The sequence below is a fragment of the Streptomyces sp. NPDC001153 genome (assembly GCF_053598315.1).
Genome location: NZ_JBSFJZ010000025.1, coordinates 99,362 through 153,096 on the forward strand (window position 1 = coordinate 99,362; position 53,735 = coordinate 153,096).

Annotated in this window: 52 protein-coding genes and 2 pseudogenes; 27 read left to right on the forward strand and 27 right to left on the reverse strand. The window is 73.1% G+C overall.

What is annotated here, in order from left to right; genetic code table 11:
* The 4 genes and pseudogenes from ACWDEN_RS27145 to ACWDEN_RS27160 all read left to right on the forward strand — a co-directional run.
* Window positions 1-636 (forward strand): annotated as a pseudogene (locus ACWDEN_RS27145) (hypothetical protein); the annotation flags it as partial.
* 205 nt (window positions 637-841) lie between these two features.
* The gene (locus ACWDEN_RS27150) at window positions 842-1,504 is read left to right on the forward strand and encodes a maltokinase N-terminal cap-like domain-containing protein (RefSeq protein WP_351616799.1); all 663 of its coding nucleotides are present in this window, start codon (window positions 842-844) and stop codon (window positions 1,502-1,504) included.
* A gap of 231 nt (window positions 1,505-1,735) precedes the next feature.
* The gene (locus ACWDEN_RS27155) at window positions 1,736-3,592 is read left to right on the forward strand and encodes a M1 family aminopeptidase (RefSeq protein ID WP_351616796.1); all 1,857 of its coding nucleotides are present in this window, start codon (window positions 1,736-1,738) and stop codon (window positions 3,590-3,592) included.
* Window positions 3,593-3,679: 87 nt separating this feature from the next.
* A complete protein-coding gene (locus ACWDEN_RS27160; protein WP_351616793.1) occupies window positions 3,680-4,519 on the forward strand; it encodes a lysozyme in 840 nt (279 codons plus the stop codon).
* Between the two features lie 171 nt (window positions 4,520-4,690).
* Here ACWDEN_RS27160 and ACWDEN_RS27165 read toward each other — a convergent pair whose 3' ends face one another.
* From ACWDEN_RS27165 to ACWDEN_RS27175, 3 genes are all read right to left on the reverse strand, one after another.
* Window positions 4,691-5,326: a LysE family transporter gene (locus ACWDEN_RS27165; protein WP_351616790.1), complete on the reverse strand. Its 636-nt coding sequence runs from the start codon at window positions 5,324-5,326 to the stop codon at window positions 4,691-4,693.
* A 372-nt stretch (window positions 5,327-5,698) separates the two neighbouring features.
* Window positions 5,699-6,139 (reverse strand): 5'/3'-nucleotidase SurE, encoded by a 441-nt coding sequence (locus ACWDEN_RS27170; RefSeq protein ID WP_450860325.1) that lies wholly within the window; start codon window positions 6,137-6,139, stop codon window positions 5,699-5,701.
* A gap of 180 nt (window positions 6,140-6,319) precedes the next feature.
* The gene (locus tag ACWDEN_RS27175) at window positions 6,320-7,576 is read right to left on the reverse strand and encodes an MFS transporter (RefSeq protein WP_450860326.1); all 1,257 of its coding nucleotides are present in this window, start codon (window positions 7,574-7,576) and stop codon (window positions 6,320-6,322) included.
* Between the two features lie 201 nt (window positions 7,577-7,777).
* Between ACWDEN_RS27175 and ACWDEN_RS27180 the strand changes: the two genes are divergently transcribed.
* On the forward strand, window positions 7,778-8,779 hold the full coding sequence (locus ACWDEN_RS27180) for a LacI family DNA-binding transcriptional regulator (protein ID WP_450860327.1): 1,002 nt from the start codon (window positions 7,778-7,780) through the stop codon (window positions 8,777-8,779).
* Between the two features lie 41 nt (window positions 8,780-8,820).
* Here ACWDEN_RS27180 and ACWDEN_RS27185 read toward each other — a convergent pair whose 3' ends face one another.
* Window positions 8,821-9,756, reverse strand: coding sequence for an alpha/beta hydrolase fold domain-containing protein (locus ACWDEN_RS27185; protein WP_450860328.1), 936 nt, complete (start codon window positions 9,754-9,756; stop codon window positions 8,821-8,823).
* 412 nt (window positions 9,757-10,168) lie between these two features.
* On the reverse strand, window positions 10,169-11,326 hold the full coding sequence (locus tag ACWDEN_RS27190) for an FAD-dependent monooxygenase (RefSeq protein WP_450860329.1): 1,158 nt from the start codon (window positions 11,324-11,326) through the stop codon (window positions 10,169-10,171).
* 114 nt (window positions 11,327-11,440) lie between these two features.
* Between ACWDEN_RS27190 and ACWDEN_RS27195 the strand changes: the two genes are divergently transcribed.
* On the forward strand, window positions 11,441-11,998 hold the full coding sequence (locus tag ACWDEN_RS27195) for a TetR/AcrR family transcriptional regulator (RefSeq protein WP_351616772.1): 558 nt from the start codon (window positions 11,441-11,443) through the stop codon (window positions 11,996-11,998).
* A gap of 117 nt (window positions 11,999-12,115) precedes the next feature.
* On the opposite strand, the gene ACWDEN_RS27200 is transcribed toward ACWDEN_RS27195, so the two are convergent.
* The 3 genes from ACWDEN_RS27200 to ACWDEN_RS27210 all read right to left on the reverse strand — a co-directional run bounded on the left by ACWDEN_RS27200 (window position 12,116) and on the right by ACWDEN_RS27210 (window position 14,885).
* A complete protein-coding gene (locus tag ACWDEN_RS27200; protein ID WP_450860330.1) occupies window positions 12,116-13,282 on the reverse strand; it encodes an AI-2E family transporter in 1,167 nt (388 codons plus the stop codon).
* 600 nt (window positions 13,283-13,882) lie between these two features.
* A complete protein-coding gene (locus tag ACWDEN_RS27205; protein ID WP_450860331.1) occupies window positions 13,883-14,248 on the reverse strand; it encodes an ANTAR domain-containing protein in 366 nt (121 codons plus the stop codon).
* Window positions 14,249-14,441: 193 nt separating this feature from the next.
* Window positions 14,442-14,885, reverse strand: a complete 444-nt coding sequence (locus tag ACWDEN_RS27210; RefSeq protein ID WP_450860332.1) for a DUF2267 domain-containing protein — start codon at window positions 14,883-14,885, stop codon at window positions 14,442-14,444.
* 244 nt (window positions 14,886-15,129) lie between these two features.
* On the opposite strand from ACWDEN_RS27210, the gene ACWDEN_RS27215 reads away from it, so the two are divergent.
* The 11 genes from ACWDEN_RS27215 (at window position 15,130) to hypE (ending at window position 25,728) form a co-directional block, all read left to right on the forward strand.
* A complete protein-coding gene (locus ACWDEN_RS27215; RefSeq protein WP_351622515.1) occupies window positions 15,130-15,867 on the forward strand; it encodes an MgtC/SapB family protein in 738 nt (245 codons plus the stop codon).
* Window positions 15,868-16,153: 286 nt separating this feature from the next.
* Complete coding sequence (locus ACWDEN_RS27220) at window positions 16,154-16,684, forward strand: hypothetical protein (protein WP_351622517.1); 531 nt, start codon at window positions 16,154-16,156, stop codon at window positions 16,682-16,684.
* A 345-nt stretch (window positions 16,685-17,029) separates the two neighbouring features.
* Complete coding sequence (locus tag ACWDEN_RS27225; RefSeq protein WP_351622520.1) at window positions 17,030-17,245, forward strand: hypothetical protein; 216 nt, start codon at window positions 17,030-17,032, stop codon at window positions 17,243-17,245.
* Between the two features lie 55 nt (window positions 17,246-17,300).
* Complete coding sequence (locus ACWDEN_RS27230) at window positions 17,301-17,669, forward strand: low affinity iron permease family protein (protein WP_450860333.1); 369 nt, start codon at window positions 17,301-17,303, stop codon at window positions 17,667-17,669.
* Window positions 17,670-17,735: 66 nt separating this feature from the next.
* Complete coding sequence (locus ACWDEN_RS27235; RefSeq protein ID WP_351622525.1) at window positions 17,736-19,442, forward strand: hydrogenase maturation protein; 1,707 nt, start codon at window positions 17,736-17,738, stop codon at window positions 19,440-19,442.
* Window positions 19,439-20,005 (forward strand): hydrogenase maturation protease, encoded by a 567-nt coding sequence (locus ACWDEN_RS27240; RefSeq protein ID WP_450860334.1) that lies wholly within the window; start codon window positions 19,439-19,441, stop codon window positions 20,003-20,005. The genes ACWDEN_RS27235 and ACWDEN_RS27240 overlap by 4 nt, the downstream gene beginning before the upstream one ends.
* 72 nt (window positions 20,006-20,077) lie before the next feature.
* Window positions 20,078-20,800 (forward strand): hydrogenase nickel incorporation protein HypB, encoded by a 723-nt coding sequence (hypB, locus tag ACWDEN_RS27245; protein WP_351622530.1) that lies wholly within the window; start codon window positions 20,078-20,080, stop codon window positions 20,798-20,800.
* Window positions 20,797-23,133 (forward strand): carbamoyltransferase HypF, encoded by a 2,337-nt coding sequence (hypF, locus tag ACWDEN_RS27250; RefSeq protein WP_450860335.1) that lies wholly within the window; start codon window positions 20,797-20,799, stop codon window positions 23,131-23,133. Before hypB ends, hypF begins: the two co-directional genes overlap by 4 nt.
* 3 nt (window positions 23,134-23,136) lie before the next feature.
* Window positions 23,137-23,427, forward strand: a complete 291-nt coding sequence (locus ACWDEN_RS27255) for a HypC/HybG/HupF family hydrogenase formation chaperone (RefSeq protein WP_351622536.1) — start codon at window positions 23,137-23,139, stop codon at window positions 23,425-23,427.
* Window positions 23,424-24,656 (forward strand): hydrogenase formation protein HypD, encoded by a 1,233-nt coding sequence (gene hypD, locus ACWDEN_RS27260; protein WP_450860336.1) that lies wholly within the window; start codon window positions 23,424-23,426, stop codon window positions 24,654-24,656. Before ACWDEN_RS27255 ends, hypD begins: the two co-directional genes overlap by 4 nt.
* Window positions 24,649-25,728: a hydrogenase expression/formation protein HypE gene (hypE, locus tag ACWDEN_RS27265; RefSeq protein ID WP_351622542.1), complete on the forward strand. Its 1,080-nt coding sequence runs from the start codon at window positions 24,649-24,651 to the stop codon at window positions 25,726-25,728. Before hypD ends, hypE begins: the two co-directional genes overlap by 8 nt.
* 39 nt (window positions 25,729-25,767) lie before the next feature.
* Here the strand turns inward: hypE and hypA are convergent, their stop codons facing one another.
* The 10 genes from hypA to ACWDEN_RS27315 form a co-directional block, all read right to left on the reverse strand.
* Window positions 25,768-26,127, reverse strand: coding sequence for a hydrogenase maturation nickel metallochaperone HypA (gene hypA / locus ACWDEN_RS27270; protein WP_450860337.1), 360 nt, complete (start codon window positions 26,125-26,127; stop codon window positions 25,768-25,770).
* An 8-nt stretch (window positions 26,128-26,135) separates the two neighbouring features.
* A complete protein-coding gene (locus ACWDEN_RS27275; protein WP_351619382.1) occupies window positions 26,136-26,312 on the reverse strand; it encodes a hypothetical protein in 177 nt (58 codons plus the stop codon).
* 32 nt (window positions 26,313-26,344) lie between these two features.
* On the reverse strand, window positions 26,345-26,551 hold the full coding sequence (locus ACWDEN_RS27280) for a hypothetical protein (protein ID WP_351619379.1): 207 nt from the start codon (window positions 26,549-26,551) through the stop codon (window positions 26,345-26,347).
* 21 nt (window positions 26,552-26,572) lie between these two features.
* Window positions 26,573-27,169 (reverse strand): DUF5947 family protein, encoded by a 597-nt coding sequence (locus tag ACWDEN_RS27285; RefSeq protein ID WP_450860338.1) that lies wholly within the window; start codon window positions 27,167-27,169, stop codon window positions 26,573-26,575.
* Window positions 27,166-27,726: a NifU family protein gene (locus ACWDEN_RS27290; protein WP_351619372.1), complete on the reverse strand. Its 561-nt coding sequence runs from the start codon at window positions 27,724-27,726 to the stop codon at window positions 27,166-27,168. The genes ACWDEN_RS27285 and ACWDEN_RS27290 overlap by 4 nt, the downstream gene beginning before the upstream one ends.
* Window positions 27,719-29,512 (reverse strand): nickel-dependent hydrogenase large subunit, encoded by a 1,794-nt coding sequence (locus ACWDEN_RS27295; protein WP_351619369.1) that lies wholly within the window; start codon window positions 29,510-29,512, stop codon window positions 27,719-27,721. The genes ACWDEN_RS27290 and ACWDEN_RS27295 overlap by 8 nt, the downstream gene beginning before the upstream one ends.
* A 63-nt stretch (window positions 29,513-29,575) precedes the next feature.
* Window positions 29,576-30,664, reverse strand: coding sequence for an NADH-quinone oxidoreductase subunit B family protein (locus ACWDEN_RS27300; protein WP_351619366.1), 1,089 nt, complete (start codon window positions 30,662-30,664; stop codon window positions 29,576-29,578).
* A 141-nt stretch (window positions 30,665-30,805) separates the two neighbouring features.
* Window positions 30,806-32,368, reverse strand: a complete 1,563-nt coding sequence (locus tag ACWDEN_RS27305; protein WP_450860339.1) for a hypothetical protein — start codon at window positions 32,366-32,368, stop codon at window positions 30,806-30,808.
* A 331-nt stretch (window positions 32,369-32,699) separates the two neighbouring features.
* Entirely contained in the window at window positions 32,700-33,905 is a 1,206-nt protein-coding gene (locus tag ACWDEN_RS27310; RefSeq protein ID WP_351619361.1) for a PP2C family protein-serine/threonine phosphatase, read from the reverse strand.
* Window positions 33,902-35,002 carry an FUSC family protein gene (locus ACWDEN_RS27315; RefSeq protein WP_450860340.1) on the reverse strand — a complete coding sequence of 367 codons (1,101 nt, stop codon included), beginning with the start codon at window positions 35,000-35,002 and terminating at the stop codon, window positions 33,902-33,904. Before ACWDEN_RS27315 ends, ACWDEN_RS27310 begins: the two co-directional genes overlap by 4 nt.
* A gap of 150 nt (window positions 35,003-35,152) precedes the next feature.
* Here ACWDEN_RS27315 and ACWDEN_RS27320 point away from each other — a divergent pair, with 150 nt between their 5' ends.
* Entirely contained in the window at window positions 35,153-36,832 is a 1,680-nt protein-coding gene (locus tag ACWDEN_RS27320; RefSeq protein ID WP_450860341.1) for a hypothetical protein, read from the forward strand.
* Here ACWDEN_RS27320 and ACWDEN_RS27325 read toward each other — a convergent pair.
* Window positions 36,733-37,146 (reverse strand): SRPBCC family protein, encoded by a 414-nt coding sequence (locus tag ACWDEN_RS27325; RefSeq protein WP_351619353.1) that lies wholly within the window; start codon window positions 37,144-37,146, stop codon window positions 36,733-36,735. The genes ACWDEN_RS27320 and ACWDEN_RS27325 overlap by 100 nt on opposite strands.
* Window positions 37,147-37,390: 244 nt before the next feature.
* On the opposite strand from ACWDEN_RS27325, the gene ACWDEN_RS27330 reads away from it, so the two are divergent.
* The gene (locus ACWDEN_RS27330; RefSeq protein ID WP_450860342.1) at window positions 37,391-39,196 is read left to right on the forward strand and encodes an alkaline phosphatase family protein; all 1,806 of its coding nucleotides are present in this window, start codon (window positions 37,391-37,393) and stop codon (window positions 39,194-39,196) included.
* A 137-nt stretch (window positions 39,197-39,333) separates the two neighbouring features.
* Here ACWDEN_RS27330 and ACWDEN_RS27335 read toward each other — a convergent pair whose 3' ends face one another.
* From ACWDEN_RS27335 to ACWDEN_RS27345, 3 genes are all read right to left on the reverse strand, one after another.
* Window positions 39,334-39,564, reverse strand: coding sequence for a response regulator transcription factor (locus tag ACWDEN_RS27335; RefSeq protein ID WP_351619349.1), 231 nt, complete (start codon window positions 39,562-39,564; stop codon window positions 39,334-39,336).
* A gap of 142 nt (window positions 39,565-39,706) precedes the next feature.
* Window positions 39,707-40,378 carry a response regulator gene (locus ACWDEN_RS27340; protein WP_450860343.1) on the reverse strand — a complete coding sequence of 224 codons (672 nt, stop codon included), beginning with the start codon at window positions 40,376-40,378 and terminating at the stop codon, window positions 39,707-39,709.
* Window positions 40,375-41,616, reverse strand: coding sequence for a sensor histidine kinase (locus tag ACWDEN_RS27345; protein ID WP_450860344.1), 1,242 nt, complete (start codon window positions 41,614-41,616; stop codon window positions 40,375-40,377). Before ACWDEN_RS27345 ends, ACWDEN_RS27340 begins: the two co-directional genes overlap by 4 nt.
* 137 nt (window positions 41,617-41,753) lie before the next feature.
* Between ACWDEN_RS27345 and ACWDEN_RS27350 the strand changes: the two genes are divergently transcribed.
* Window positions 41,754-43,292, forward strand: coding sequence for a nitrilase-related carbon-nitrogen hydrolase (locus tag ACWDEN_RS27350; protein WP_450860345.1), 1,539 nt, complete (start codon window positions 41,754-41,756; stop codon window positions 43,290-43,292).
* A 4-nt stretch (window positions 43,293-43,296) separates the two neighbouring features.
* Here the strand turns inward: ACWDEN_RS27350 and ACWDEN_RS27355 are convergent, their stop codons facing one another.
* Window positions 43,297-44,124 (reverse strand): serine hydrolase, encoded by an 828-nt coding sequence (locus tag ACWDEN_RS27355; RefSeq protein WP_450860346.1) that lies wholly within the window; start codon window positions 44,122-44,124, stop codon window positions 43,297-43,299.
* A gap of 203 nt (window positions 44,125-44,327) precedes the next feature.
* Here ACWDEN_RS27355 and ACWDEN_RS27360 point away from each other — a divergent pair, with 203 nt between their 5' ends.
* Together ACWDEN_RS27360 and ACWDEN_RS27365 are read left to right on the forward strand one after the other, a co-directional pair.
* Window positions 44,328-45,368, forward strand: coding sequence for a permease (locus ACWDEN_RS27360; protein ID WP_351619334.1), 1,041 nt, complete (start codon window positions 44,328-44,330; stop codon window positions 45,366-45,368).
* Window positions 45,365-46,111 (forward strand): TIGR03943 family putative permease subunit, encoded by a 747-nt coding sequence (locus ACWDEN_RS27365; RefSeq protein ID WP_351619331.1) that lies wholly within the window; start codon window positions 45,365-45,367, stop codon window positions 46,109-46,111. Before ACWDEN_RS27360 ends, ACWDEN_RS27365 begins: the two co-directional genes overlap by 4 nt.
* A gap of 59 nt (window positions 46,112-46,170) precedes the next feature.
* Here ACWDEN_RS27365 and ACWDEN_RS27370 read toward each other — a convergent pair whose 3' ends face one another.
* Window positions 46,171-46,674 (reverse strand): pyridoxamine 5'-phosphate oxidase family protein, encoded by a 504-nt coding sequence (locus ACWDEN_RS27370; protein ID WP_351619328.1) that lies wholly within the window; start codon window positions 46,672-46,674, stop codon window positions 46,171-46,173.
* Between the two features lie 393 nt (window positions 46,675-47,067).
* Here ACWDEN_RS27370 and ACWDEN_RS27375 point away from each other — a divergent pair, with 393 nt between their 5' ends.
* Window positions 47,068-47,670, forward strand: coding sequence for an Rv1733c family protein (locus tag ACWDEN_RS27375; RefSeq protein WP_450860347.1), 603 nt, complete (start codon window positions 47,068-47,070; stop codon window positions 47,668-47,670).
* 309 nt (window positions 47,671-47,979) lie between these two features.
* Here the strand turns inward: ACWDEN_RS27375 and ACWDEN_RS27380 are convergent, their stop codons facing one another.
* Window positions 47,980-48,390 (reverse strand): hypothetical protein, encoded by a 411-nt coding sequence (locus ACWDEN_RS27380; RefSeq protein WP_450860348.1) that lies wholly within the window; start codon window positions 48,388-48,390, stop codon window positions 47,980-47,982.
* A 200-nt stretch (window positions 48,391-48,590) separates the two neighbouring features.
* Window positions 48,591-49,589 carry an LLM class flavin-dependent oxidoreductase gene (locus ACWDEN_RS27385; RefSeq protein WP_450860349.1) on the reverse strand — a complete coding sequence of 333 codons (999 nt, stop codon included), beginning with the start codon at window positions 49,587-49,589 and terminating at the stop codon, window positions 48,591-48,593.
* Between the two features lie 86 nt (window positions 49,590-49,675).
* On the opposite strand from ACWDEN_RS27385, the gene ACWDEN_RS27390 reads away from it, so the two are divergent.
* Window positions 49,676-50,437: a helix-turn-helix domain-containing protein gene (locus ACWDEN_RS27390; protein WP_450860350.1), complete on the forward strand. Its 762-nt coding sequence runs from the start codon at window positions 49,676-49,678 to the stop codon at window positions 50,435-50,437.
* A gap of 385 nt (window positions 50,438-50,822) precedes the next feature.
* Here ACWDEN_RS27390 and ACWDEN_RS27395 read toward each other — a convergent pair whose 3' ends face one another.
* Window positions 50,823-51,089, reverse strand: a complete 267-nt coding sequence (locus ACWDEN_RS27395; protein WP_351619314.1) for a GlsB/YeaQ/YmgE family stress response membrane protein — start codon at window positions 51,087-51,089, stop codon at window positions 50,823-50,825.
* A 257-nt stretch (window positions 51,090-51,346) separates the two neighbouring features.
* Here ACWDEN_RS27395 and ACWDEN_RS27400 point away from each other — a divergent pair, with 257 nt between their 5' ends.
* The 3 genes and pseudogenes from ACWDEN_RS27400 to ACWDEN_RS27410 form a co-directional block, all read left to right on the forward strand.
* On the forward strand, window positions 51,347-52,462 hold the full coding sequence (locus tag ACWDEN_RS27400) for a TerD family protein (protein ID WP_450860351.1): 1,116 nt from the start codon (window positions 51,347-51,349) through the stop codon (window positions 52,460-52,462).
* 172 nt (window positions 52,463-52,634) lie between these two features.
* A complete protein-coding gene (locus ACWDEN_RS27405; RefSeq protein ID WP_450860352.1) occupies window positions 52,635-53,000 on the forward strand; it encodes an ArsR/SmtB family transcription factor in 366 nt (121 codons plus the stop codon).
* Between the two features lie 331 nt (window positions 53,001-53,331).
* Window positions 53,332-53,735: pseudogene (locus ACWDEN_RS27410) on the forward strand (LCP family protein); the annotation flags it as partial.

A 53,735-nucleotide genomic window follows, 5' to 3' on the forward strand; every position in this document is an offset into this window, starting at 1 on the left:
CGGCCGGTGAAGCCTGAGTTGCCGGTGAAGCCTGAGTTGCCGGTGAAGCCGGTGTATCCGGTGAAGCCTGAGTTGCCGCAGCGGCCGGTGAAGCCTGAGTTGCCGGTGAAGCCTGAGTTGCCGGTGAAGCCGGTGTATCCGGTGAAGCCTGAGTTGCCGCAGCGGCCGGTGAAGCCGGTGTATCCGGTGAAGCCTGAGTTGCCGCAGCGGCCGGTGAAGCCGGTGTATCCGGTGAAGCCTGAGCTGCCGGTGAAGCCGGTGTATCCGGTGAAGCCTGAGTTGCCGCAGCGGCCGGTGAAGCCTGAGCTGCCGGTGAAGCCGGTTTACCCGGTGAAGCCTGAGTTGCCGCAGCGGCCGGTCAAGCCGGTGTACCCGGAGAAGCCGGTACAGCCGGTCAAGCCGACCTACCCGGAACATCCGGTGAAGCCGGTGTACCCGGAGAAGCCGGTGCACCCGGTCAAGCCGACCTACCCCGAGCACCCGGTGAAGCCGGTGTATCCGGAGAAGCCGGTGCAGCCGGTCAAGCCGACCTACCCGGAGCACCCGGTGAAGCCCGTTCGGCCGTCGAAGCCGTCGGAGCCGCATCACGCTCACAAAAAGTCGGACCACGAGCACGAATCGCGGGACGATGAGTAAGTGACAAAGGACAGCTGAGAGAGTCCGGGACACCAACAGGAGATCGCTGGGCCGCCCACAGTGGGCGGCCCAGCGGCATGCCAACTGGGCCGCGAACAGGTTGAGTTGACGCCCTGGCCTGAACCGGGACAGGCGGTGACCAGCGGGAACGGTGTGAGAAGCTGCGGTGGTCAGCACGTCCGCACAACGGAGGAACACCGACGGCATGGCCATCATCCACCACACCACGCTCAAGCCCACGAAGCTGGAGCTGCTCACCGACTGGCTGCCCTCGCGTCCCTGGTACCGCGGGGGCCCGGACGCCCCGGTGCCGGTCAAGTCCGGCGGTTTCCGGCTGGAGGATCCGGAGGGCGAGGTCGGCATCGAGTTCATGGTGGCCACCGACACCGCCACCTCCACCGCCGAAGCGACCGCCTACCTGGTCCCGTTGACCTACCGCGCCGCGCCGCTGCAGGGCGCGGAGCACGCGCTCGTCGGCACGATCGAGCACGGTGTGCTGGGCACGCGCTGGGTCTACGACGGCTGTCACGACCCGGTGCTGGTCACCGAGTTGCTGTCGCTGATGGAGGGCACGGCCCAGGCACACGCCCAGAGCGTCGACGGCGCCCTGGATCCCGAGGTGGTCCGCTCCTGCGCCGGCGCCCCCTTCACCCTGGACGGCTTCACCCCCGAGCCGGCCGACGACGCGGAGGGCACCCGCATCCCCGCGCCGCACGGCACGGTCCTGCAGGTCCACCGGGTCCTGACGCCCGTGCCCGAGAACCCGCCGCTGTGCCCCGAGGGTGCGATCGGTCATGTGGCGCGCGGCTGGCAGGACCCGCAGGGCACGCCGCTGGCGGCGGTGTTCGTGACGCTGCGCACCGCCTGACCCCATTGCACACGCTCGATCCACACGACTCATCGACTCATATCGCTCATCTGGCATGGGCAGGTCAAATCTGTCACGCTTTCGGCAGTCCGCGCCCTGACCCCGTGAGGGCGCGGCGCACCTCTCGGTGCAGCGATCGCGCAAGCCCCGTCAGCGGCCGCCCCGGCGTACCCCAGTCACCGGCGGCCATCGAGCAGGCCGGGAATCCCGGCCTCCGCAAAGGAGTAGCGTGTGAGATCGACCCCCCACAAGGCCCTCGGCGCCGGTGCGCTCACCGTCGCCGCCGTGGCCGCACTCGTGCTCCCCGGCACGCCCGCCGCGGCCCGCACGGCCGCGGCACCCGCCGCCTGCAGTCCGGCGCAGGTCGTCGGCAACGGCGGCTTCGAGAGCGGGACATCGCCCTGGTCGACGTCCTCCTCCACCGTCATCACCAGCCGCTCCGGCGAGACCGCCCACGGTGGCAGTTCCTACGCCTGGCTGGACGGAGTCGGCAGCACCCATACCGACACCCTCAGCCAGAGCGTCACCATCCCCTCCGGGTGCGACGCGGCCACCCTCACCTTCTGGCTGCACATCGACACGGACGAGACGACCTCCTCCGTCGCGTACGACAAGCTCACCGCCCGGATCGGCAGCACGACGCTGGCCACCTACTCGAACCTCGACGAGAACACCGGGTACGTCCAGAAGTCGGTCGACGTGTCGGCGTACGCCGGGCAGACCGTCACGCTCTCCTTCACCGGGACCGAGGACTCCAGCCTCCGGACGAGCTTCGTCCTCGACGACATCGCGCTCGACACCTCGGGCGGCGGCGCGCCACCGCCCGGCGACTCCACGCGCACCCCGGCCGCACCCTCGTACACCGTGAACCTCAGCAGCGACACGAGCGGCACCGAATGGACCGGGCACGAGAGCGTGACCTTCGCCAACGCCTCCGCCACCGCGCTCAACGAGGTCTACCTGAGGCTGTGGGACAACTACCACGGCACCTGCGACGCGATGCCGATCCGGGTCACGGGCGTCACCGGCGGCACCGCGGAGGCCCCCTCCGTGGCCTGCACCGCGCTGAAGATCGACCTGCCGGCCCCGCTCGCCCAGGGCCAGAGCGCCACCATCGGCTTCGACCTGGGCATCACCGTGCCCAGCGGCGCCGACCGGTTCGGCCACGACGGCGCCTACAGCTTCATCGGCAACGCCCTGCCCGTCCTCGCGGTCCGCGACGGCGCCGGCTGGCACCTCGACCCGTACACGGACAACGGCGAGTCGTTCTACTCCCTGGCCGCCGACTTCAAGGTGACCCTGGACCACCCGAGCGGCCTGCTGGTCCCGGCCACCGGCACCTCCACCGACACACCCGGTTCCAGCGGCCGTACGGTGACCACGGCGACAGCGTCGAAGGTCCGTGACTTCGCCTGGGCCGCCGGGCCCTTCACCAAGGTCTCCGGCACCTCGGCGGCCGGCGTCGCGGTGAACGTCTACTCGGTCTCGGGCATCAGCTCCTCCAGCGCCCAGTCCATGCTCAGCACCGCCAAGAGCGCCGTGGACGCCCACGCGGCCCGTTTCGGCGCCTATCCCTACGGCGAGCTGGACGCCGTGCTCGACAACAACTACTGGTTCGGCGGCATGGAGTACCCCGGGTTCGTCCTGGACGTGGTCAGCTCCACCGCCCTCACCCACGAGATCGGCCACCAGTGGTGGTACGGCATCGTCGGCGACGACGAGTACAACGGCCCCTGGCTGGACGAGGCGTTCACGGACTACGCCACCGACCTCGCCCTCGGCAAGACCGGCACCAACTGCTGGAGCAGCGTCTCCTGGGCCTCCAGCGCCGAGAAGATCACCGGCTCCATGGCCTACTGGGACGCGCACTCCTCCCGCTATTCCACCGTCGTCTACGGCTACGGCAAGTGCGCGCTGCACGACCTGCGCCGCGTCCTCGGTGACACCGCCATGGCCAAGCTGCTGAAGGACTACGCGACGGCGCACTGGTACGGCGTGTCGACCACGGCCGAGTTCAAGGCCGCCGCCCAGGCCGCCACGAGCACCGACCTCACCTCCTTCTGGTCCCAGCACCGCATCGAAGGCTGACCGGACCACCCGCATGGCTCAAAAACCGGCCGCGGATTGCTTCATGGGGCGGAACCCGGAGTGCGATACGACCCGACCACGGGTCAGATGGATTACGTGCGAAGCCTCATCGTCCCTTTCCGCGGCCGGTCCCGCCTGTGCCTCACCGGGGCCCTGGCCGCCCTTGTCCTGTTCCTGTCCAGCCCCCCGGCCCTGCCCGAACCCGGCGGGGGTGCACGCGTGCGCGGCGGCGCCTATATGGGCATCGGCGTCCTCGCCCATGACGGAGACACAGGCGCCCGGCCCCCGGCGGGCCGCACCTCGCAGCCCGAGGGCGTCGATGTCGCCAGCCACCAGCTCGCCGTCGACTGGCCGACCCTGTGGAAGGACGGCACACAGTGGGCGTACACGAAGGCCACCGAGGGGACGTACTACACCAACCCCTACTTCACCCAGCAGTACAACGGCGCGTACAAGGCGGGCATGATCCGCGGCGCCTACCACTTCGCCACCCCGGACACCACCAGTGGCGCCACGCAGGCCGACTACTTCCTGGCGCACGGCGGCGGCTGGTCCAAGGACGGCAGGACCCTGCCCGGCGTGCTCGACATCGAGTGGAATCCGTACGGCGCCGCCTGCTTCGGCAAGTCCAAGAGCGCCATGGTCACCTGGATCCGCGACTTCCTGAACCGCTACAAGTCGCGCACCGGCCGGAACGCCATGATCTACACGGCGACCAGCTGGTGGAGCGACTGCACCGGCAACTACAGCGGCTTCGCGGCGACCACCCCCCTGTGGATCGCCCGTTACGCCTCGGACCCGGGGACCCTGCCGGCCGGCTGGTCGTACCACACGATGTGGCAGTACACCTCCACCGGCAAGACCGTCGGGGACCACGACCGCTTCAACGGCGCCCCGGACCGGCTGAAGACCTTCGCGACCGGCTGACCCCGGTCCTGGCGCCACTCCTGGGTGCGCGGCAGCTCGAGCGGTGCTCCGACGTCACCTCGTGCTCCGCGATCGCCTCCGCTCCGAATGCAGGGACAGGAGGGACAGGAGGGAGAGGAGGGAGACGAGGGAGACGAGGGAGACGAGGGAGAGGTGGGGCAGGCCTTGGTCCTAGTGGCCGTGCGTGAAGAGCATGCGCAGGGCGAGTGCCGTCATCACGGCGCTGGACACCAGGGCCGTGACGAGCCGCCCCCGGCTGCCGGTCAGGAGCCGGCCGAGCAAGGCTCCGCCGCCGGCCAGGAGCAGTTGCCAACTGGCCGATGCCGTAAAGGCGGCCAGGACGAACAGGGCCCGTTCGAGGTGGTCCGGTGCCGCCGAGGTCTGGCTGCCCAGCACCAGAGCCGCGAAGTAGATCACGGTGAGGGGGTTCATCATCGTGACGCCCCACAGCCCCAGGAAGGCCCGGGCGGGGCGCAGGGGAGTCGCGCCGGTCCGGGAGGCCGTCGGCGGCGTACGGTAGTGGGCGATCGCCGTTGCCGCGCCGCGCACCGCCAGCACGACGAGCACCGCGCCGGCGACCCAGCGCAGGGGGTGCACGATCGGCTCGACGGCGTGTGTCAGCGCGGAACCTCCGATCACGGCGATCAGCGCGTACAGGCCGTCCGCCGCCGCGACACCCAGCGCGGCACAGGCACCGATCCGCAATGAGGTCCGGGCGGTGAGCGCCACCAGATACGTCCCGACGGCTCCCACCGGTACGGCGATGCCGTAGCCCGCGAGAAGCCCCGCGACCAGCGCCGCGGTCATGCGTGCACGGGCGTGGGCCTTCTCCGGCGGCCGCGCTGCTGTCGACCACGCACCGAGCGGTCGGCGGCGGTCCACGGCAGGAAGGCGGTCAGCGAGGTCATGCGCCGATCGTGACGGCAGCGCGGCTGCCCGGACAACTCCTTTTCGCCGTCCCGCTGAGACCGCCCCGCGTCAGCCGCGGCGTGCCGTGACCGGCGCGGTGCGGTTGCCGCGGTGTGGCCGGACATGCCGCTGGCGGCCGAACTGTCCTCGTGGGTCCGGGCCATGGCGCCGACCCGGCCCTGGTCCCGGCCGGCGAGACCGAGATGCGGCCGGCGTCGACGGACGCGACATCGCTGCCCGGGCGGGCGGGGGTGTCCACCAGGCCGACGGTCACCTTCCAGGTGCCGTCGCCGTCGTCGGCGTAGGCGGACTTGAGCACGGGGTGCGGATCCTGTGTGGTGACGTCCGCACCGCGGGCGGTGCCCGTGCCGTCCGCATGGCGTTGAGGATCCGGTCGGGTACGGGCGCCTCCAGGCCGCCGGTGCTGACGGCGATCGAGGGTACGCCGTCCTCCAGGGCCGTCATCGCGGCGCCCACCGTGCCCGAATGGGTGGCCAGGGCCGCGAGGTTGGGGCCGAAGTTCGTCCCGGACAGCACCAGGTCCGGGGCGTGCCGGTCGAACACGGCGGAGAGGCCGAAGTTCACCGCGTCCGCCGGCGAGCCGTCGACCGCCCACACCTTCGCCCGCGGGTGCCGTACGCCGATCGTGGGGGCGCTGGAGATGCGGGTACCGGCTCCGCTCTGGTTCGTGAGCGGGGCGACGATCGTCACGTCGTTCCCGGCGGTGGGGCGGCGATTGCCGTGGGGGCGGCCAGGGTGCCGGCGCACAGCAGCAGCGCGGCCGGCGGGAGGAGCGGGAGACGCAGGAGGAGACGTCTGCGGGGCACGGTTACTCCTTGGCAGGGGCGTGATGGTGGCTCAGCGGGCAACTGAAAAGAGCGGGGTGGCGGCTCAGCGCACACCGCGGATGGGCAGGATGGCGAGCGCGCCGAGCAGCGACAGCACGCCGCCGAACAGGAACAGCGGGGTGTAGCCGCCGAGCGCGGTGACCACGGCCGAGGCGACGAACGGCGCCACGATCTGCGGTCCGGCGTTGGCGATGTTCAGCACGCCCAGATCGCGTGCGGCGTCCTCGGCGCGGGGGAGCACGAGGGTGACGACGGCGGTGTCCACGGCCATGAAGCAGCCGAACGCCAGCCCGTTGAGGGCGCTGAAGACGAGCATGCCCGGCCAGGTCGGCGCGACCACGGGCACCACCATGACGACACCCGCCAGCGCCGCCGAGACGCCGACGAACACCTTGCGCCGGTTCCAGCGGTCCGACAGCAGGCCGCCGACCAGCGTGGAGACGGCCATCGCCGCCATCGACACCGGAGTGAGGACGGCCATGGCGTCCGCCGCGCTCAGTCCCCCGGGCAGCGCGATGTGGTCGTCGAGGATGTACAACTGGTAGCCGACGACGGAGAAGTAGCCCAGCACCATCAGCGCGCGGCCGATGAAGGCCCAGCGGAAGTCACGGCTGCTCAGCGCCGACAGGAAGGCGGCCGTGCGCCGGCGCCGGGGCAGAGCCGGTGCGGGTTCGGCACCCTGGTCCCGCGGTACGTCCCGGCACAGCGCCGTCAGCAGCACCGCCGCCGCTGCCGCCACGAGTCCCAGTGCCAGGTATCCCGCGGAGAGATGGCCGGCGGTTCTCGAGGCGATGAGAACGCCCAGCGTGCCGCCCACCGGCAGGGCGAGGCCCACCAGGGCGGAGGCCGTGCCGCGGCGGGCCGGCGGGATCCGGTCGGGCACGATGGCGGTGACGGCGGCCTGGTAGACGTTCATGGTCGCCTGGACCAGGCACCATCCGATGCCCGTCAGCAGCGCCGTGCGCACGCTGCCGAGGAAGGCGAGACCGGCCAGCGAGGCCAGCGCTCCGCCGAGCACCCAGGGGTTGCGGCGTCCCGAACGGTCCGAGAGCGCGCCGGCGACCGGATTGCAGGCGGTCGCGAACACCGAGCTGACCCCGCAGATCAGGCCCAGCAGCGCCACTTTGTGGTGCGCGTCGATCGCGGCGACCTGCGTGGGCAGCAGGACGGACCCGACCCCCAGGTACACCGCGTACATCGACGCGTTGGCGACGAGCAGCAGCGTCATCAGCCCCCGCTGCCGGGACTCGGGTGCGGCCGGCGCGGCGGCGGGCCGGAGATCTTCGGTCGGCACGGGCATGGCGACTCCTGGAGGAAGGGGAGGGGGAAGCGAAGAGAGGCAGAACGCGGCCGGGGCGGAGTGGATTACACGTGTAATCGGCGGCGGTGGTCCTTGTGTAGCGCCCGGTCGTGGGGTTGAACAGAGGTCTGCGGCAAGGAAGCCGATTCGTCATGTGACGCGTGTAACCTGAAGGCGCACACAACCCGGCGGAAGGGAACCATGGCGAGGACAGCGGCCGGGGCCGTCACCAGTGCCGATGTCGCTCGGCTGGCGGGCGTCTCGCGGGCCACCGTTTCCTTCGTGCTGAACAACACCCAGGCGCACCGGGTGAGCGAGGCGACCCGCGCGAAGGTCCTCGCCGCCGCGGACACCCTCGGCTATGTGCCGCACGCGGCGGCCCGCTCCCTGCGCGCGGGCCGCAACAACCTGGTGCTGATCCCCGCCGCCGTGTCCGCCATCGGCCGCCTGGTCAGCGGCTGGATCGACGACCTGCACACGGAGCTGGAGCGGTACGGCTACACGACGGTCCTGCACGCCGGCCGGTTCGCCGATCCCGGCACCGCGGCCCGCGCGTGGGCCGAACTGCGCCCCGGCGCGGTCCTGGCGCTGGACGGCACGAGCCTGGACGCGGCCGCCGTGGACGTGCTGCGGCGCGCCGGTGTACGGGCCCTGATGGCCCTCGCTCCGCGGCCCGTCGAGGGCGTCCACACGGTCGTGTTCGACGACCAACGGGTGGGCGTGCTCGCGGCCGAACACCTCGTCGCGCGGGGGCGGCGGCGCCTCGGCGTCGTCATGCCCCGCGAACGGGGCCTCTCCGCCTTCGCCGAGCCCCGCCTGGCCGGCGCGCGGAGCGTGGCCGCCCGGACGACGGCGACGGTGACCCGGGTGGAGATGGAGTACACGCGCGCGTCCGCCGCCGAGTTGGCGCAGGGCTGGACGGAGCGCGGCCTGGACGGCGTCTTCGCCTACAACGACGAGTACGCGGCGCTGCTGCTGGCCGTGCTGCGGGACGAGGGCGTCGACGTCCCCGGTGACGTCGCCGTCGTAGGCTGCGACGACCTCGTGACAGCGGCCCTGCAGCGCCCCGCGCTCACGACGATCCGGCTGGACGCGCCCTCCGCCGAGCAGGTGGCCGCGACGCTGCACGACCTGATCGAGACCGGCACCGCGGCACCCCTGCCGGCGGTCGAACCGGTGCTGGTACGCCGTGACTCGGCCTGACGGCAGCTGCCTCCGGGGAAGGACCTGACGGCGTCCGGAGGTCAGGCGGTCAGGTGGCGGTGGAGGAAGTCCACGCTGTGCGCCACGATCGCAGGCACCTCCGCGGAGCCGAGGAAGATGTGGTCGGCCCCCTCGACCGGCCGCAGTGTGACATCACCGCCCGCGCCCCTGAGCACCCGGGCCAGCACCTCGCTCTGGCCGTAGGGCACGACCTGGTCCTCGCGGCCGTGGATCAGCAGGAACGGAGGCGCGCCGCCGTCCGCCGCGTAGGTCACAGGGCTCGCGGCGCGGGCCCGCTCCCGGCGTTCGGTCTCCGGCCCGCCGAGCAGGGTGAGGACGGGGTTCGGGTACGACGGCTCGCCGGGCAGGGAGGGCATGCGGTGGGTCAGGAGCGGCTCGAGGTCGGAGACGCCGTACCAGTCGACGACGGCCCGCACCCCGCTGTCCCCCTCCCGCACGCCCTCCATCCCTTCGAGGCCGGCGCCGTGTGTCTCGGCGCGGACCAGGCCGGCCAGTGCGGCGAGGTGTCCGCCGGCCGACTCGCCCCAGGCGCCGATCCGTTCGGGGTCGATGCCGAGGGCCGCGGCGTGCTGCCGTACATACCGGATGGCGGCCTTGACGTCATGGAGCTGGGCGGGGAAGGGCGCCTCCAGGCTGTGCCGGTAGTCGACGGCGACCAGCGCCAGACCGGCCCCGAGGACGGCCCCGTGCAGCAGCTCCACCGGCACCGTGGGCGGCGGATAGCGCCGGTCGCCCTCCAGCCAGCCCCCGCCGTGGATCCACACGACTGCCGGTACGGGTGCCGCGGCGGGCGGTACATGGACATCCAGCAGGCGCGGCCGGTAGCCCGGCGAGATCGCGTAGGTCAGCCCGTGGAAACGGCGGACACCGTCGGTGCCTTTCACGGAGGGGCTGGGAGCGCGGAACGGGGGCGGCGGCCAGCCCGTGTCGAGCTGGGCGGGTGCGGTCGAGGTCATGGCGGGGCCTTCCGTCGTCGGCCGGGGCAGTGCGCCGAGGGCGCGGGCTCGTCGGCGCAGCAGGATGTTACACGTGTAACTACCGCCTGGCGAGGGTCTTCCCCGACGGCTGCGCGGCGTGCCGCCTACGCCGTCCACGCACCGGGCGTCCGGGCCCTCGCCCTCGGCGTGGGCGCCTCGGTTCCCTCGCCGAGGACGACCTGGACCGTATGCGCCCCGCCCTGCTGTCCCTGCCCGGCGGCGCCAGGTCCGTCGTGTCGGGCGAGGCGATGCGGAGCGCCGGCTGAGCGCCGGCTGAGCGCGGGCGTGCGTCGCCGCCGTCGTACGCCCGCGGGTGCCGCACGTCGAAATCCTCCAGCTGCTGGTCTCCCCGGTGCACCGGCTCGTGGTCGGCAGGCCCCAGGGGGGCAGGTCAGCCCAGGCGCGGCGGCGTCCAGTCGGCGTGCCGGAGGATCGCTCGTGTCGCCAGCCGGGACGGGGTGACCCGGAGCGCGGTGTTGCGCAGGGCCACGGCCAGCGGGTGGGACAGCCGCTGGCCCATCCGGCCCGCCTGCCGGGCCGCGCGGGCGACCGCCTGGGAGCGCGGGCGGCGCTCGGCGTCGTAGCGGGCCAGGGCTGCGGCGACGGAGGGCTGCGTGGCGAGCGCGGCGGCGAGCGTGGCCGCGTCCTCCAGGGCCTGGCAGGCGCCCTGGCCGAGATTCGGTGTCATGGCGTGCGCGGCGTCGCCGAGGAGCACCACCCGGCCCGCGACGAACGACCGCAAGGGCGTGGCCAGTTCGTGGATGTCGTGGTGGAGCACGGCCTCCGGCCGGGTCGCGTCCAGGAGGGCGGGGACCGGATCGTGCCAGCCGCCGAAGCGGCGGCGCAGCGCGCCGAGCGGGTCGGCGTGGCGCACGCCGGGCGGTGCGGTGAGCACCGCGTGCCACTCGGCCCGGCCGTCGCAGAAGCAGATGTGGCCGAACTCCGCGCCCTCGCCCCAGGTCAGCTCGAAGTCGGTGCGCAGGTCCAGCGGCCCGTCGGTCACGGCCCGCAGGACCGTCGAGCCGGCGTACACCGGGCCGGGATGATCGGGGAACAGCAGTCCGCGCAGCCGGCTGCCCACCCCGTCGGCCGCGACGACCAGGTCGGCGTCCAGGACCTCGTCCCCGGCCGGCACGCCCACCCGGTCGGGGGCCGAGCGGTCCAGCGCCGGCACGGTGACGCCGGTCAGCAGGCTCTCGGCCGGCAGGGCCTCGCGCAGCAGGCGGTGCAGGACCGCGCGCCGGATCCCGACGATCGGCGTGCCCAGCGCGCGTTCGAGGGCGGCGCCGTCCATCCGCGCCAGCCATCGGCCCCCGGGGGCGCGGGTGCCGCCGGTGTACTGCGGGCGTGCCGCCGCGCGCACGGCCGCGCCGACGCCGAGGGCGTCCAGGGCGCGCAGGCCGTTGGCGTGCAGCGAGATGCCCGCGCCCGCGTCGGCGAGGGTGCCGGCCCGCTCCACGACCCGTACGTCCCAGCCGATCCGGCGCAGGCCGATCGCCGCCGCCAGCCCGCCGATGCCACCTCCGACCACCACCGCCGTACCGCCCATGCCGGACCCCCTTCGACCTTGGTTCGCGCCAGGGCTTCTACAGGTGTAGAAGCCCTGGCGAAGACCCTACAACCTCGTTCTACGGCTGTAGAAGCGGGGGTGTAGAAAGTGAGGGTGTCCACAGACCGACGTACTCTCCTCGCCGACGCGGCCATCGCCGTCCTCGCCGACGCCGGCATGCGGGGGCTGACCCATCGCGCGGTGGACCGGGCGGCACAGCTGCCGCCCGGCACCACGTCCGCCTACTACCGCACCCGCCAGGCCCTGCTCACCGCACTGGTCCGGCGCCTCGTGGCGCTCGACCAGGCCGAGCTGCAGGAGATCGGTGCGAGGACGCCGCCGTTGCGGACCGCCGCCGAAGTGGTCCTCGGACTCGTCGCGTTCACGGCGGCGAGGCTCACCGGGGAAGGGCGCAGACGCTCCCTGGCGCGCTACGCGTGCGCCGTCGAGAGCGCGCGCCATCCCGAACTGCGCGAGATCCTGGTGCCGCGCGAGAACCTGGCGCGGCAGGCGTTGTGCGACTTTCTCGCCGCGCAGGGCGTGGCCGACCCGGAGGAACGGACGGTGACGCTGCTGACCTGCGTGGACGGCCTGGTCTTCGACCGGCTGGTGAACGGTGGGAGCGTGGCGGAGGAGGAGCTCCGCGGACTGGTGGCGGCGGCCCTGCGCTGAGCGGTACGCCGGCGGTCGCGGCGCCGGCGGTACGACGCTGACCGGTCAGCGCCATGTCCCTTGAGACTCACGGCAGTTGATGATGTGGGACGCGCGGCAGTCGATGACGGCCCGGACTCACGGCGGCACCGCACGCAGTGCGCGCAGCACCGCCCAGACCACCGACACCATCGGCACGGCCACCACGGCACCGATCACCCCGGCGATGATGCTGCCGGCGATCACGGACACCGCGACGACGAGCGGATGCAGCCGCACGGCCCAGCTCATCACCAGCGGATGCAGCACATGCCCCTCCAGCTGGCCGATCACGACGATCAGCGCCAGCACGGCCAGAGCCGTCAGCGGTCCCCGCCCGGCCAGCGCGACGATGGTGGCGACGCCGAGCGCGACCGGCGAGCCCACCAGCGGCACGAACGCGGCGAAGAACTCCAGCAGCGTCAGCGGCAGCGCGAGCGGCACGCGCAGCACGAGCAGCGCGATACCGACGAGCACGGCGTTGGTGGCGGCCACGATGATGATGCCGCGCGTGTACCCGGCGAAGGCCCGCCAGGCGGCCCACCCCGCCCGGTCCCACGCCGGACGGGCGCCGACCGGCAGCATCTGGTCGCGGACCCAGCGCCACAGGCGTTCACCGGAGTGGATGAAGAACACCGAGGCGAACAGCGCGAGCGCGCCCCCGGTGACCAGCTCCACCGCGCGGCTCAGCCCGCTGACGGCACGGCTGAGCAGGATGGACCGGTGCGCGGACAGGTAGTGCGTCACCTGGTTCTCCAGCTCGGACAGCCGGTGGGGACTCAGCCGGAACGGCGGCCGCTGGAGCCACTGTTCGATGCGGTGCACCCCGCCCCGGAACTCGCCCGTCAGCCTGGCCGACTCGCCCGCGACGGCGTTGCCCACCAGGGCCAGCAGAGCGAGCAGTAACAGGATGCTGCCGACCAGCGCCACGGCGACGCACAGCGGCCGCGGCAGGGCCCGGTCGAGCAGGTCCGTCAGCGGGCGCAGGACGGAGGTGACGACCAGCGCGAGGAACAGGGCCACGGCGACGAGCTGGAAGCTGCCGAGGATGCTGAAGACGCCGTAGACGACGATCCCGACGAGGATGAGCCGCCAGGCGTAGGCCGCCCCGACCCGCAGCCACGGCACCGTCCGCTCGGCCGCCGGCACCGGTTCGGTGCGCGGTACGGCCGGGAGCCGCACGGTGTACGCCGGCCGGCTGCCCAGCACCCGCGTCCTGCGGCGCCGGCCGTCCGGCCCGGCCGCCCGCCGACGCGCATCGCCCACCACCGTTCCCGGCTCCTCTCCGTCATCCCGGATGACGGTCGGTCACACGTAGAACCGTAAGCGCACGTCGCGAGAGGGGCGCGCGCAATGCGCCCGCGCGTGGTTTCCGCCGGACGGCGGCGCTTCGCACGGCGTGTCACCGTCATCGGGAGACTTTGACGATCTCCCAGGCGACCGCGGCGGACGGGTCCGCGAGGACGAAAGACACACCCGCGGATCCAGGCGGGCGAGCCCGGCCTCCACAGGTCCCCCTCGTGTCCCCCTCGGATCGCCGGCCCGACACGGCGGCCCCCACCTGCGCGCTCACCCGCCAGACCTTCGTCGGCGACCGACGGCAGTAGAAAGCGCTCACAGGACCTTCACAACCGCCGCGGGTGGCCCGAGCGGGGCGGGGCACCCGGAGAGTGTCGTCGGCAGAGGGGATCCTCCAGTGATCACTATCGCCGTCCTGCTGCTCCCCGTCCTCGCCGTCCTCCTCTTCGGCCTCGACCAGGTCGAGGACCGGTGGATCCTGCATCGCCCGACGGCCCGCCACACCCAGGGCCCACCGGCACCGCCGCATGAAGCTGGGCCGCCGCTGAACCGTAGCCGGGCCTGCGCTCAGCGGCCCGTCGTGTCCTCGCCGAGGCCGGCGCACCGCCGGTAGCGGACGATCGCCTTGCCGAGTTCGATCCGCTCCGGTTCGGGGAGTGTGCCGCCCTGGGCGTACTCCAGGATGTGCTCGGCGACCGTCCGCAGTTTGGTGTTGGTGCGCTGGGAGACGTCCCGCAGTGCCCGCCAGCCCTCTTCGGGGGCGATCTGCCCGAGGACGACCACGGCCCCGATGGCCTGGTCGATCACCGCGTGCGAGGACACGGCGCGCCGCAACTGCTCGTTCTCGTTCACCAGCCGGTCGTACTCGGCGGCGAGCTCGGTCGAGGAGAGCAGCACCAGCGGCTGCCGCCGGGAGAGCGCGAAGAAGGCCATGGAGCACCTTTGCGGGGTTGGAGGCGTCACTGCCACGCTTGCCCTCGACGGGCGCTTGCACACCCAATTGAACCAGCAGCGCACGGCACCGTCACGCCGCAGCGGCCGTGCCGCAGGGCGCGCACCTCCGTGCGCCGGACCGGCCCTGCCGTGCGGCCCCGGTGCGCCGGATTCCCGCCGTGACGGCGTGCTGTCAGCCTTTCCGGCCGGTGCCGCCGGTACTCTCGGCCGCCCGGCCCACCGGCAGCAGGTCGCGGATGTCCGCGGGCAGGGCGCCGGCCATCCGCTCGGTCAGCTCAGGGGCCAGCGCGGCGTCGAGCACCTCCATCACGGCGGCCGCCTCCCGCAGGGCCGTGTCCTCGTCGGTGCCCGCCCGGTCGGCGATGCGTCCGGCGAAGACGGTCAGGCCGAACCGCTCGCCCGACACGCCGGAGTCCGCCCCGGCCGACGCGTCGGCCGCCTCCCGCATCGCTGCCGCCATGTCCGCCGGCAGCTGTGCGGCCACATGCCGGGCCAGCCCGGACGGCAGCCGCTCCGACAGCGTGCTCACGACGGCGTGTGCGGCACGTTCGGCCGTGCCCCGGTCCGGCAGCTGGGCCAGCGCCTGCACCTTTCCGATCATCTCGTCGTGGTGCATGAGGCCGCCTCCTTCCTCACGACGTCCCGACGGTGCGATACCCGCGCCGCGGGCCGGGCAGCAGCCGCGGCGCGGCCCGCGGCGCCGTCACCGGGCTCGGCCGGGCCACCCGCGGCCCCGCCCGAGTACCCGGTCGCCGCCGCCGGTACCCGGCCCGGTGGAGTCGCGGTGCCGCCATGGGGTAGGCGTGGTCGGCGGACCATCGAACACGCCGGACAACGGCGGAACCGACTGTGAGGTGTGCATGGCGGGAGCGGGGCTGGCGGCGCCGTTGTGGGACGTCCACAACGGCCAGGGGCCACGGCAGCTGACCGAGCTGGCGCTGGCGCTGCTGCTGTCCAGCCTGATCGGCTGGGAGCGGGCGGCGCAGCAGAAGAGCGCCGGACTGCGCACGCACACGCTGGTCGGTGTCGCCGGCGCGCTGATGATGCAGGTGTCCCAGCACGGGTTCACCGCGGTGCTCGGGCTGGAGAACGTCTCCTTCGACCCCTCCCGTGTCGCGGCTCAGATCGTCTCCGGCATCGGCTTCATCGGCGGCGGCCTGATCTTCGTGCGGCGCGATGCCGTACGGGGCCTGACGACGGCCGCCACCATCTGGCTGACCTGCGCGGTCGGCATGGCCTGCGGCGGCGGGCTGCCCATCCTCGCGCTGGCCGTGACGGCCCTGCACTTCCTGGTGGTGCGCGGCTATCCGCTCTTCACCTCCCGGCTGATCCCCGGCACGGCCGTCGCCGCCTTCGAGGCACGCCTGACCTACCGCACGGGGTCGGCGCTGCTGCCGCGTCTGATGGAGACCTGCACCCGGCGCGGCTTCCGGATCGTGCAGGTCAAAGTCGAACGGCTGCCCGGCCGCACGGACGACGCGGCCCGCGTGCTGCTGGAGCTGGAGGGCGCCGCGGACCCGACGGGGCTGGCCTCCGAGCTCTTCCAGGACGAGGGCGTGCTCGACGTGGAGGTGAGCGCCGCCGCGGACGACGCATAGCGGCTACGGCAGCGGGCCCGCCGCACCCCTCGCCCCGCGTTTCGTCGATGACCTCGCTCGCCCCGCCCTCGTCGGCTCCGGGCCACGCGGTGATGACCGTGTGGCCACGTCCGCTCATCACCGGGCCACAGGCCGGGGGAGCCGGTGGGCCGCTTCCCGGCGGACGACCGGGTCGACGTGGGCGATACCACATATGACCTGGTTCGCAGCCCCTCCCCGCCGACCTGCCGGGAGACTACCGTTGCGTCGAGTCCCTGTTTCCCTGTGCGTCCCGGACGGCCCGGCTGTGCCCACTGATCTGTCCCCCCTCATCGCCGCGACGGCGCGCTGGCTGACGGTCGCCTATCCGCCCAGCGGCGGCGCGCTGGCCTCCGCCCTGTGCGAGGCACAGGCCCGGCAGGCCGCGACCGTCGCCGCGTGGCTGCGCTACCCCACCGACATCGACGCGGGGCTGGTCACCATGGCCGGCCCCGGCGGCGCCGCCCGGCTCGACTGGGTCACCGGTGCCGAACGGGCGGGCGAGGACGGCCCGGACGACGACCGGGCCTGGCGCACCTGGGTGGACGAGGTCGTGGCCAGCTGGGCGGCCGCCCTGCTCACCGATCCGGAGCTGGCCGAACTGGCCGTCGCCGAGCTCGCCGACGGCGAGCATGCCTCGGGCGTCCCGGCCGAGTTCCGGCGGCTGCTCGCTCCCGACGACGGCGACCGAAGTGCCGCCGCACTGCTGCGCCATCCCGACCTCCTCGCCCCGGTGGCCGAGCTCCACCTCGACCAGCTGGTGGACCGGCTCGGGCCGGGCCGCACCCTCGCCGCCTGACGGCCGCCCGACCCGTCGGCCGTCGCCGTCCTGGGCTTCGCCTCCGCACCGGGGGGCGGGATGCGCCTGGGAGCGCAGTCCGGCCGTGCGGCCGCCGCCGGCACCGAAGCGAGCTGCGGCCTGCGGCGGGCAGGAGCCGACCGTCTGGCCGCCTTCACGCTGTTCGCTCTGTCGCGCGCCGCCGGTGCGGGAACCGTCGGCACCAGCGCGCACTGCTCCACCTCCGTGCGCGGGGCGCCGGCCCGGGCCCGGTGTCGTACGCCTCCGCAGGGGTACTGCGGAGCCGATCCGCGGGCCGTTCGCCGTCGGCGGCCGGCTGCGAGTGACGGCAGGCAGGAGAAGGCGATGCGCGCGCAAGACGGCGGGGCACCGGCGGCCGGCGGTGTCGGGGACGCGGTGGCCCGGCCGGTCCAGGACACCGGCGCCCTCCGGGACGAGTGCACGACTGCGCCGGGGCGGCTGGGCGCGGTCGTACCGAGCGGGGCGTACACCGCCGGGGCCGTGGGCCTGGCGACGGCGGTCCGCGACCGGATACGCGCCGCGGCCCGGGCCGCCGTATGACGGCCGGCGGCGGCCGGTGATCCGGGTGTCGCCAGGCATGAGGGAAGGCTCGGCCATGACCTTCAAGAATCCCGTGCACCCCGGCGGGATCCGCCGCGGCCGGTTCGAGCAGTTCGCGGAGTACGCCTCCAACTTCACCAGCTCGCCGGTGTTCTTCCTCTTCTGCCTGCTCCTCGTGGGCTTCTTCGCCGCCGCACACGTCGCGCACCTGCGGCTCGAACTGCTCCTGCTCGTGGGCGAGTCCATGACCGCGGTCACCCTGCTGCTCCTCGCCCTGCTGAAGAACGCCGAGATGCGAGCCGAGCACGCCATCCAGCGCAAGCTCGACGCGATCGCCGGGGCACTGCCGGCGGCCCACGCCGAGGACGGGAGCCAGGCCTTCGAGGAACTGCGCGAAGCGATCCGGATGGAGGAAGAGACCTGACGGAGACGAGCGAAACGGCGCGGCGGTTCTTCACGGCACGCCGGTCAGGGTCGACCATGCGATGTCATGGACATTTTGCTCGTCGCCAGTGCGTTCAACAGCCTCACACAGCGCGTGTACGCCGAACTGTCGGACCTCGGGCACCACGTGGACGTCGTACTCGCCTCGCACGGCGCCGACCCCGTCCGGGCCGCCCTGCACGAACTGCGGCCGGAACTGGTCGTCGCGCCGATGCTGAAGTCGGCCATCCCGGAGGATGTGTGGCGGGACCACACGTGCCTGATCGTCCATCCGGGTCCGCCCGGCGACCGCGGCCCGTCCTCGCTGGACTGGGCCATCGCCGAGGGGGCGCGGGAGTGGGGCGTGACGGTCCTGCAGGCCGAGGCGGCGATGGACGCCGGCCCGATCTGGGCGGCGGAGCCGTTCCCCGTACCGCCGGTCGGCAAGAGCGACCTGTACCGCAACGAGGCCTCCGACGCCGCCGTCACCGCCGTCCTCACCGCCGTACGGCGCTACGCCGAAGGCGCCTGCAAACCCCGGCCGCAGACCGACGACTCGGTCAGCGTGGTCTGGCGTGACGTCTTCCGGCAGGACCGGCGCCGCATCGACTGGGAGCGGGACGACACCGAAACCGTCCTGCGGAAGCTGCGCGGCGCCGACTCGCAGCCGGGCGTCCTGGACGAACTCCTGGGCCGGGAGGTGTTCCTGCACGGCGGGCACCCCGAGGACCGGTTGCGTGGCCGTCCTGGCGAACTCCTCGCCCGGCGGGCGGGCGCCGTCTGCCGGGCCACCCGCGACGGCGCGGTCTGGATCCCGGAACTCCGTCCCCGCCGGAACTCCGGCGACCGCGCACCCTTCCGCCGCCCCGCCGCCTCCGTGCTCGCCGCCTGGGAACCCACCCTCGAACTCCCGGAAGCGGTAACCCCGTTGGAGCTGCCGCCCGACCGGCGGACCTGGACCGACATCCGCTACCGGCAGCGCGGCGACATCGGCTTCCTGCGCTTCTCCTTCCCGGGCGGCGCGATGAGCACCGACCAGTGCCGCCGGCTGCGCGCCGCCTACGAGCACGCCCTCTCCCGGCCCACCCGCGTCCTCGTGCTCGGCGGGGCCCGCGACTTCTTCTCCAACGGCATCCATCTGAACGTCATCGAGGCGGCCCCCGACCCGGGCCAGGAGTCGTGGACCAACCTCAACGCCATGGACGACCTGGTCGAGGCCGTGCTGCGCACCACCGACCGGCTGGTCGTGGCCGCCCTCGCCGGCAACGCGGCGGCCGGCGGCGCCATGCTCGCCCTCGCCGCCGACGAGGTGTGGTGCCGCACCGGCGTCGTCCTCAACCCGCACTACCGGCGCATGGGCCTGTACGGCTCGGAGTTCTGGACGTACACCCTGCCGCGCCGCGTCGGCGCGGAAGTCGCCCACCGGCTGACCACCGAGGCGCTGCCCGTGAGCGCCGCGTCGGCCGAGCGGCTGCGGCTCGTGGACCGACTCGTGCCCGCCGCGCCCGGTGACTTCCCGGCCGAGGTCGAGCGGCTGGCGGCCGAACTGGCCTCCTCGCCCTTCCTGGACGCGCGGATCGCCGCCAAGGCGGCCCGCGCCGCGGACGAGCGCGAACGCCCCCTCGCCGCGTACCGCGAGGCCGAACTGGACCGGATGCGCGCCATCTTCTTCGACCCCGCCGCCCCCTATCACGCCCTGCGCTCCGCCTTCGTCCGCAAGACACCCTCCGGCTCGCCCCGGCCCCTGACCGCGCCCGCCGGAGACCTCCGGTGACGCCGCGGCTGCTGGTGGCCGGAGTCGGCAACATCTTCCTCGCCGACGACGCCTTCGGCCCCGAGGTGATCCGCGCCCTCGGCCCGCGCCCGCTGCCGCCCGAGGTGCGGGTCCACGACTACGGCATCCGCGGCATGGACCTCGCCTACGACCTGCTCGACGGGTACGACACCGCCGTCCTGGTGGACACCGGGCGGCGCGGTCACCGGCCCGGCACCCTCTCCCTGATCGAGGCCGGACCGCCCGACGGCAGCGTCGTGCCCGAGGCCCACGGCATGGACCCGGCGAAGGTGCTCGCCCTGGCCGCGCACCTCGGCGAGGAGCCCCTGCCCCGTGTCCTCGTCCTGGCCTGCGAGCCCGAGCTGCTGCCCAGCGGCGACGAGGACCTCCTGCCGGGGCTCAGCACACCGGTCCGGGAGGCCGTCGCCCGGGCCGTGGACGCGCTGCACACGCTGATCCCGGCCCTGCTCGCCGACCCCGGCGCGTCCGCACCCCCGTTGGGCCGCCCGGTGGAATCCGGGACCGCCTGCCCGGCTGGGCTGCCCGGCACGGCGGGCCGCTGAGCGGAAGATCGGTGGAGCCCGCGCCGCAGGGACGCGGCCGGGCCCCGCCGCCGTATCCGAGGAGCAGCGCCCATGTGCCGGTCCGACGTCAAGCAGGCCGTCCTGGCGAAGAACGACGACCTGGCGGCGCAGCTGCGCGGCGACCTGGCCCGGCAGGGCGTGACCGTCGTCAACCTGTTGTCCAGCCCCGGCAGCGGCAAGACCGAACTCCTCGGCCGGGTCCTGGCCCTCGCGGTGGAGCGGCAGGTGCCGGTGGCGGCGCTGACCGCGGACCTGGCCACCGAGAACGACGCCGTGCGGCTGGCCCGGTCCGGTGCCCCCGTCCAGCAGGTGCTCACCGACGGGCTGTGCCACCTGGAGGCCCGTCAGGTGCGGGCCCGGCTGGCGGGCTGGCTGCCCGCGGACACCTCCGTGCTCTTCGTGGAGAACGTCGGCAACCTCGTCTGCCCGGCCGCGTACGACCTCGGAGAGACCCTGCGTGTGGTGCTGATGGCGGTCACCGAGGGCGAGGACAAGCCGCTGAAGTACCCGACCGCGTTCGGCTCCGCCCATCTGGTCGTGATCACCAAGACGGACCTCGCCGAGCCGGCCGGCTTCGACGAGACCGCCTTCCGGACGCATGTGCACCGGGTCAACCCGGGCGTGGAGATCGTACGGTCCTGCGCCCGCACCGGAGACGGTGTCGGCACCCTCCTGGACCGCGCCCTGGCCGCCCGGGACGGCACACTCCACCGGCCACCGCTCGCGCCGCATCCGCACGGCCACCACCACTCCGCGCCCGCCCCCGCCGTATGACGGCCCCCGCGACCGGCCTGGTCCGCCGGCGGCTCTCGGTGCGCGGCACCGTGCAGGGAGTCGGCTTCCGGCCGTACGTGCACCGCCTGGCCGCCGGCCTCGGCCTCGCCGGGTTCGTCGGCAACACCGGCGACGGCGTGATCGTCGAGGTCGAGGGCCCGGCGGACGAGGTCGACCGGTTCTGCGCCGCGCTGGCCGAACAGCCACCGCCCCTGGCCGCCGTCACCGGCATCGCCGGCGAGGACCTGCCCGCCACCGGCGACGCCGGCCCTTTCACCATCCGCTCCTCCGAGCGGGCCGGCGGCCGCACCCAGCTCCCGCCCGACACCGCGACCTGCGCCGACTGCCTGCGCGAACTCGCCGATCCGGCCGATCGCCGGTACCGGCACCCGTTCGTCACCTGCACCCACTGCGGCCCCCGCTTCACCATCGCCACCGGGATGCCCTACGACCGGGTGGCCACGACGATGGCCGGCTTCCCGATGTGCCCCACCTGCGCCCGCGAGTACGGCGACCCCGCCGACCGGCGCTTCCACGCCCAGCCGGTCGCCTGCCCCGACTGCGGGCCGCGGCTCACCCTCGTCCCGGCCCTCGGCGGCCTCCGCCCGGCCCGGGACGGGCACGCCCTGGCCACGGCACGGGCGCTGCTGGCCGCCGGGCGGATCGTCGCCGTCAAGGGTGTCGGCGGCTACCACCTGGCCTGTGACGCCACCGACGACCGGGCCGTGGCCACCCTGCGCGAGCGCAAGGAACGCGGCGGCAAGGCCTTCGCGGTGATGTGCGCCGACCTCGCCACCGCCGAGCGGATCGCGGTCCTCTCCACTGCCGAACGGGCCGCGCTCACCAGCGCCGGGCGCCCCGTCGTCCTGCTTGGCAGGCGCACTCCGCCGGACGGCCTCCGCCTCGCCGGCCAGGTCTGCCCCGGCAGCCCGCACGTGGGCGTGATGCTGCCCTACACCCCGGTCCACACCCTGCTCCTCGGTCTGCCCGGCGATCCGCCCGGCCCCCGGGCCCTGGTGATGACCAGCGGCAACCGCTCCGGCGAACCCATCGTCACCGACGACGCCGAGGCCCTGACCCGGCTCGCCGGCCTCGCCGACGCCTGGCTCGCCCACGACCGGCCCATCGCCTCACCGTGCGACGACTCCCTGCTCCGGGTCCGCCCGGACGGCACCGAACAGGTCCTCAGACGGTCCCGCGGCTACGTCCCGCGCTCGCTGCGGCTCCCGGTGCCCGTGCCGCCCGTGCTCGCGGTCGGCGGCGACCTGAAGAACGTCCTGTGCCTGGGCGAGGGCGACCAGGCCTGGTTCGGGCCGCACATCGGCGACATGGGCGAGCTGGCCACGCTGGCGGCGGCCGAGCGCGCCGAGCGGCACCTGACCTGCCTGACCGGCGTCACCCCGGTCCTGGTCGCGGCCGACCGGCACCCCGGCTACCACTCGACCGGCTGGGCCCGGCGCCGCGCCTCCCGGACGCCCCTGCGGCTGGTCCAGCACCACCACGCCCACATCGCCTCCGCGATGGCCGAACACGGGCTGGACGGCAGCACGCCGGTGATCGGCGTCGCGTTCGACGGCACCGGATACGGCGACGACGGCACCGTGTGGGGCGGCGAGATCCTGCTCGCCGACTACACCGGCCACCGGCGCTTCGCCCACCTCACGCCTGCCCTGCTGCCCGGCGGGGACGCCGGCGTGGCCAACCCCTGCCGGCTCGCGCTGGCCCGGTTGTGGGCGGCCGGGCTCGACTGGGAGCCGGACCTGCCGAGCGTGCGGGCCTGTACCGAGGGCGAACTCGCCGTACTGCGACGGCAGTTGGAGCGGCAGGTGGCCTGCGTGCCGACGTCCAGCATGGGTCGGCTGTTCGACGCGGTGTCGTCGCTGGCCGGTGTGTGCCATCGCGCCGGATACGAGGCACAGGCCGCGATGGAGCTGGAGGCGGCGGCGACCGAGGCGCGGGACGCGGACGCGGTGGCGTACCCCTTCGGTTTCGCCCGGCAGCGGGAGATCGACCCGGCGCCGATGCTGCGCGCACTCCTGGCGGACCGCCGGCGCGGCACCCCCGCCCCGGTCCTCGCGGCCCGCTTCCACCGGGGCGTCGCACGGGCCGTCGCCGAGATCTGCCGCCGTACCCGCGCGGAGACCGGCCTGACCACGGTCGCCCTCACCGGAGGCGTCTTCGCCAACGCCCTGCTGGAGGAGGAGTGCACCGCGCTGCTGGCCGGCGACGGCTTCACGGTGCTCCGGCACGGCGAAGTACCCCCGAACGACGGAGGGCTGGCGCTCGGCCAGCTCATGGTCGCGGGAACAGCAACCCCCCACGGGACGGAGTGACCCATGTGTCTGGCAGTGCCCGGCAAGGTCGTGTCCATCGACCGGAGCGCCGACCCCCTGACCGGTCTGATCGACTTCGGCGGAGTGCGCAAACAGGCGTGTCTGGAGTACCTGCCCGACGTCCGGGTCGGTGAGTACGTCATCGTCCACGTGGGCTTCGCGCTGCAGCGCCTGGACGAGGAGTCCGCCCGGGCGTCCCTGGAGCTGTTCCAGCAACTGGGACTGCTGGAGGAGGAGTTCGGGGACGCCTGGGAGCAGGCGGCCCGGCAGGAGAGCGGGAGTGAGGCCCGGTGAAGTACATCGACGAGTTCAACGATCCCGAGCTGGCGCACCGGCTGCTGGACGAGATCCGCGCCACGGTCACCCGGCCCTGGGCGCTGATGGAGGTCTGCGGCGGTCAGACCCACTCCATCATCCGCCACGGCATCGACCAACTCCTCCCGGAGGAGGTCGAATTGATCCACGGCCCCGGCTGTCCGGTGTGCGTCACGCCGCTCGACGTCATCGACAAGGCCCTGGAGATCGCCGCCCGCCCCGAGGTGATCTTCTGTTCCTTCGGCGACATGCTGCGCGTGCCCGGCACCGACCGGGACCTGTTCCGGGTCAAGGGCCAGGGCGGTGACGTACGCGTGGTGTACTCACCGCTGGACGCGCTCGACCTCGCCCGCAGGAACCCGGGCCGTCAGGTCGTGTTCTTCGCCATCGGCTTCGAGACGACCGCCCCGGCCAACGCCATGGCCGTCCACCAGGCCCACCGCCTGGGCATCGCCAACTTCAGCCTGCTGGTCTCCCACGTCCGGGTCCCACCCGCGATCGAGGCCATCATGACCGCACCGGAATGCCGGGTCCAGGGCTTCCTCGCCGCCGGGCACGTGTGCAGCGTGATGGGCACGGCCGAGTACCCGGAGCTGGCCGGCAAGCACCGGGTGCCGATCGTCGTGACCGGCTTCGAGCCGCTGGACATCCTCGAGGGCATCCGCCGCGCCGTCCACCAACTGGAGCGCGGCGAGCACCGGGTGGAGAACGCCTACCGGCGCGCCGTGCGCGAGCAGGGCAACCCGGCGGCCCTGCGCATGCTGGAGGAGGTCTTCGAGGTCACCGACCGCAACTGGCGCGGCATCGGACCCATCCCCGCCAGCGGCTGGCGGCTGTCCGACGCCTACCGTGCCTACGACGCCGAGCACCGCTTCGACGTCACCGGCATCCGCACCGAGGAGCCCGCCGTGTGCCGCGCCGGCGAGGTGCTGCGGGGGCTGATCAAGCCGACCGAGTGCGAGGCCTTCGGCACGGCCTGCACCCCGCGCACCCCGCTCGGCGCCACCATGGTCTCCAGCGAGGGCGCCTGCGCGGCCTACTACCTGTACCGCCGGATGAACGCCCCGGCAGCCCGGGCACCCGGCATCCCGCAGGACTCGCAGGACTCGCAGGTCTCGCAGGTCTCGCAGGTCTCGCAGGTCTCGCAGGTCTCGCAGGTCTCGCAGGTCTCGCAGGACTCGCAGGGGGAGATGAACCCCGTTGGCTGACCTCGCCACCCCCGGGGCGGCCGCCGTCGACCCCGCGAACTGGACCTGCCCCGCACCCCTGCGCGACCAGCCGGTCGTCGTCATGGGGCACGGCGGAGGCGGCGCCCTGTCCGCCGAGCTGATGGAGCAGGTCTTCGCCCCCGCCTACGGCAACCCCACCCTGGCCGCCCTCACCGACTCGGCCGTCCTCGACCTGGGCGGCGCCCGGCTGGCCTTCTCCACCGACTCCTACGTCGTACAGCCGCTGTTCTTCCCCGGCGGCAGCCTCGGCGACCTCGCCGTCAACGGCACGGTGAACGACCTGGCGATGAGCGGCGCCCGGCCCGCCTATCTGTCCACGGCCTTCGTGCTGGAGGAGGGCGTGGAGCTGGACGTCGTCGGCCGGATCGCCCGGGCCGTCGGCGCGGCGGCCGAGGCCGCGGGCGTCACCGTCGCCACCGGTGACACCAAGGTGGTGGAGTCCGGACACGGTGACGGCGTCTACGTCACCACCGCCGGAGTCGGCCTCGTCCCCGACGGCGTCGACATCCGCCCGCAGCGTGCCCGGCCCGGCGACGCCGTGATCGTCAGCGGCCCGATCGGGCTGCACGGCGTGGCCGTCATGAGCGTGCGCGAGGGCCTGGAGTTCGGCGTCGAGATCGCCTCCGACACCGCGCCCCTGGCGGATCTCGTGGCGGCCATGCTGGCGGTCACGAGGGACATCCACGTCCTGCGCGACCCGACCCGGGGCGGCCTCGGCGCGTCCCTGAACGAGATCGCCCGCGCCTCGGGCACCGGCGTCCGGCTGCGGGACCGCTCCATCCCGGTCCCGGACGAGGTCGCGAACGCCTGTGGCTTCCTCGGCCTGGACCCGCTGTACGTCGCCAACGAGGGCCGCCTGGTCGCCTTCGTGCCCCCGGAACACGCGGAGGCAGTGCTGGCCGCGATGCGGGCACACCCGCAGGGCACCGGCGCCGCGCTCATCGGCGAGTGCGTGGCGGAGCACCCGGGCATGGTGGTCGTCGCCACCGGCCTGGGCGGCACCCGGGTGGTGGACCTGCCGCTGGGGGAGCAGCTGCCCCGCATCTGCTGAGGGCCGGACATGGGTTCGGGACCGGCCCCGGCCCCGCCGTCAGCGCGGGGCCGGGACCGGTTCGACCCGGGTGATCTCCAACTCCCGCCCGCTGCGCAGCTCCTGCGAGGGGCGGTCGCAGCGCGGGCACCAGAAGAACGGCGGCATGCCCACCGCGAACTCCTCGGCGCACGGCGCGCAGTAGGCGTGCGCCGTGACCTGCTCGACGACCAGCTCCGCCGTCGCCAGAGCCGTACTGCCCTCCCGGGCCACCTCGAAGGCGAAGTGCAGCGCGTCGGGCACCACGCCCGCCAGCTCGCCCACGCGAACGGTCACCGCCGAAACGGCGTCCGCGCCGTCCGCCCGGGCGAGTTCCCCGGCCTGCTCCACGATCGCGGTCGCGATCGACAGCTCGTGCACAGCCCGGCTCAGGGGTACCGGCGGTTGGCCCGCAGGCCACCGGTCATCCGGAAGATGCGCAACTCACGTACGATTCCCGGGAGTTCCCGGACGAACAAGGTCATGGCCAGGCCGCCGATCACGGCCGCCTGCACGACGAGCAGCTGACGTCCGGACATCCCGGCCCGTACAGTCCTTCTTCCCATGCCAACCTCCATGGCGGTCTCTTCCTGCTGTGTCATCCCGGTGAGATGTTCGGCATGTCCTGCACCAGGGCGTCATGCCGTTTCCAGTGGATACCGGTGGAGCGGCGCGCGTCGGAGCTGCCGTCCTTGTGGTGCCCGGTCTGGTGCTGGTACGGGCCCTTGTTGCCCTGGTGCAGTCCGCGCACGTGGCTGGGTGTGTCGGGCTTCGCCTGGGGCCGGCCCACTCGGATGCTGCCCATGTCGGTTCTCCTTCCGGGTCCTCAGGACCGCTCGGTCAGCTCCCTGAAGAACTGTTCTACGGCCGGCCAGACCCGGCCGCCACCGGAGAGCCCCCGCCACTCACGGCGGACCAGGGCGATCATCCGGTAGCAGTCGTCGACCGGCACGATCCAGTGCTCGTCGAGGCCCCGCACGGTGTTCACCAGCAGCGCCTCCACATCGGGTGTCATGGCGGCGAGCTGCGGAACGGTGGCGGCCAGCCGCTGCCAGGCCGCCGCGTCCACCTCCCACCGCATGGCCCCGGCCGGGCTCGGCCCCTGCGCGGCGACCGTGCCGTCGGAGCCCGGCACGAAGAACACCAGACCCACCGGGACGCCCAGCACCGCCGTGTCCACCGGCGGCAGCCGCAGCCGGCGCCGGGGCACGAGCCGGTAGCGGCCCTCGCCCGCCCCGTCGTCGGCGAACAGCACCGAGCAGGGATGGCACACGCAGCGCACCTCGACGGCTCCCGTGTCGTACAGATGGGGATGCTCGGCGGCCAGGCGGGCGGCGCACAGCTCGCAGAGCTCGGCCTCGGCCGTCGTCGCGCGGTCGGCCGTGGAGCGGATGACCCGGGCCAGTGCGCCGTCCACCCTCACCGCGCCCCCTCGGACACGGCCCGTCGTTTGATCGTGCTCAGCGGTACGAACGCGGGTGCCGGCTTCCGCCCGGCGGTTCCCGGCACCGTCTCCACCGAGGTCAGCTCGGGAGCGACGGCCAGCACCGCTTCCCGGACCGCCTCGACGACCTCCGCCGAGCCGCCGCCGCACCCGGACCCGCACCCGCCGCCGGAGGTCAGCCGCACCCGCGCCACCCGCCCGTCGACGCCGGCCCACTCCAGGTCGCCGCCGCGCTCGCGCACCGCCGGCCGCAGCTTCTCCACCGCGCGGGCGGCCCTGCGCTCCGGGGACTCCGGATGGATCTCGTGCAGGACCAGGAGATGCCCGAGCAGGTCGTCGTCGGCGAGCCGCTCCCACAGCCGCTCGTCCGCGTCGTCCAGCACGCGGGCGAGCGCCTCGCCGTAGACCTCGGTCAGCAGCCGCACCGCCTCGAGCGCCGGGCCGGGCGCGGACTCCAGCCCGGCCAGCACCTCGTCGAGCCGGGCGAGCCGCGCCTCCACCGCCGCGTCCGGGAGCCTTACGGCGGTGTCAGCCATGGTTCGCCCCGTACGTGGGCGAGTGCACGGTGGTCAGGGTCTTGCCCTTGCCCACGTACATGTGGACGCCGCACGGCAGACAGGGGTCGAAGCTGCGCACGGTGCGCATGATGTCGACGCCCTTGAAGTCGTCGGGCCCGTTCTCCTCGAAGATCGGCTGGCCCTGGACGGCGTCCTCGTACGGGCCCGGGGTGCCGTAGCTGTCGCGGGGGCTGGCGTTCCACGGGGTCGGCGGGTACGGGTGGTAGTTGGCGATCTTCTTGTCCCGGATCACCAGGTGGTGGGAGAGGACCCCGCGCACCGCCTCGTGGAAGCCGCAGCCGATCGACTCGTCGGGCACCTCGAAGTTCTCGAACACCTTCGTGTCGCCGCTCCTGAGCATGCCCATGGCCTCCTCCAGGAACTGCAGGGCCATGGCGGCGGCGTAGGCGATGAAGTACGGCCGGGCGCGGTCCCGTTCGAGGGTGTTGCTCCACTTCGGGATGCGCCACTCCAGGGTCGTCTCCGGCAGCTTCTCGCCCTTGGGCAGGGTGATGCGGACGCCGCCGCCGGTCGCCTTGACGTACGGCGTGTCGACCAGGCCGCTGAGCGCGGTGGACCACAGCCGGGCCAGCGGGCCGCCTCCGGTGTCGAGCGCCAGATGCTCACCGGTGTCGGGGTGGTACCAGCGCGGGCTCATCACCCAGCTGTAGTTGCCGTCGAAGTCCCGCTTCTGCGGCACCGGGACGGTCGTCTGGTTCCACGGGTGGCGCATGTCGACGGGGTTGCCGAGCGGGTCGTGGGTGACGAACGGGTCCTCGTTCACCCAGTCCTCGTAGAAGGAGCTGCCCAGCATGACGCGCAGCCCGAGGTTGATGTCGATCAGGTTGTTGGTGACCAGCTTGCCGTCCACGACGACGCCGGGGGTGACGTACATCGCCCGGCCCCACTCGTTCATCGTCGCGTAGCGGTAGTCCACGACGTCCGGGTTCTGGAAGGCGCCCCAGCAGCCCAGCAGGATGCGGCGCTTGCCGACCTCCTCGTAGCCGGGCAGGGCCTCGTAGAAGAAGTCGAAGACGTCGTCGTTCATCGCCACCGCCTTCTTGATGAAGTCGATGACGCGCATCAGGCGGCTGAGGTAGTCCGTGAAGGTGTTCGGCTGCGGCATCGTGCCGACGCCGCCCGGGTACATCGTGGAGGGGTGCACATGCCGCCCCTCCATCAGGCAGAACATCTCCCGGGTGATCCGGCTGACCTTCAGCGCCTCCTTGTAGACCTCGCCCTCGAAGGGGTTGAAGGCCTTCATGATGTCGGCGATCGTGCGGTACCCGTGGGTGTCCCCGCGCGGTGCGTCGGTGCGCTCGGCGCGGGCCAGGACACCGGGGTTGGTGGCCTTGACCATGGCCTCGCAGAAGTCCACGAAGACCAGGTTGTCCTGGAAGATCGTGTGGTCGAAGATGTACTCCGCCGCCTCGCCGAGGTTGGTGATGTGCTCCGCCAGCTTCGGCGGCTTGACGCCGTAGGCCATCTGCTGGGCGTAGTTGGAGCAGGTGGTGTGGTTGTCGCCGCAGATCCCGCAGATGCGCGAGGTGATGAAACCGGCGTCACGCGGGTCCTTTCCCTTCATGAACACCGAATAGCCGCGGAAGAGCGACGAGGTGCTGTGGCACTCGACGACCTCCTGATTGGCGAAGTCGATCTTCGTGTAGATGCCCAGGTTGCCGATGATCCGGGTGATCGGATCCCAGGACATGTCGACGATCTGGGCGGGTTTGCGCTCCGTGGGCCGGGACTCGGTGGTGGTCATCTGCGGTACTGGTCCTCGCTGTCGGGGTCGGGCGGATCGGTGGCGGGACGGGGCCGGACGGCGTCAGGCACGCCAGTGCGGGTCGTAACCGCTGGTCAGCTTGCGCTTGTTGTGGCGCCACTTGGGCTCGTGGTTCACCACGTCGTTGGTCAGGCCGCGCAGCCGGCGGACGACCGCTCCGTACGGCCTGACGAGCATCGTCGACAACGTGCCGCCCGGGGGTTCGTCCATGAACGGCATGAAGGCGTCGGGGAAGCTGGGCATCGTGCAGCCGATGCAGATCCCACCGACGTTCGGGCAGCCGCCGATGCCGGCCATCCAGCCGCGCTTGGGCACGTTGCAGTTGACGACCGGGCCCCAGCAGCCGACCTTCACCTGGCACTTGGGGGAGTTGTAGTCCTTGGAGAAGTCGGCCTGCTCGTAGTACGCGGCCCGGTCGCAGCCCTCGTGCACGGTCTTCCCGAACAACCACTGCGGGCGCAGCATGTGGTCCAGCGGAGGCGGGGGAGCGGCACCGGCCGCGTGCTGGAGCACCCAGACGAGGGTCTCCATGAAGTTCTCCGGCTGGATGGGGCAGCCGGGCACGTTGACGACCGGCAGCCCCGACCGCGCCTTGAACTCCCAGCCCAGGTAGTCCGCGAGGCCCATGCAGCCGGTCGGGTTGCCGGCCATGGCGTGGATGCCGCCGAACGTGGCACAGGTCCCGGCGGCCACGACCGCCCAGGCCTTGGGCGCGAGCTGGTCGATCCACCAGTTGAGGGTCTGCGGCTCGCCGGTGTCGGGGTCGTTGCCGAACGACGTCCAGTAGCCGTCGCCCTGAATGATGTTCTGGTTCGGGACGGAACCCTCGATGACGAGGATGAACGGCTCCAGTTCGCCCCGCGCCGCGGCACGGTACGGAGCGAGGAAGTCCTCGCCGCCCAGGCTCGGTGAGAGCACCTTGTTGACGAGGTTGACCTTCGGCAGGCCCGGGATGAGGCCCAGCACGACGTCCTCGATGGACGGCTGGCCGGCCGCGGTCAGCGACACGGTGTCGCCGTCGCAGCTCATGCCCTCCGAGATCCAGAGGATGGTGATCTCGTCGAATCCCTTCCGCGCCTCGGCCCCGCTGGGCTCGCCGCGGACATCGGTGGTACCGCTCTGTGGGGTCATCGCTGCGGCCTCCGTCGTTGCCGGTCTGGGAATCGGTCGTAGGGGACGGCCGGGACCACGGGGGTCCGGGCCTGGGGGCGCCCGGCGGCGGCGTGATCGCGGACGAACCGCTCGACCGCCGGGTGGTCGTGCCGCGGTGCCTCAGGGGTATCCATCGCACCGTCCCTCCTCCGGCCTGTGGGCCGGACGCTCGGGGGGCCGCGGCGACTGCGGCCGGGGTGATCGCACCGGCCCCGGACCGGGCACGTCCGCGGGGGTGAGCGGCTCGAGCTCGTCGGGGCGGAAGTAGTGGAAACGGCCGTACCAGCCGTGCAGTTCGGCCGCGGGATCGTCGTCCACGGTGACGGCCAGGTGCACACTGCCGTCCACGTCGTGGAAGACGGCGGCGACCTGCGCGGTCCGTCCCGCCAGGAACATGTCCTGGGCGTCGGCGCCCCGGACGCGCGGACGCAGCCGGACCCGGCTGCCGCCGCCGACGGGCACGCCGTCCAAGGACACCGTGTCGGTCGCCGGGGACAGGCCTTCGTCGCCGCCCTCCTGCCACCAGGCGGGCCGCTCCGCGCCGGACCGGGCCGGGGCCGGGTTCAGGGACCGGACGGCGCCGTGCAGCCGGGCGAAGACCTCCCGGGGCATGGTCTCGACCCGGTCGAGGATCTCCGCCGCCCGTGGATCGGTGGCCCGCGCCTCGGCCTTCTCCTCGTCGGTCAGCAGCATCGTGCGCAGGGTGAGGATCTCGTCGATCTCCGCCGCGTCGTGCAGATCGCCCGGGCTCTCCGGCGCCACCTGGGGCCAGTCCGGAAGGATGATCGGTGCGGAGAGCAGGACGGCGCCCGTCGTGCCCTGCTGAGGCGGGCCGGCGAGCACGGGGAACGTGAACGCGTTCCGGCAGCCCCGCGAGTGCCGCGCCAGACCGCCGGGGGGATCGATCAGCGAGGCGAACTCCAGGCCGTCCCCGCCGACGAGGGTGTGCGTGGCGAGAAGCGCCTGGCGCAGAGCCTCGGTGCGCGGGGCATGCCGGTCCGTCGCCTCGCCGGTGTTCTCGGTGCGCACCCGCAACCGGTACAGCTCCGGCGCGAGCGGTTCGGCCATGACCGTCGTCACGGCCCGCACCTCCCCGCGCCGCCGTACCGTCCGCCCGGACCCGTCCGGCAGTGCCTCGGCGTCCGTGCCGGCGGCCGCACCCACCAGGGCCGTACGGCCGCCGAGCAGCAACTCCCCCAGTGGCAGCACCAGTTCGGTCTCGCACGGCACCGCCTCCTCGAAGGACAGGTGCACGGCACCGTCGGCCGTCCGCAACGACTCGACCGGGCGGTACCGTCCGTCCGGGCCGGCCGTCTCGATCTGCTTGTCCTGCATCTGGAGGAAACGCACCCGCACTCGTACGACCGCGTCGGCGCGCGGTGTTCGCAGCAGACACTCGGTCTGCTGGTACCAGGAGTCCGCGGAGCCGGAGATCCCCGGCGTGACCGGCCCGTCCCGCTCCACCCAGTCGCGGGGCAGCAGCACGCCGAACTGCCAGCGGACCCGGTTCTTCGGCGAGGAGCGGCGGTACGGGTAGAGCAGGTACCCCTCGTAGAGCACGGCGTCCGCGACCGCACCGACTTCCGCGAAGGCGCCGTCGGCCCGGCCGTACGGCACCTCGGCGCCATGGCCGTCCAGCACGGCGGGGCTCGCCGCTCCGCCCCCGCCGGTTCCCTCGGACATGCCGCCTCCTCATCGCAGGGCTCTCCTGCGCGCACTCCTTCCACCACCGTCACACCGGTCACGGACCCTCGCCCCTCCGGCGCACGCCGATTGCGCCGCGCGGGGGATGACGAGTGCCCGAGAGGGCTCATCGGCGCGATGGGGCCATGGAGCTTCGGGAAGCCTGCGCACGAGGGCGCTCAGGGGAGGCTTCCCTGTCCCGTCACGTCCGTCGCGTGAGCCCGAGGCACGGCGCGGGTGTTCCACAGCACCGGCTTCCCGGGCCTGTTCCTCGCGCCGGCGGCGGGGGCGCCAGCCGTGGCGACCGTCCGGTGAGCAGCGGCCGGCGGCCCTACGGCAGCCGCTCCAGGGCGACCAGGGCCGAGTCGTCGCCGAGGTCGCCGCGGACGTGGTGCAGCAGGTCGCGGCGGAGGGCGGCCACCATCGCCTCCAGCGGCCGGCCGGCGTGCGTGCGCACGCGTGCGGCCAGGTCGTGGAAGCGGCCACGCCGGTCGCGGGCCTCGATGAACCCGTCGGTGTACAGCACGAGACGGTCGCCCGGCACGAACGGCACGGTCCGGGCCACGGGTCGCACGGCCAGCAGGTCACCGAGACCGAGCGGCGCGCCCGGCTGGCCGGTCTCGTAGGGCCGTACCTCGCCGGCGTGGACGACGTACGGCTCCGGGTGGCCGCAGTGCACGATCCGGGCCACGGGCTCGCCGGGCGGGAACTCCACCAGGAGTGCCGTCGCGAACCGCTCCGTGAACAGGGCGCCCGTGCCGGGGCCACTGGACCTGCCGCCCTCCGGTGTGCCGTCCAGCGCGGCGATGTGCCGGCACGCCCGTTCGTCCAGTTGCTCCGCCACCTTCGTCAACGAGGGCTCCTGGTAGGCGAGTTCCCGGAACGCGCCGAGCAGGGTGGCCGAGGCGCCGACGGCCTCCAGACCCTTGCCCCGTACGTCGCCGATCACGAGCCGGGTGCCGTACGGCGTGGGCAGCGCCTCGTAGAAGTCGCCGCCGATGTGCGCCTCCGACTCGGCCGGCAGGTACACACCGCTCAGCGCGAGCGAGCCGATGCGGTGGGGGAGGGGGTGCATCAGGGCGCGCTGCGCGGTCTCGGCGACGGAGCGGACCCGGCTCAGCTGCCGTTCCCGGCGCTGCCGCAGGGAGCACGCGGCCAGCGAGGTGAGTCCGACCACGAACAGGCTGCCGAGGGTGACACCCGCGTCCGGGTGTCCGTAGCTGCCGGCGTTCCACTGGAGCAGCGCCGTGATCACCAGCGCGGCGCAGCCGAGCGCCGCCGTCGCGCGGCACGGGAGCAGCACGGCGGCCAGCACCGGGACGGCGGCCATCACCGGTGAGACGTGCAGCCATTCGGGCGTGAGCAGATCGGCGAGGGCGACGACCACCATGAGCAGCACCGGGGCCGCGCCCAGGAGCGCGCGGGAGCCGCCGCGGCGGCTCCAGGGCGCCGGCGGGCGGCGCGTCGGCTGCCGGTGCGCGGGTTCGGCGGTGTGCCCGGTGGCGGTGTCCTGAAGATCGCTGGTGTGAGAGGTCATCGTCGCGGTGAGGTCCGTAGCGGGTCGAGGAGCCGGCGGGATCGGGCGGGCGGAGCGGGCGCGGGCGCCGACAGGCACGTCAGGGCCGACTCCAGGGGGCGCAGGAGACGCCGGTCCGTGGCGGCCCGGTCCGGGTGACCGCAGCCGGGGGCGCCGAGCCGGGCGAGGGCCTGGCGTGCGGCGGGCAGGGCGGGGTGCGGCCGGCCGCCCCGGCACGAGTAGGCGCACAGGGCGGTCGTGCGCAGCAGGCGGGCGTACGGCTGCGTGAAGGCGGTGCCGGAACGGGAGCCCTCGGCCGCGGCCGGGTGGGCATCGAGGAGCCGGCCCGTCGCGGTCACCTGCCCGGCCACGTCCGTCAGCGTGCCCAGCACCCGGTCGTCCAGGTGCCAGCGACGGCGCCGGGCCGTCGGCCGGACGTTCCAGCGCAGGCTCTCGTGCGCTTCGCCCACGGCGGTGCGGGCGCGGGTCAGCGCCCTGCCGAGGTCGTCCTCCCAGCCCGGGCCGAGTACGGTCCGCGGCCGCTCCTGCCGTACGACCGCATCGGCCAGGCCGTCGAGAGAACGGGCGACCAGCAGGCGCAGCTCCTCCAGCGCCCGCTCGGCGGAGCGCACGCGGACGGCGGGAAACAGCAGCACGCTGCACGCCAGCCCGAAGGCGAGGCCCAGCACCATCTCCGCGAGATGGGCGGCCAGCTCATCGGGGTGCCGGCCACGGACCAGGGCGAAGGCGATCAGCGCGGTCGTCGGGACGTGCAGGCCGTGGTGACCGAGGGATCCGTGCCGCGCCAGCAGCACGGAGGCGAAGACGACGACCGCCAGGCCCGCGATGCCGGGGTCGGCGTACAGCGCACCTGGCACGGCGAGGAGGACGCCCATCAGGCATCCTGCGGCGTAGCGGGTGGCGGCGGAGACCGTGGCCGCCACCGTCGTCTCGACGATGAGGACAGCGGCGACGGCGCCCGCGTAGGGGTCGGGGATGTGCAGCAGCCTCGCGCAGGTCTGCCAGGTCAGGCCCGCCGCGACGGTCGCACGCGCGGCCTCGGCGCCGCCGGCCTGTGCGATCCGCGCCATGAGCGCGGGCAGCCGTGATCTGTGCATGCCTCGCCGTCCCTTTCCCGTCGGATGCCGTCGGCCGGGCAAGGCCGCCCAGGATAGTCGGACAAATAGTGCATGAGGCAAATAAGGAATATGTAGGGATGGACGTGGTGCGCCTCATGCATGACCCGTTCAACTCTCAATGAACTGGGCATGTCCGGAAGTCCGTACGGTCCGAGCCAGGGAGTCGGGGGGCCGCCGCTGCCGCCCATGCCGTCGAGCCCGCCACCCGCACCCCCGGACGCCTGGCGCGCCGCCGCGGTCGCCCTGCTCAACCTCAGCGGTCTCGGCCTCGGGTACGCGCTGCTGCGGCGCTGGGTGCTCATGGCCCTGTGCTGGACGGCGACCGCCGTGCCGCTGCTCGTTGCCGTACCCGCCGACGCCGACGGCATCCCGGGTGCCGCCCTCGTCGGCTTCGCCGTACTCCTGCTGCTCGCCGCGCTCCACGGCGCCCGCGCCGGACTGCGCACCCGGCTCGCCTGGCCGGCCAGAGCGCCGCTCGCCCTGCTGCTGGGCGTGCTGCTGCTCGCCGTACCGGCGGGTGGCGCGCTCTGGTACCGGGACGCCCACGACGAGGCCGTGGAACAGGCGCTCCTCGACCGCCTCGACAAGGCCGACCACCTGGTGGCCACGAGCGGCCGCAGGTCGTTCACCTCCGCCGAGTCGGGCTACCGGTCGGCGCTGGAGGTCTACCGCGACCTCGCCGAGCACCACTCCGGCTCGCGCGTGGCCCGGCGGCTCCCCGGCAGCCTGCGGACGTACTGCACGACCGTCGGCGCGGCCTACGGCCACCAGGAGTACTGCGACGCCATCGAGCCGCTGAAGTACCCGCGCACGGTGCCCGGCACCATGCCGGAGGGCCGGCTCGGATCGCCGGCCCGCCGGCCGGACGACCGGCTCGCGACCTCCCTGTACGAGTGCGGGGCCCAGGGCCTCACGACCGGCGGGACGGACTGGGACGCACGCTTCGGCGACCTGCTGAACACCTTCCCCCGGTCCGCGGCGGCGACCAAGGTCCCGCCCGCCGTGGAGGCGGCCGTGCACCGGGCGGAGAAGGCCGTCGGCGGAAGCCAACCCTGCACCGCCGTGGCGCAGTTGCGCGACCTGGACACCCGGATCGGCGGACTGTCCAGGTCCTCGGGCGACGCGGACGGCACGCTCGCCAGGGCCGCCGAGCGCGCCGGGCGCAGCGGCGCCGCGGGGGAGTACGCCTGCGGAGCCGACCAGTACATGGACGGCGACTTCGAGGTCGCCCAGACGCTCCCGAAGGCCGGCGAGAAGCTGCCCACCACCGCCTCCGGCGGCAGTATCTCCGTCACGGTGAAGAACGACAGCCCGTACGACATCACGGTGCTCTACACCGGCCCGGTCACCGGCAGCTTCACCCTCAGGAGCTGCGGCGACTGCAAGGCGTACACCCTCGCCGACACCGTGATGACCGGGTTCAGGCCGTGCAGCGACAGCGGCAGGCACTACCCGCAGCGCACCATCAGCCTCCCGGCGGGCACCACCTACTTCGCGCACGAGCCGAACGGCAGCAGCACCGCGACCCCGGCCTCCGACACGGCCGAGCTGCGGCCGGCTACATCTACACGGAGTGCGCCTACACGACCCAGACGTTCGGGTCCGGCATCTGACCGGCGGCCGGGGCACGCCGGAACGATCACCTCCAGCCCCCGGCTCCCCGGCACTTCCCGAAGGCGGACAAAGGGTCCCGCAGCGGGTCCGGCGCCTCAGCCGGCCGCGTTTTCGACACGCATGCGCACCTGGTCCTCCAGTCGCCGCAGGCTGCCGTCCAGGGCGTTGAACACCGCCTCCTCGCCGGGGTCGTGACCGGGGTCGAAGAACGACAGGTGCACGGTCACCTCGCTGGCGCCGCTGCCGATGCCGGACACCTGCAGCCAGCCGGTGTAGCTGTCCTGCTCCCGCGTGCCCCACTCCAGTCGCATCTGGTCGGGCTCGGCCCGCAGCAGGGCGGCCATGTCCTGCCCGGAGCGGTCCTCGTGCACCGTGACGGACGGCGGCTCCTCGGCCTCCACATGCAGCTCGTGCGGAAGCCATGCGTCGAGCTGGCCGAGGTTGGCGGCCTGGTCGAAGACCTGCTCGGGCTGTGCGGGCATCGCGCGGGACCATTCGTACTCGGTCATGGTGATACCGCCCTCCGCTCGGAAGTCCTACCCCAGCCACGTGCCCCTTCCGCGGCGACCGAAAAGCCCGCCGCCCTCCCACACCCGGCCGGGCTGCGTGCGCCGCGAACTTGTCTGGTCAAGTTTGGTCGCGGTTCTTCCGCTCGACAGGCAGGACCACTACTCATGTCCCGTTCGTTGCGCACAGTCAGGCCGTGCGGGCATCACCCTCACGGCATCCTCACAACGGGATGAGGTACTACGTATGCGTCTGCGCTCGAGATCCCTCGGCGGGATACTCGCCCTTTTCGGCGCACTGGTCGTCGTCGCTCCCGCCCCCGCCCGGGCGGCCGCCGACAGCGGCAACCTGATCGTCAACGGCGATGCGGAGAGCGGCGGTTACTGCACCGACGACTGGTCGGCCGCCACCACGGTCCCCGGCTGGACCACCGAGGCCGGCGGCCTGAACGTCATGTGTCACAGCGTCGCCTCCTTCGGGCTGCCGAGCGACGGCAAGACCCCGGGCAAGGCGTTCTTCGGGCCCGGCAACTTCGGCGACGGAGCGATGACGCAGACCGTCGACGTCTCCTCGGCCGCCTCGGCCATCGACGGCGGGGGAGTGCACTACAACCTCTCCGGCTGGCTCGGAGGCTGGACCACCTACAGCGGCCATGTCGCCGTCAGCCTGCACTTCCACGACGCGAACGGCCGTCCCGTCGGCTCGGCCGCCCAACTGCCCACGGTGTCCGCGAGCGACCGGGGTCTCGCCACCAAGTTCCTCTCGCGCACCGCCACCGGCGCGGTCCCGGCCGGCACCCGCTCCATCCAGGTCGAGGTGCAGTTCCTGTCGACGAGCAGCGAGACGGGCTACCTCGACAACCTCTCCCTCACGCTGGACACCCCGGTCACCGCCCCCGCCCCGCTCGCCCCGCCGGTCTCCAAGGTCCCCGGCTATGACCACGTCTTCGTGGTCATGATGGAGAACACGGACTACTCCGAGGTCATGAACGACCCGGCGGACACGCCGTACATGCACAGTCTGATGGCCCAGGGCGCCACGCTCACCGACTCCCACGGCGTCTACCACCCGAGCGACGAGAACTACCTCGCCATAGCCGGCGGCGACACCTACACCAAGGGAGCCACCTACTTCCCCAACATCAACTCGCCCCAGCGCAACCTCGGCGACACCCTGGAGTCGGCCGGCAAGACCTGGAAGGCCTACGAGCAGGGCATGGGCACCCCCTGCAACACCAAGAACAACAACGACAGTTACTACCAGCCTGACGACGCGCCCTTCATCAACTACACCGACATCAGCGGCAACGCCTCCCGCTGCGCGGCCCACCTGTTCGACACCGCGCAGCTGACCACCGACCTGAAGTCGGCCTCGACCACCCCGGACTTCTCCTGGATCGCCGCCGACGACTACTACGACGGCGAGGCCTCCGGCAACGGCAACGCCACCAGCCTGAAGACCCAGGACGGCTGGCTGAAGCAGACCCTCGCCCCGGTCCTCGCCTCCCCGGCCTGGACGCAGGAGCGCTCGCTGCTGATCCTCACCTGGGACGAGAGCGAGGGCGAGGCCTACAACCACGTGGTCACCACGGTCGTCGGCTCCCAGGGCACCGTCCCGGCCGGCACCAGCAGCCCGCTGCACTACGACCACTACGGCATCGGCCGCACCGTCGAAGACGCCCTCGGCCTGCCCGGTCTCACGGCCAACGACACGTACGCGACACCGCTCAACGCCGCGTTCGCCCCGTCCACCGCGAGTACGCCGACGCTCACCGGTGACCTGAACGCGGTCTCCGACGGCGGCAACGTCACCTTCCGCTACTCGGTGCCGTCGGCGGCCCAGGTGAACGCCAAGAACTGGATCGGCATCTACCCGGCCGGCGTCACCCCGGGCAAGCAGTCCTCGCTCGCCTGGTCCTACGCCCCGAACGCCAGCGGCGCCCTGACCTTCCCCACGGGCAAACTGAGTGGGGCGGGCAAGTACGACGTGTACTACCTCGCCGACGACGGCTACTCGGTCCTGGCCGGACCGTTCTCCCTGACCGTCGGCTGACCGGAACCGACGGCTGACCGGCCGCGACGGAGACGGGCCCACGCGTCATCGCCGCCCGGCGGAGCAGCCCACGGATCCTCCCCCCCCCCGTGGGCTGCTGCTCCCTCCGCCACCCCCCCCCACGCGTCCGGCGCGGGTCACAGGCCCAGGGCGATGGCCATACGGGTCAGCTCGGCGGTGTTGGTGATGTTGAGCTTGGCGCGGATGCGGCGCAGGTAGGCGTCCACGGTGTGGGTGGACAGTCCCATGTGGCGGGCGGTCTGGAGATAGGTGCGGCCGGCGGCGATGTGCCGGAGCGTCTCCCGCTCGCGCGGAGCCAGCGCGGGGGCGGGGGCTTCGGTGTGCGGCGTGGCGAGAGTGGCGCTCATGGTGCTGTCCTCCGGCGAGGGATCTGGCCGTTTAGGGCGATTCGCCCTTGTTTCTTCAGATTGCTCGCAGGACGTCATGACCGTGTCCGCCGACTGTCACAGGCGCGTCACAGGGAGGGGGAGTGATGTGAACCGGTGGACGTCAGACGAGACCCGCCCGATGGGCGTACAGGGCCGCCTGGACCCGGTTCTCCAGGCCCAGCCTGGTCAGGATGCGGTTGACCCGGCTCTTCACCGTCGCCTCGCTCAGACCCAGGTCCGCGGCGATCCTGGCGTTGGACAGGCCACGCGCGAGAAGCACCAGGACCTGGATCTCCCGCTCGGTCAGCGAGACGTCCGCCGATACGGGCACGGGTGCCGCCGGCAGAAGCGCGGGCGGCAGCGCGGTGACGGTGTCGATGAGGCGCCGGGTGACGGTCGGGGCGAGGACGGACTCGCCGTCGGCCGCCGCGCGGAGGGCCTCGGCGAGCTGTTCGGGCCGGCTGTTCTTCAGCAGGAAGCCCACGGCCCCGGCACGCAGGGCCGCGTGAACGTATTCGTCCAGGTCGAAGGTGGTCAGCACCAGCACGCGCGGCACCGGCCCCGGACCCGGCCACTCCCGCACGATCCGCCGGGTCGCCTCCACACCGGTCGTGCCCGGCATGCGGACGTCCATCAGCACCACGTCCGGACGGAGCGCCACGGCCAGGGCGACCGCCTCCTCGCCGTCGCCCGCCTCACCGACGACCGACAGCCCCTCGCGCCGGTCGATGACGAGCCGCAGCGCGGTCCGCACGATCTCCTGGTCGTCGACCACCAGCACGCGTACGGTCATCGGTCCCCCTGTGCCGCATGAGACCGGGCCGCGTCGGCCGCCCGCGCGGACAGCACCGCACGCAGTCGCCAGCCGCCGTCCGGGCGCGCACCGGTGTCCAGCTCGCCGTCGAAGGCCGCGACACGCTCCCGCATCCCGACGAGCCCCCGCCCGGCGCCGGGTACCGGCCGGTGGCCCGCGACCGGCGGGTCGTTCTCGACCTCGACCGTGAGGCGGGCGTCGTCACCGCGCACGGCGATCCGTACGGCGACCGGACCGGCGTGCTTGACCACGTTCGTCAGCGCCTCCTGGACGATCCGGTAGGCCGAGACCTGCATCCCGGCGGGCGGCGCCGTCGGTCCGTCCACCTCGACGGCGCAGGTGACCCGGCACCCCGCGGAGGTCGCGACACCCACGAGCCGGTCGAGACGGGCGAGGGACGGCTCGGGCGCGAGTTCCCGTTCGCCGAAGGACAGCAGCCCCAGCAGCCGTCGCATCTCTGCGAGCGCCGTGTCGGCGGTCCGAGCGATGACCCCGACCCCGTGCGCGGCCTCCTCGGGCTGGAGCGGCCCGGAGGTGAGCACGTCCTCGGCGGCCCGCGCCTGGAGGGCGATGGCGCTGACGTGATGGGCGACGACGTCGTGGAGATCGCGGGCGATACGGGCGCGCTCGGTGAGCACGGCCTGGCGCGCGTTGAGTTCCCGCTCGGCCGCGAGCCGCCGGTTCAGCTCGCGCAGCCGGGCCGCGTCGGCGTCGATCCGGCGCCGCCCGTACCCCAGCAGCCAGGCCAGGGCGAAGAAGAACCCGAACGTCGTGAGGCTGATGGGCTCCAGCGAACCGAGCCGCGGCGGCTCCCAGTGCCCGGTCAGTGCGTCCGTGACGGCGGCCGAGGCGAGGCTGAGCAGGGTCAGTGGCACACTCCCCGCGGCGGGCGTGTACCGGGCCACGGCATAGACACCGAGCATCAGCAGGAACGGTCCGGGCACCTTCGACGGGATCGGGCCGAGCGCCTGGAACAGCACGTACAGGACGGTCATCGCGACGAGCACGGCACGCGGCGCCGTCCGCCGCCACAGCAGCGGCACGGTCTGCGCGCCCCACAGCGCCACGCCCCAGGCGGGCGGCGCGGGCGTTCGGTCCAGCACCGTGGCCATGTCGAACAGGGTGAGCCCGCCGACCCACACGGCGTCGGTCAGTCGCGGCCGGTCGGCGAGCCCGCGTTGTACGGCCCGGGGCAGGGCGATCATCTGGGCGCTCATCTCGGTCCGTCAGGCTAGACGACACGCGAGCGCGGCGGATCCTCCGCAGGGCGCGCATCGAAAGGTGCGCTGGCACCTCCCAGGATCGGCATCGGGCCCGAGGCGCCGCCGGGCCGGCCCGCCCTAGCGTCCCGGACATGTCGAACACAGCCGTACAGCCCCCGCCCCAGCCGACGACGGACCAGCCCCGACGGCGAGCACCTTCCCGCAAGCGTGCCTGGCCCCTGCTGCCGCTCGCCACCGCCGCGATGCTCTTCGCGGTCGGCGGCCGGTGGGACATCGCTGCCGCCGCCTGGATCTTCCCCGTCCTGCTGCTGCGCTTCACCCGCCTGTGCCGTGCCTGGACGGGCGCACTGTGGACCTGGGCGGCGCACCTCGCGGCGGCCCTCTTCTGGATCCAGGAGTCGGCGATCGGGTTCAACCCCGTGGTGCTCGCGGGAGCCCTCGCCCTGGCCGCCCTGCAGACACTGCCGTTCGTCGCCGACCGGCTGGTGCGGGTCCGCCTGCACCCGGCGGCCGCGTCCCTCGTCTTCCCGGCCGGTGTGGCCGCCGTGGAGTTCCTGATCACCCAGGTGTCCCCGTTCGGCACGGCGTACGGCTCCCTCGCCGTCACCCAGCACGGAGACCTCCCGCTCCTCCAGGTCGTCTCGGTGACCGGCCCGTGGGGCATCGGCTTCCTGATCGCCTACGTCGCGAGCACCGTCAACCGCCTCTGGGAGCACGCCTCTTGGCGCGGCGGCCTGGTCTGCACGGCCGTCCTGCTCGGTGTGCTGCTCGCCGGCGGTGCCCGCCCGGCCTTCTTCCCGCCGCAGGGCGCGACCGTACGCATCGCCGGCGTCTCCCCCGCTCGCGGCGCCACCGACACGCTCAAGGCCACGCTCGCCCGGTTCGGCAACGGGCCGGGCGGAGTGGCCGCCGCCCCCGCCGCCGCGGTGCGGCCCGCGATGACCGCGGTCGAGGACGACCTGCTCGCGGCCACCCGCCGCGAGGCCGCCGCCGGTGCGAAGATCGTGATCTGGCCGGAGAACGCCGTCCGGACCCGGGAGCCGGACGAGGCCACCGCCATCGCCGCCGCACAGCGGCAGGCCCGCCGCTCGGGCGTCTACCTGGAGATCGGAGTCCGCGTCTACAGCACCGCCCCGCCCGCCTACGGGCGCGACGAGGCCCTGCTCATCGACCCCCGTGGCAAGGTGCTCTGGACCTACCAGAAGGCCCATCCCATCCCCGGTTCCGAGCGCTTCAAGCCCGGCGACGGCCATGTCCCCGTCGTCCGCACACCGTACGGCCGCCTCGCCAACGTCATCTGCTACGACGCCGACTTCCCGGCCCTGATGCGCACCCGGGCCGACATCATGCTGGTCCCCTCGCACGACTGGAAGGAGTACGGCGCCGCGCACACCGACAAGGCGGGCCTGCGCGCCGTCGAGAACGGCTACGCCCTGATCCGGCAGGACGCGGAAGGGTTCTCGGCCGCCTACGACGCCGAGGGACATGTACTCGCCACCTCGGACTACTTCGCGACCGACCGGCAGACCATGGTGGCCTACGTCCCCGTGCACGGCGTCACCACGGTCTACGACCACATCGGCGACACCTTCGCCTGGCTCTGCCTGGCCGCGCTCGTCTCGCTCACGGTCACCGCCGTCGTCCGGCCCCGGCGCCCGGGGGACCGCTGAGGTGTCAGGCGACCGCCGAGCGCGCCGTCCGCTCGACCAGGGAGATCCCGTCACTCATCGAGGCGCTGCCGTTCGACAGCACCGCCACGAGGCAGCGGTGGCCCTTCACGGTGACCTGGCCGACACTGTTCACGTCCCAGAGGCCGGAGGTGTTGCGCTGCAGCCAGCCGTTCTTCAGTGCCCGCGGGGTGCCGGAGCCGCCGACGGCCGAGACGCCCCAGGTCTGCTCGGGGACGACCTGGCCCATGAGGGTGCGGATGTAGGTCCGGGACTGCGCGCCGAGGGCGGACTTCGCGGTGGAGCCGGGCCGCGCCGCCGTGTCGCCGTCGAACACGGCCCGCATCAGCCGTATCTGGTCGCTCGCGGTGGTCCGGGTCAGCCCCCACTTCACGCCCGGCCCACCCGTGGTCGAGGTCAGCCCCAGCCGCTTGTTGGCCGCCGCCAGCCCGGAGGCCTGGCCGATCTCCCGCCAGAGCGCGTCGGCCGCCGTGTTGTCGCTGCGCCGGATCATCGGCTCGGCGTGGCCGCGCTCATCGGCGGTGAGCCGGCGTCCCGCGTCCTGCGCCTGGAGCAGCAGCGCCGCGAGGATGTCGACCTTGACGATGCTGGCGGTGTCGTACGCGCTGTCCTGCCCGTGCAGCACCGGCGTGCGGCCGGCTCCGTCCAGGTCGAGCACGGCGGCCGTGGCGTGCGCAGAGGCGGTCTGCGCGGGGGCCGAAGCGGCCGCGGCCGGTGCCGGGTGCAGTGCGCCCACGGAGACGAGGGCCGCGGCCGAGGCCAGCAGGGCACCGGCCCGTGTGCGCGCGAAGGTGAGGAGAAGGTAAGACGGCATGGCGTCGAACGTAGACAAACCGTGCCCCCGGCGACGTGGCAGCGGTCACCTTCGGGCCCGTTCATGGCGAATTGTGAGAAGAGCCACCGGCGCCGCCGATGGGACGCATTGCCACGTCCGGTTCGGTCATGCGGCGGCGTGTACGCGCGGCTGGACCACACGCCTCGCTTAACGTCGGCCGGACACCGACATCCGGAGTGGTCATGGAAAAAACGGATGAACTGGTTGGCGCGGCCGAGGGTGTGACCGTCGTCCCCGTCGGTTCGCCGTCCGTACGGCGCATCCGGCCGTGGCCGCTCGCTGCCGCCCTCGTGATCGCGCTCGGTGCCCTCGCCGTGCTCGTCCTCGTCGGCCCCCAGTGGCTGAACCGGCCCGCCGTCCAGGCCTGGCGCACCGTGTGCCTCGCCATCACCGTCCAGGCACTCCCCTTCCTGCTTCTCGGCACCGCCCTGTCCGGCGCGATCAACGCCTTCGTGCCGGCCGACCTGTTCACCAGGGTCCTGCCGAAGCGGCCCGCTCTCGCCGTGCCCGTCGCCGGCGCCGCGGGCGCGGTGCTGCCCGGGTGCGAGTGCGCCTCCGTGCCCGTCGCCCACAGCCTGATCCGGCGCGGGGTCACCCCGGCCGCCGCCTTCGCCTTCCTGCTCTCCGCGCCCGCCATCAACCCCGTCGTGCTGACCGCCACCGCCGTCGCCTTCCCCGGCGACCCCGCGATGGTCGCCGCCCGGCTGCTCGCCTCCCTCGCCACGGCGGCCGTGATGGGCTGGCTCTGGCTCTGGCTGGGCAAGGAGAAGTGGCTGCGGCCGGTGCTGCGAAACCGGCACACCGGCCACCGGCACGGCCGCAGCCGCCTGCACGAGTTCCGGCTCGGCTTCCGGCACGACTTCCTGCACGCCGGCGGCTTCCTCGTCCTCGGCGCCATGGCCGCCGCCACCTTCAACGTCGCGGTGCCGCGCTCCGTCCTCGACGCCTTCTCCGGCTCACCCTGGCTCTCGGTGCTCTTCCTGGCCGGGCTCGCCGTACTGCTGGCGGTCTGCTCGGAGGCCGACGCCTTCGTCGCCGCCTCGCTCACCGGTTTCTCCCCGGCCGCCCGGCTCGCGTTCATGGTCGTCGGGCCGATGGTCGACCTGAAGCTGATCGCCCTTCAGGCGGGCACCTTCGGACGGGCCTTCGCCTGGCGGTTCTCGACGGCCACCACCCTTGTGGCGGTCGCCGCGAGCGTGCTGATCGGAGGCGCGCTGCTGTGAAACGCCCGGTCCAGACCCTGCTGCTGACCCTGACCGGCATCGGCCTGCTGCACACGGCCCTCTTCACCGACACCTACCTGCGCTACGTCAAGGCCGGTCTGCGGCCACCGCTGATCGCCTCCGGCGTGGTCCTCCTGCTGCTCGGCCTGGCCACGGCGGCCGCACGGGGCGCACCGGGGCACGCCGCCCAAGACGACCACGACCCCGAGGACGAACACGGCCACGACCACTCCGGCGCCCCGCGCATCGCCTGGCTGCTGTTCCTCCCGGCGATCAGCCTGCTCTGCTACGCTCCGCCCGCCCTCGGCGCGTACACCGCTGCACGCTCGAACGCCAAGCCGGTCGCCGTGCAGAAAGGATTCGCGCCGCTGCCCTCGACCTCACCGCTGCCCCTGACCCTCACCGACTTCACCAAGCGCGTCCAACAGGACCCCAGCCGGGCCATCAGGACCAGGCTCGTCCAGCTCACGGGCTTCGTCACCCCGGCCGAGGACGGCGACGGCTGGTTCCTGACCCGCATCATCTTCACGTGCTGTGCGGCGGACTCCCAGACCGTCAAGATCCGCGTGTACGGCGCCGAGGCCCCGCCCGCGAACACCTGGCTCGCGGTGAGCGGCACCTGGCACCCCCGGGGCACCCTCGGCACGAGGACCGCGCAGGCCGCGCTCGACGCCCGGGACGCCCACCCCATCGCCCAGCCCGTGAACGCCTACACCGACGACCTGCCGCTCACACCGTCCTAGGCGCAGGTGCGTGCTCAGGGCCCCGGCCGAAGGCTCCGGAGGGAGTTCGACGCCAGGCCCTAGCCGTCGTACCGCAACGACCCGGGCATCCAGGGCGCCGGCCGCGCGGAGCCCGTCGCGGGCACGGCCGGTGTGTCGGTGAGGAGCACGCCCGTCACCAGGGAGGGGCGGATGCGCACGGCCTGGTCCGCGCCCTCCTGCGGCGCCCAGGGGGTGAGCAGCGTCCGGACCCGGGCCAGGTCCGCGGGGTCCGTGACGAGCCGGGCGTAGCCGGTGACCACCACGCTCCAGCCGAGATGCGTGTCCGGGTCGATCACGTCGGCCTCGTAGGCGACCACCACGCCCTCGCCTCCGCCCTGCTGCGTGTGCGCGGTCAGCGCGGCGCCGTCGTGGGTGCGGATCACGATGTCGCCGTCGTCGATGATGTGATTGACCGGGCGGACGGTGGGCAGTGCCTGCCGCGTGAAGACGATCCGCCCCAGGGACACGCTGTCCAGCAGCCGCAGCGCTTCGACCGGGTCGAGGTCGATGCGCCGGTGCTTCGGCTTGCCGTTACGGATCATGGCTGGCTTCTTCGCGGGTGTGTGACTCTCCCCGCCTTCACAGGCCTGGGCCCGCGCGGCGGCAATCCGGGGGCGGAGCGACACCGCGGGGGAATCGGCGCCGCTCCTGATCCCCACTGTCACCCCTCCCCCTCTGTCCGACCCAGTGTCCTTCGGCCCACGGCGGCAGGGCCGGACGTCCCGACTCCGCCGGTCGGCGGGGACGGGCGAGAAGTCGTCATGAGCCTCTTCCGTACTCACCCCGCCTCGGTCCGCATTGAGGTGCACGATGGTGTGGTGACACTCGACGGCCGGGTCCGGGAGACCGCCCCGGGCCCGCCCGCCGCCCGCCCGGCGAGGGACACGCGGAGTGGGTGCGGCGAAGCCGCCGGTGTGCGAGAGGAGGCGGTGAGGATGAACCGGACACCTCCCACGACGGTCACCCAGGTACGGCTGTGGCGCTGGCGACGCAATCCGCTGCGGCGGCACAGCGACGCCGTCGAGGCCTGGATCGTCCTCGTGACCTGGGTGCTCGCCGTTCTCGGCGGAGCCGCCGCCGGTTTCGTGGCGGCCCAGACCGCCGGCGCGGCGTTCTCCGCGCGGCAGGCCCAGGTGCACTCCGTGTCCGCCGTGGTCACCGACGGTGCGGCGCGGACCCCGGCCTCCGGGACCGGCTACGACGACGGGCGGGTGTGGGCCACCGTGCGCTGGACCGACGCACACGGCACCGTGCACACCGACCGGGCGAAGGTCCTTCCGGGCGCCCCCACCGGGTCCCAGGTGACCGTGTGGACCAACCGCGCGGGCCACGTGGTCTCCGCGCCCGTCACCGGAGCTGCCGCCGATCTGCAGGCGGCCCTCACCGGCGCCCTTGTCGGCCCCTCGGTCGGCGCGGCGGTCTGGGGCGCGGGCTGGGTGGTGCGCAGCCGGCTGATCAAGCGGCGCATGGCCGAGTGGGACGAGGAGTGGAAGCAGATCGGCCCCCGGTGGGGGAACCTCAGCGGCGGACGAGGCTGAGCACACGACACCAGGGACTGCGCCCAGGCGCCGGACACGTGGTGCGGCCGGGCGGGGAGACGGGGCGCGCGAGGAGCCGGGGCGACAGGGCGGCAGCGCGACAGGGCGGGAAGGGCCACCCGCTTCTCGCGGATCCGGATTGCGCGGTGCACGGCTCCGGGCCGCTTCCCCGCGTCTGTTCTCGGTCCTTCCCGCCGATACCAGCACACCACGGAAACCGCCGTCCCACCAGGCCCCAGGAGCCCTCGGGCGGCGCGGTGATCGGCATGGGCTCCGGACTCCCCCTCGCGCCCCCCGCGGCACGACCGGTCAGGTCTTGTGCAGGACGACGAGGAGCACCAGCAGCACGGTGGCGCCGGCGGTCGTGCCGTGGGCGACCACGGCCGTGAGCGGGAAGTGCCGCTCGGCCGTGGCGTCCCCGTGGGAGTGGCGCCCGGAACTGGGCAGCCGGCGCAGCAGCATCATGAAGCCGAACGCGGCCACGATCAGCACGACCGCGCACGCGGCCCAGGCCGAACTCCGCACCCCTCCCACCACATAGGCGGTCCAGGCGGCGAGTCCGGCCACGGCGAGGGCCACGTGCCCGAGCACGAGCCGCAGCGGCAGCCGCGTCACACCGGGCGTGCGCTGCCGCAGTCCGCCGTGCCGCACCCACACCGTGGCGAGGTATCCGCCGAACCCGGCGGTCAGCAGCCACGCGCACAGAGCGAAGACACCCATACGTCCCGCCCCCTGTCCTCCGTACGGCCGGGCCCTGTCGTGGCGTCGGGGCCGCGTCGCTCAGCACCCCGCACGGAGCGGGAAGAGTCCGGAACATCCATCCGTCGATTCACCCGTAGGGATGAAAAGTGGCCTGGCTGTCCCCACGGGCCGTCCGAAGGGTGCAAGTGAGTGCCCGGAGCATGCGCGGAGTGTGCTGCTCAGGCCACCGTGCCCCGCTGGGCGCCCGGCACCAGCGGCGCGGCGGCCGCAGCCGACGCCGTGAGCGCCGGGATCAGGCCGGCGACCCGTTCGAGCTGGTCGCGCTGGGAGGCCAGGCCCAGGGCGCCCGGGCGGACGACGAGGTGCCGGGCCCCGGCCTCGACGAACCGTGTGAGCTGGGCATGCACCTGCTCGGCGGAGCCGGCGACGACCGCCTGGATCCGTTCCAGCTCCGACAGCGGCATGCCGTAGACGGCCCGCGCGTACGCCTCCATGCCGTGCCGGGCGCCGTCCTCGCCGGCTTCGTCGACCCGTACGGAGACGAAGAGCGCCGGCGTGACGTCCTGCGCCGGGCGCCCCGCCCCGGCCGCCGCCGTGCGCACGTTCAGCAGGCCGGAGGCGTAGTCGGCCGGGTCGGGCGGATACGGGAGCCAGCCGTCGTACAGCCGGCCGGTGCGGTCCTGCGCCGCCGGGGTTCCGCCGCCGAGCCAGACCGGCGGCCCGCCGGTACGCTGCGGCGCGGTCGCCGGCGGGAGGCCGTCGAACCGGAGGATCTCGCCATGGAAGGAGTCCGCGCCGCTCCACAGGGCCCGCCACAGCGCGACGGTCTCGTCCAGCCGGGCGAAGCGGCGTGCCCATGGCACCTCGGACAGGTCGTACAGGGGCCGTCCGAAGCGGCCGGGGAACCCCGCGCCGACGGCCACGGTGAGCCGGCCGCCGGACAGCAGGTCGAGGGAGGCCAGGGTCTGCGCGGTCTGCACCGGCCGGCGCAGGAACGGCAACAGGGCCGCCGTGCCCAGTGTCACGGTCTCGGTCACCGGGGCGAGCGCGGCGAGCATCGTCAGTGCCTCGATGCGCGGGCTCACCAGGGAGTCGTTGACGAAGACGGAGGAGAAGCCCAGGCGCTCGGCCCGGCGGCCGAAGGCCACCAGCTCACGCGGGCCGTCGCCCGGACCCCACTGCGCGGTGCCGGTCGGAAGGAGTACGCCGATGTCCATGCCGACGATGCTCCGGCCCGGGCCGCGGCGCGACAATTCCCCCCGGGGAATGGCCGGAACGCCGCTCCGGGCGCTAGAACGGGCGCGTGGACTTCCCCCGCGCGCTGCGCGCCCACCGGACCAGCCGTCACCTCAGCCAGCTCGACCTGGCCCTGCGGGCGGGCACCACACAGCGCCACCTGAGCTTCATCGAGTCCGGCCGATCCGTCCCCGGCCGCACCATGGTCGTACGCCTGGCGGACTCGCTGGAACTGCCGCTGCGCGAACGCAACGAGCTGCTGCTGGCGGCCGGGTACGCGCCCGCCTACCCCGAGAGCTCCCTCGACGGCCCCGAGCTGGCCCCGGTGCGTACGGCGATCGACCACATCCTGCGCGGGCACCTGCCGTATCCGGCACTGGTCGTGGACCGCGGCGGTGATCTGGTCGCCGCGAACGAGGCGTTCGACGTGCTCACCGAGGGCGTGGCCCCGGAACTCGTCGGCCCGTGCACGAACGTCTACCGGCTCGCACTGCATCCGCGGGGTCTGGCCCCGCGGATCGCCAATCTCGCCGAGTGGTCCCGGCACATCCTGGCCCGCCTCGGCCACCTGCCCGAGCTGCGGGACGAACTCACCGCCTACATACCCGAGTTGAAGGCACCCGCCGACCACCTGGGCTTCGCGGTCCCGCTGCACCTGCGCTCCTCGTACGGCGACCTACGGCTGATGACGACCGTCACGACCTTCGCCACCGCCGCCGACGTGACCCTCGCCGAGCTGAAACTGGAGGCGTTCCTCCCGGCCGACCCGGTGTCCCAGCAGGCCCTGGCGACGGCCGCGGCGCACCGGGACATCCAGGGGCCCCGCTAGCCCGCGCCCGTCTTCTCCCGGCCCGCCCCGCGCTTTACGCGTGACCGTGCTCGCCGTCGCGCACCCCCACCCCTACTGTCCGGGCCCCGCCTCCGACCCGCACGACATCGCGAGGCGTCCGCATGAAGGCACCCCCGAAGCCCGGGCCTTCCTGACACCGTTCGCGAAACTGCCCTCGGTGGGGAGCACATCGGTCGCCGTCCACCGCACCGGGCCCACCGTCGTACCCGGTCGTGCCGCGGCAGGGCGCGGGCACAGCCGTCACCACCGCGAGAGACGCGGGGATCGCGGCCGTGCCGGCCAATCATCAGCAGTGCTCGGGTGTCGTCGGCCTGGTACGGATGCGCGCGCGGCAGTCGTTCGCCGTCCACCGCGAGGGGCCGGGTCAGTCCCGTGAGTTGCCGAACAGGATGCGGTAGCCGATGAGCAGCACCAGGGAGCCGGCGATCGCCGCGCCCCAGGTGTAGAGGTCGAAGAAGTGCTTCTCCACCGGACGGTGGAGGAAGTGGGCGGAGAGCCAGCCGCCGACAAAGGCGCCGGCGATGCCGATGAGCGTGGTGCCGATCACGCCGCCGGGATCACGGCCTGGCAGCAGTATCTTGGCGATGCCTCCGGCGAACAGGCCCAGCATGATCCAGCCGATGAAGCCCATGGTGTTGTTGTTCCTCCCGTCGGGTCGGGATCCGCGCCGAGTGCGGCGGAGACCGACACTTGATTGCCCCTTTGCGCAAGCCTAGGGGCCGGTCGAGGGGGCCGGACAAGTGGTGTTGGCCTGCGGCGGGCCTCTGGTGATGAGCCGTCGAGGTTCTGCTACATGATGAAGACATTGCGCAATCGAGGAACCCGGAGTGGTTCCGGCGCGTCGATCATGATGGACACGGAAAGTGTGAGCGGCTGCGGAGGACGTGGATGAGTGTGTCCCTGACCAAGGGCGGCAATGTGTCGCTGAGCAAGCAGGCCCCCGGTCTGGCTGCCGTGACGGTCGGGCTGGGCTGGCAGGCGAACACCGGGTACGAACTGGACGCCGGCGCGCTGCTGTGCGCCCCGTCGGGCCGGGTGCCGTCCGACGAGCACTTCGTCTTCTTCAACAACCTGAGCAGCCCCGACGGTTCGGTCCGCCACCTGGGCGGTGGCAGTCCGGTCGACGGCGACGACCAGCGGATCGAGGTCGACCTGACCAGAGTCCCGGACGAGGTCGAGAAGGTCGTCTTCACCGTGTCGCTGTACGAGGGCGCGGGCCGCGGCCAGTCCTTCGGGCAGGTGCACCGCGCGCACATCCGTGTCCTCGACCGGGAAGGCGGCACCGAACTGGCTCGCTACGACCTCGCGCCCGGCGCCCTGTCGACCGAGACCGCGCTCGTCTTCGGCGAGCTGTACCGGCACGGCGCGCAGTGGAAGTTCCGCGCGGTCGGCCAGGGGTACGCCTCGGGACTCGCCGGCATCGCCACCGACTACGGCGTGGCCGTGCTGAGGGACACGTCCCCGAGTCCGGCCGCGAACCCGGTCGCCGCACCGCAGACGCACGGCGGGCCCGCTGTGCCGCCCGTCCCATCGAAGCCGCCGGTCGCCGCCCCGCCGGCCCCGGCGTTCCCCGCATCCCCGCAACCAACCACCGGGAGTTCCAGCGTGACCTGCTTCTTCGACCCCAACCACGGCCCGGGCTCGATGACCGTGACCTGGTCACCGCAGTGGGGCGTGCCCCGGCCCGTCCAGGTCTGCGGCGCCTGCGCGCAGCGTGTGCAGACCACGGCGCCGCCGTTCTACACCCCGCCCCAGCAGGGCTATCCGCAGCCCGTGCCGCAGGGCTATCCGCAACAGGGTTACCCGCAGCAGGGCTACCCCCAGCAGGGATACGGCCAGCCGTACGAGGACCACGACCATCATCAGCAGGGCGGCGGCCGGCGCTTCGGCACGGGCGCGCTCATCGGCGCCGGCGCGGCAGGCCTCATCGGCGGCGCGCTGCTGAACGAGGCGTTCGACGACGACGAGCCGGAGGTCGTGGTCAACAACTTCTACGAGGACTGAGTCCCCGGGACGGAGACGGACCTCTCCTGCCGCCCCGTGAGCATGCGCCCGGCCCCGGCCCCGGCCAGGGCGTCCGGGCCGTCCCGGCGACGCCCGGACGCCGGAACCGGACGCCTACACTGGGTGGGCGCACGTGCGTCGGCTGTGACGAGCAAGGGGGCGGGAGAGGACTGTGACGGAGAGCAGCGCCGCCGGCTTCGAGGATCCGCCCGCCGAGGTGCTCGCCGATGCTGCCGCGGCGTTCGGGCTGCTCGCCTCCTCCGCCCGGCTGCATCTGATGTGGGCCCTGTCGCAGGGGGAGAGCGATGTCACGCGTCTCGCGGACCGGGTGGGCGGAGCACTCCCCGCGGTCAGCCAGCACCTGGCGAAGCTCAAGCTCGCCGGACTTGTCCGCGCGCGCCGCGAGGGCCGTCGCCAGGTCTACTACATCGACGACTCCGACGTCGTGACCGTGGTCCGGGTGATGGTGGGTCAGCTGACCGTGCGCTCGGCGAACGCCTCCGCCCCGGTCCACGGCCTGCACAAGATCGGCGGCTGAGAGCACCACGCGTAGGCGGCCGGCCCTGTGCCGGTCCCTTCTGTATGACGCTCTCGTGCAGGGTCTGTGCTAGGACTATATGTCGCTCTTATCTAAGGCGCGTAGACTCCCGCTCCGGCACCGTCCCGGGTCCGCATGGCGGTTCCATGAGATGCCTCACCTGTGAATCATGTGTGCATCTGTGCTGTTCGGGCCGCAGGTTTGTTAGATTGCGCAACCACGCAAGCAAGGGTGGAGCGACGTGCTCCGCCCGCCCGTACATCGCCGCGCGGGCCGGGCCGTACACCCCACGGCCCAGTCTGACGGGCCCGACCGTTCATGGGAGTGGTAGATGAGCGACCCGTGGGACGGGCCCAGCGGGCAGGCCACGCGCAGCCGTGGTGCCCGGGTGCCCGGACAGCGCGCGGCCGACCCCGACGGGGCGCACCGGCCGGGTGGCCGGGCCGCGACGCGGGTGGCTGCGCGCGAGCGCGGCAGGCGGGGGCGCCGGGCTCGTCCGGTGGGTCGCGGCAGGAGGGTGCTGAAGATCCTCGGGATAGGCCTGTCGGTGATCATCGTGGTCACGGCCGGTGCGGGCTGGTGGTTCTACCAGCACCTGAACGGCAACATCAACAGCGTCGCGCTCGACGGCAAGGGCGGTACCGAGAAGGCCGACGCCTTCGGCCGTACCCCGATCAACATCCTGGTCATGGGCTCGGACGGCCGTACCAGTCAGGCCGACTGCCGGCTCGGCGG

Coding starts and splice junctions, on each gene's coding strand:
- ACWDEN_RS27150 (WP_351616799.1), top strand. CDS start 842: ATGGCCATCATCCACCACACCACGCTCAAGCCCACGAAGCTGGAGCTG.
- ACWDEN_RS27160 (WP_351616793.1), top strand. CDS start 3,680: ATGGATTACGTGCGAAGCCTCATCGTCCCTTTCCGCGGCCGGTCCCGC.
- ACWDEN_RS27165 (WP_351616790.1), bottom strand. CDS start 5,326: ATGACCGCGGCGCTGGTCGCGGGGCTTCTCGCGGGCTACGGCATCGCC.
- ACWDEN_RS27175 (WP_450860326.1), bottom strand. CDS start 7,576: ATGCCCGTGCCGACCGAAGATCTCCGGCCCGCCGCCGCGCCGGCCGCA.
- ACWDEN_RS27180 (WP_450860327.1), top strand. CDS start 7,778: ATGGCGAGGACAGCGGCCGGGGCCGTCACCAGTGCCGATGTCGCTCGG.
- ACWDEN_RS27185 (WP_450860328.1), bottom strand. CDS start 9,756: ATGACCTCGACCGCACCCGCCCAGCTCGACACGGGCTGGCCGCCGCCC.
- ACWDEN_RS27190 (WP_450860329.1), bottom strand. CDS start 11,326: ATGGGCGGTACGGCGGTGGTGGTCGGAGGTGGCATCGGCGGGCTGGCG.
- ACWDEN_RS27205 (WP_450860331.1), bottom strand. CDS start 14,248: ATGGCCTTCTTCGCGCTCTCCCGGCGGCAGCCGCTGGTGCTGCTCTCC.
- ACWDEN_RS27210 (WP_450860332.1), bottom strand. CDS start 14,885: ATGCACCACGACGAGATGATCGGAAAGGTGCAGGCGCTGGCCCAGCTG.
- ACWDEN_RS27215 (WP_351622515.1), top strand. CDS start 15,130: ATGGCGGGAGCGGGGCTGGCGGCGCCGTTGTGGGACGTCCACAACGGC.
- ACWDEN_RS27225 (WP_351622520.1), top strand. CDS start 17,030: ATGCGCGCGCAAGACGGCGGGGCACCGGCGGCCGGCGGTGTCGGGGAC.
- ACWDEN_RS27230 (WP_450860333.1), top strand. CDS start 17,301: ATGACCTTCAAGAATCCCGTGCACCCCGGCGGGATCCGCCGCGGCCGG.
- ACWDEN_RS27235 (WP_351622525.1), top strand. CDS start 17,736: ATGGACATTTTGCTCGTCGCCAGTGCGTTCAACAGCCTCACACAGCGC.
- hypB (WP_351622530.1), top strand. CDS start 20,078: ATGTGCCGGTCCGACGTCAAGCAGGCCGTCCTGGCGAAGAACGACGAC.
- hypF (WP_450860335.1), top strand. CDS start 20,797: ATGACGGCCCCCGCGACCGGCCTGGTCCGCCGGCGGCTCTCGGTGCGC.
- ACWDEN_RS27255 (WP_351622536.1), top strand. CDS start 23,137: ATGTGTCTGGCAGTGCCCGGCAAGGTCGTGTCCATCGACCGGAGCGCC.
- ACWDEN_RS27275 (WP_351619382.1), bottom strand. CDS start 26,312: ATGGGAAGAAGGACTGTACGGGCCGGGATGTCCGGACGTCAGCTGCTC.
- ACWDEN_RS27280 (WP_351619379.1), bottom strand. CDS start 26,551: ATGGGCAGCATCCGAGTGGGCCGGCCCCAGGCGAAGCCCGACACACCC.
- ACWDEN_RS27290 (WP_351619372.1), bottom strand. CDS start 27,726: ATGGCTGACACCGCCGTAAGGCTCCCGGACGCGGCGGTGGAGGCGCGG.
- ACWDEN_RS27295 (WP_351619369.1), bottom strand. CDS start 29,512: ATGACCACCACCGAGTCCCGGCCCACGGAGCGCAAACCCGCCCAGATC.
- ACWDEN_RS27300 (WP_351619366.1), bottom strand. CDS start 30,664: ATGACCCCACAGAGCGGTACCACCGATGTCCGCGGCGAGCCCAGCGGG.
- ACWDEN_RS27305 (WP_450860339.1), bottom strand. CDS start 32,368: ATGTCCGAGGGAACCGGCGGGGGCGGAGCGGCGAGCCCCGCCGTGCTG.
- ACWDEN_RS27310 (WP_351619361.1), bottom strand. CDS start 33,905: ATGACCTCTCACACCAGCGATCTTCAGGACACCGCCACCGGGCACACC.
- ACWDEN_RS27315 (WP_450860340.1), bottom strand. CDS start 35,002: ATGCACAGATCACGGCTGCCCGCGCTCATGGCGCGGATCGCACAGGCC.
- ACWDEN_RS27320 (WP_450860341.1), top strand. CDS start 35,153: ATGTCCGGAAGTCCGTACGGTCCGAGCCAGGGAGTCGGGGGGCCGCCG.
- ACWDEN_RS27325 (WP_351619353.1), bottom strand. CDS start 37,146: ATGACCGAGTACGAATGGTCCCGCGCGATGCCCGCACAGCCCGAGCAG.
- ACWDEN_RS27330 (WP_450860342.1), top strand. CDS start 37,391: ATGCGTCTGCGCTCGAGATCCCTCGGCGGGATACTCGCCCTTTTCGGC.
- ACWDEN_RS27335 (WP_351619349.1), bottom strand. CDS start 39,564: ATGAGCGCCACTCTCGCCACGCCGCACACCGAAGCCCCCGCCCCCGCG.
- ACWDEN_RS27340 (WP_450860343.1), bottom strand. CDS start 40,378: ATGACCGTACGCGTGCTGGTGGTCGACGACCAGGAGATCGTGCGGACC.
- ACWDEN_RS27345 (WP_450860344.1), bottom strand. CDS start 41,616: ATGAGCGCCCAGATGATCGCCCTGCCCCGGGCCGTACAACGCGGGCTC.
- ACWDEN_RS27350 (WP_450860345.1), top strand. CDS start 41,754: ATGTCGAACACAGCCGTACAGCCCCCGCCCCAGCCGACGACGGACCAG.
- ACWDEN_RS27355 (WP_450860346.1), bottom strand. CDS start 44,124: ATGCCGTCTTACCTTCTCCTCACCTTCGCGCGCACACGGGCCGGTGCC.
- ACWDEN_RS27360 (WP_351619334.1), top strand. CDS start 44,328: ATGGAAAAAACGGATGAACTGGTTGGCGCGGCCGAGGGTGTGACCGTC.
- ACWDEN_RS27370 (WP_351619328.1), bottom strand. CDS start 46,674: ATGATCCGTAACGGCAAGCCGAAGCACCGGCGCATCGACCTCGACCCG.
- ACWDEN_RS27375 (WP_450860347.1), top strand. CDS start 47,068: ATGAACCGGACACCTCCCACGACGGTCACCCAGGTACGGCTGTGGCGC.
- ACWDEN_RS27380 (WP_450860348.1), bottom strand. CDS start 48,390: ATGGGTGTCTTCGCTCTGTGCGCGTGGCTGCTGACCGCCGGGTTCGGC.
- ACWDEN_RS27385 (WP_450860349.1), bottom strand. CDS start 49,589: ATGGACATCGGCGTACTCCTTCCGACCGGCACCGCGCAGTGGGGTCCG.
- ACWDEN_RS27395 (WP_351619314.1), bottom strand. CDS start 51,089: ATGGGCTTCATCGGCTGGATCATGCTGGGCCTGTTCGCCGGAGGCATC.
- ACWDEN_RS27400 (WP_450860351.1), top strand. CDS start 51,347: ATGAGTGTGTCCCTGACCAAGGGCGGCAATGTGTCGCTGAGCAAGCAG.